Source organism: Hoeflea phototrophica DFL-43, from assembly GCF_000154705.2.
GTDB classification, from domain to species: Bacteria; Pseudomonadota; Alphaproteobacteria; order Rhizobiales; family Rhizobiaceae; genus Hoeflea; species Hoeflea phototrophica.
The window spans coordinates 4,063,353-4,118,887 of the sequence record NZ_CM002917.1 but is presented as its reverse complement, the minus strand read 5'-3'; the positions used below and the strand labels follow the sequence as shown (position 1 = coordinate 4,118,887).

General features: G+C 58.8%; 56 protein-coding genes, 1 tRNA gene and 1 pseudogene (1 of these 58 only partly in view). 28 read left to right on the top strand and 30 right to left on the bottom strand.

Features of this window, described 5'->3' with window-relative positions:
• From HPDFL43_RS19475 to ftsE, 4 genes are all read right to left on the bottom strand, one after another.
• Window positions 1-449, bottom strand: partial view of a lysophospholipid acyltransferase family protein gene (locus tag HPDFL43_RS19475; RefSeq protein ID WP_007199130.1) — the 5' portion only. It extends 355 nt beyond the left edge of the window; only the first 449 of its 804 coding nucleotides appear in the window; it begins with the start codon at window positions 447-449; its stop codon lies beyond the left edge, outside the window.
• 106 nt (window positions 450-555) lie between these two features.
• The gene (locus HPDFL43_RS19470; protein WP_084594727.1) at window positions 556-1,287 is read right to left on the bottom strand and encodes a YdcF family protein; all 732 of its coding nucleotides are present in this window, start codon (window positions 1,285-1,287) and stop codon (window positions 556-558) included.
• A 63-nt stretch (window positions 1,288-1,350) separates the two neighbouring features.
• Complete coding sequence (locus HPDFL43_RS19465) at window positions 1,351-2,343, bottom strand: cell division protein FtsX (RefSeq protein WP_040449372.1); 993 nt, start codon at window positions 2,341-2,343, stop codon at window positions 1,351-1,353.
• Window positions 2,336-2,995 (bottom strand): cell division ATP-binding protein FtsE, encoded by a 660-nt coding sequence (ftsE, locus tag HPDFL43_RS19460; protein ID WP_007199127.1) that lies wholly within the window; start codon window positions 2,993-2,995, stop codon window positions 2,336-2,338. Before ftsE ends, HPDFL43_RS19465 begins: the two co-directional genes overlap by 8 nt.
• Window positions 2,996-3,181: 186 nt before the next feature.
• On the opposite strand from ftsE, the gene HPDFL43_RS19455 reads away from it, so the two are divergent.
• From HPDFL43_RS19455 to HPDFL43_RS19445, 3 genes are all read left to right on the top strand, one after another.
• Complete coding sequence (locus HPDFL43_RS19455) at window positions 3,182-3,835, top strand: hypothetical protein (RefSeq protein ID WP_007199126.1); 654 nt, start codon at window positions 3,182-3,184, stop codon at window positions 3,833-3,835.
• A gap of 91 nt (window positions 3,836-3,926) precedes the next feature.
• Complete coding sequence (gene hpt, locus HPDFL43_RS19450) at window positions 3,927-4,469, top strand: hypoxanthine phosphoribosyltransferase (protein WP_007199125.1); 543 nt, start codon at window positions 3,927-3,929, stop codon at window positions 4,467-4,469.
• 112 nt (window positions 4,470-4,581) lie between these two features.
• Window positions 4,582-4,950, top strand: coding sequence for a response regulator (locus HPDFL43_RS19445; RefSeq protein ID WP_007199124.1), 369 nt, complete (start codon window positions 4,582-4,584; stop codon window positions 4,948-4,950).
• A 7-nt stretch (window positions 4,951-4,957) separates the two neighbouring features.
• Here the strand turns inward: HPDFL43_RS19445 and HPDFL43_RS19440 are convergent, their stop codons facing one another.
• From HPDFL43_RS19440 to argH, 4 genes are all read right to left on the bottom strand, one after another.
• Window positions 4,958-7,531, bottom strand: coding sequence for a TIGR02302 family protein (locus HPDFL43_RS19440; protein ID WP_007199123.1), 2,574 nt, complete (start codon window positions 7,529-7,531; stop codon window positions 4,958-4,960).
• A 126-nt stretch (window positions 7,532-7,657) separates the two neighbouring features.
• Window positions 7,658-8,926 carry a diaminopimelate decarboxylase gene (gene lysA, locus HPDFL43_RS19435; protein ID WP_007199122.1) on the bottom strand — a complete coding sequence of 423 codons (1,269 nt, stop codon included), beginning with the start codon at window positions 8,924-8,926 and terminating at the stop codon, window positions 7,658-7,660.
• 11 nt (window positions 8,927-8,937) lie between these two features.
• On the bottom strand, window positions 8,938-9,126 hold the full coding sequence (lptM, locus tag HPDFL43_RS21795; protein WP_007199121.1) for an LPS translocon maturation chaperone LptM: 189 nt from the start codon (window positions 9,124-9,126) through the stop codon (window positions 8,938-8,940).
• A gap of 93 nt (window positions 9,127-9,219) precedes the next feature.
• Window positions 9,220-10,620: an argininosuccinate lyase gene (argH, locus tag HPDFL43_RS19430; protein WP_007199120.1), complete on the bottom strand. Its 1,401-nt coding sequence runs from the start codon at window positions 10,618-10,620 to the stop codon at window positions 9,220-9,222.
• A gap of 23 nt (window positions 10,621-10,643) precedes the next feature.
• Between argH and tlpA the strand changes: the two genes are divergently transcribed.
• Window positions 10,644-11,318 (top strand): thiol:disulfide interchange protein TlpA, encoded by a 675-nt coding sequence (gene tlpA, locus HPDFL43_RS19425; protein WP_007199119.1) that lies wholly within the window; start codon window positions 10,644-10,646, stop codon window positions 11,316-11,318.
• A 67-nt stretch (window positions 11,319-11,385) separates the two neighbouring features.
• Here the strand turns inward: tlpA and HPDFL43_RS19420 are convergent, their stop codons facing one another.
• The 10 genes from HPDFL43_RS19420 to HPDFL43_RS19380 form a co-directional block, all read right to left on the bottom strand.
• The gene (locus tag HPDFL43_RS19420; RefSeq protein ID WP_007199118.1) at window positions 11,386-11,589 is read right to left on the bottom strand and encodes a YgaP family membrane protein; all 204 of its coding nucleotides are present in this window, start codon (window positions 11,587-11,589) and stop codon (window positions 11,386-11,388) included.
• A gap of 172 nt (window positions 11,590-11,761) precedes the next feature.
• A complete protein-coding gene (locus tag HPDFL43_RS22315; RefSeq protein ID WP_245271074.1) occupies window positions 11,762-12,031 on the bottom strand; it encodes a DUF4442 domain-containing protein in 270 nt (89 codons plus the stop codon).
• An 8-nt stretch (window positions 12,032-12,039) separates the two neighbouring features.
• Entirely contained in the window at window positions 12,040-12,204 is a 165-nt protein-coding gene (locus HPDFL43_RS22310) for a hypothetical protein (RefSeq protein WP_007199116.1), read from the bottom strand.
• A gap of 32 nt (window positions 12,205-12,236) precedes the next feature.
• Window positions 12,237-13,118, bottom strand: a complete 882-nt coding sequence (locus HPDFL43_RS19410; RefSeq protein ID WP_040449370.1) for a 3-hydroxybutyryl-CoA dehydrogenase — start codon at window positions 13,116-13,118, stop codon at window positions 12,237-12,239.
• 133 nt (window positions 13,119-13,251) lie between these two features.
• Window positions 13,252-14,181, bottom strand: coding sequence for an electron transfer flavoprotein subunit alpha/FixB family protein (locus tag HPDFL43_RS19405; RefSeq protein WP_007199114.1), 930 nt, complete (start codon window positions 14,179-14,181; stop codon window positions 13,252-13,254).
• Window positions 14,182-14,203: 22 nt separating this feature from the next.
• Window positions 14,204-14,953 (bottom strand): electron transfer flavoprotein subunit beta/FixA family protein, encoded by a 750-nt coding sequence (locus HPDFL43_RS19400; RefSeq protein WP_007199113.1) that lies wholly within the window; start codon window positions 14,951-14,953, stop codon window positions 14,204-14,206.
• A gap of 244 nt (window positions 14,954-15,197) precedes the next feature.
• Window positions 15,198-15,977 (bottom strand): rhomboid family intramembrane serine protease, encoded by a 780-nt coding sequence (locus HPDFL43_RS19395; RefSeq protein WP_007199112.1) that lies wholly within the window; start codon window positions 15,975-15,977, stop codon window positions 15,198-15,200.
• A 50-nt stretch (window positions 15,978-16,027) separates the two neighbouring features.
• Entirely contained in the window at window positions 16,028-16,606 is a 579-nt protein-coding gene (locus HPDFL43_RS19390; protein ID WP_007199111.1) for a cob(I)yrinic acid a,c-diamide adenosyltransferase, read from the bottom strand.
• 37 nt (window positions 16,607-16,643) lie between these two features.
• Window positions 16,644-16,841 carry a twin transmembrane helix small protein gene (locus tag HPDFL43_RS19385; RefSeq protein ID WP_040449368.1) on the bottom strand — a complete coding sequence of 66 codons (198 nt, stop codon included), beginning with the start codon at window positions 16,839-16,841 and terminating at the stop codon, window positions 16,644-16,646.
• Between the two features lie 84 nt (window positions 16,842-16,925).
• On the bottom strand, window positions 16,926-17,768 hold the full coding sequence (locus tag HPDFL43_RS19380; RefSeq protein WP_007199109.1) for an SDR family oxidoreductase: 843 nt from the start codon (window positions 17,766-17,768) through the stop codon (window positions 16,926-16,928).
• A gap of 59 nt (window positions 17,769-17,827) precedes the next feature.
• Between HPDFL43_RS19380 and HPDFL43_RS19375 the strand changes: the two genes are divergently transcribed.
• Together HPDFL43_RS19375 and HPDFL43_RS19370 are read left to right on the top strand one after the other, a co-directional pair.
• Window positions 17,828-18,721, top strand: coding sequence for a YihY/virulence factor BrkB family protein (locus HPDFL43_RS19375; RefSeq protein WP_052093238.1), 894 nt, complete (start codon window positions 17,828-17,830; stop codon window positions 18,719-18,721).
• Between the two features lie 204 nt (window positions 18,722-18,925).
• Entirely contained in the window at window positions 18,926-19,213 is a 288-nt protein-coding gene (locus HPDFL43_RS19370; protein WP_007199107.1) for a hypothetical protein, read from the top strand.
• A 6-nt stretch (window positions 19,214-19,219) separates the two neighbouring features.
• Here HPDFL43_RS19370 and gluQRS read toward each other — a convergent pair whose 3' ends face one another.
• A complete protein-coding gene (gene gluQRS, locus HPDFL43_RS19365; RefSeq protein WP_007199106.1) occupies window positions 19,220-20,158 on the bottom strand; it encodes a tRNA glutamyl-Q(34) synthetase GluQRS in 939 nt (312 codons plus the stop codon).
• Window positions 20,159-20,210: 52 nt separating this feature from the next.
• Here gluQRS and HPDFL43_RS19360 point away from each other — a divergent pair, with 52 nt between their 5' ends.
• Together HPDFL43_RS19360 and HPDFL43_RS19355 are read left to right on the top strand one after the other, a co-directional pair.
• Window positions 20,211-20,858 (top strand): DNA-3-methyladenine glycosylase family protein, encoded by a 648-nt coding sequence (locus tag HPDFL43_RS19360; protein ID WP_040450563.1) that lies wholly within the window; start codon window positions 20,211-20,213, stop codon window positions 20,856-20,858.
• A gap of 99 nt (window positions 20,859-20,957) precedes the next feature.
• Window positions 20,958-21,515 carry an HNH endonuclease gene (locus tag HPDFL43_RS19355; protein ID WP_007199104.1) on the top strand — a complete coding sequence of 186 codons (558 nt, stop codon included), beginning with the start codon at window positions 20,958-20,960 and terminating at the stop codon, window positions 21,513-21,515.
• 25 nt (window positions 21,516-21,540) lie between these two features.
• On the opposite strand, the gene HPDFL43_RS19350 is transcribed toward HPDFL43_RS19355, so the two are convergent.
• Together HPDFL43_RS19350 and HPDFL43_RS19345 are read right to left on the bottom strand one after the other, a co-directional pair.
• A complete protein-coding gene (locus tag HPDFL43_RS19350; protein WP_007199103.1) occupies window positions 21,541-22,050 on the bottom strand; it encodes a disulfide bond formation protein B in 510 nt (169 codons plus the stop codon).
• A 100-nt stretch (window positions 22,051-22,150) separates the two neighbouring features.
• Window positions 22,151-22,807, bottom strand: a complete 657-nt coding sequence (locus HPDFL43_RS19345; RefSeq protein ID WP_007199102.1) for an exopolysaccharide biosynthesis protein — start codon at window positions 22,805-22,807, stop codon at window positions 22,151-22,153.
• Between the two features lie 197 nt (window positions 22,808-23,004).
• Between HPDFL43_RS19345 and HPDFL43_RS19340 the strand changes: the two genes are divergently transcribed.
• A tRNA-Leu gene (locus HPDFL43_RS19340) sits at window positions 23,005-23,089 on the top strand.
• A 222-nt stretch (window positions 23,090-23,311) separates the two neighbouring features.
• Complete coding sequence (locus HPDFL43_RS19335) at window positions 23,312-23,800, top strand: hypothetical protein (protein WP_156970343.1); 489 nt, start codon at window positions 23,312-23,314, stop codon at window positions 23,798-23,800.
• 348 nt (window positions 23,801-24,148) lie between these two features.
• On the opposite strand, the gene HPDFL43_RS19325 is transcribed toward HPDFL43_RS19335, so the two are convergent.
• From HPDFL43_RS19325 to HPDFL43_RS19320, 3 genes are all read right to left on the bottom strand, one after another.
• Window positions 24,149-24,586 (bottom strand): BRO-N domain-containing protein, encoded by a 438-nt coding sequence (locus HPDFL43_RS19325; protein ID WP_052093237.1) that lies wholly within the window; start codon window positions 24,584-24,586, stop codon window positions 24,149-24,151.
• A 300-nt stretch (window positions 24,587-24,886) separates the two neighbouring features.
• Complete coding sequence (locus tag HPDFL43_RS21790) at window positions 24,887-25,237, bottom strand: hypothetical protein (protein WP_156970342.1); 351 nt, start codon at window positions 25,235-25,237, stop codon at window positions 24,887-24,889.
• Between the two features lie 368 nt (window positions 25,238-25,605).
• The gene (locus HPDFL43_RS19320) at window positions 25,606-26,946 is read right to left on the bottom strand and encodes a site-specific integrase (protein ID WP_007199098.1); all 1,341 of its coding nucleotides are present in this window, start codon (window positions 26,944-26,946) and stop codon (window positions 25,606-25,608) included.
• A 348-nt stretch (window positions 26,947-27,294) separates the two neighbouring features.
• Between HPDFL43_RS19320 and HPDFL43_RS19315 the strand changes: the two genes are divergently transcribed.
• Window positions 27,295-28,953: an AMP-binding protein gene (locus tag HPDFL43_RS19315; RefSeq protein WP_007199097.1), complete on the top strand. Its 1,659-nt coding sequence runs from the start codon at window positions 27,295-27,297 to the stop codon at window positions 28,951-28,953.
• Window positions 28,954-28,960: 7 nt separating this feature from the next.
• Here HPDFL43_RS19315 and HPDFL43_RS19310 read toward each other — a convergent pair whose 3' ends face one another.
• From HPDFL43_RS19310 to secA, 3 genes are all read right to left on the bottom strand, one after another.
• Complete coding sequence (locus HPDFL43_RS19310) at window positions 28,961-30,235, bottom strand: GNAT family N-acetyltransferase (protein WP_007199096.1); 1,275 nt, start codon at window positions 30,233-30,235, stop codon at window positions 28,961-28,963.
• A 3-nt stretch (window positions 30,236-30,238) separates the two neighbouring features.
• Window positions 30,239-31,654, bottom strand: coding sequence for a lipopolysaccharide biosynthesis protein (locus tag HPDFL43_RS19305; RefSeq protein ID WP_007199095.1), 1,416 nt, complete (start codon window positions 31,652-31,654; stop codon window positions 30,239-30,241).
• A 289-nt stretch (window positions 31,655-31,943) separates the two neighbouring features.
• Window positions 31,944-34,661 (bottom strand): preprotein translocase subunit SecA, encoded by a 2,718-nt coding sequence (secA, locus tag HPDFL43_RS19300; RefSeq protein WP_007199094.1) that lies wholly within the window; start codon window positions 34,659-34,661, stop codon window positions 31,944-31,946.
• A gap of 254 nt (window positions 34,662-34,915) precedes the next feature.
• On the opposite strand from secA, the gene HPDFL43_RS19295 reads away from it, so the two are divergent.
• The 5 genes from HPDFL43_RS19295 to HPDFL43_RS21785 all read left to right on the top strand — a co-directional run bounded on the left by HPDFL43_RS19295 (window position 34,916) and on the right by HPDFL43_RS21785 (window position 38,706).
• Entirely contained in the window at window positions 34,916-35,767 is an 852-nt protein-coding gene (locus HPDFL43_RS19295) for a peptidylprolyl isomerase (RefSeq protein WP_007199093.1), read from the top strand.
• 47 nt (window positions 35,768-35,814) lie between these two features.
• Complete coding sequence (gene argJ / locus HPDFL43_RS19290; RefSeq protein ID WP_007199092.1) at window positions 35,815-37,056, top strand: bifunctional glutamate N-acetyltransferase/amino-acid acetyltransferase ArgJ; 1,242 nt, start codon at window positions 35,815-35,817, stop codon at window positions 37,054-37,056.
• Between the two features lie 34 nt (window positions 37,057-37,090).
• Window positions 37,091-37,849 carry a GNAT family N-acetyltransferase gene (locus tag HPDFL43_RS19285; protein ID WP_007199091.1) on the top strand — a complete coding sequence of 253 codons (759 nt, stop codon included), beginning with the start codon at window positions 37,091-37,093 and terminating at the stop codon, window positions 37,847-37,849.
• A gap of 4 nt (window positions 37,850-37,853) precedes the next feature.
• The gene (locus tag HPDFL43_RS19280; protein WP_007199090.1) at window positions 37,854-38,261 is read left to right on the top strand and encodes a (deoxy)nucleoside triphosphate pyrophosphohydrolase; all 408 of its coding nucleotides are present in this window, start codon (window positions 37,854-37,856) and stop codon (window positions 38,259-38,261) included.
• Window positions 38,262-38,382: 121 nt separating this feature from the next.
• Entirely contained in the window at window positions 38,383-38,706 is a 324-nt protein-coding gene (locus HPDFL43_RS21785; RefSeq protein WP_007199089.1) for a hypothetical protein, read from the top strand.
• Window positions 38,707-38,842: 136 nt separating this feature from the next.
• On the opposite strand, the gene HPDFL43_RS19275 is transcribed toward HPDFL43_RS21785, so the two are convergent.
• Window positions 38,843-39,727, bottom strand: a complete 885-nt coding sequence (locus HPDFL43_RS19275; RefSeq protein ID WP_007199088.1) for a methyltransferase domain-containing protein — start codon at window positions 39,725-39,727, stop codon at window positions 38,843-38,845.
• 62 nt (window positions 39,728-39,789) lie between these two features.
• On the opposite strand from HPDFL43_RS19275, the pseudogene HPDFL43_RS22305 reads away from it, so the two are divergent.
• From HPDFL43_RS22305 to HPDFL43_RS19250, 6 genes and pseudogenes are all read left to right on the top strand, one after another.
• Window positions 39,790-39,945, top strand: a pseudogene (locus HPDFL43_RS22305) (double zinc ribbon domain-containing protein); the annotation flags it as partial.
• 72 nt (window positions 39,946-40,017) lie between these two features.
• Entirely contained in the window at window positions 40,018-40,581 is a 564-nt protein-coding gene (locus HPDFL43_RS19270) for a ComF family protein (protein ID WP_007199087.1), read from the top strand.
• Window positions 40,582-40,617: 36 nt separating this feature from the next.
• Window positions 40,618-40,878: a glutaredoxin 3 gene (grxC, locus tag HPDFL43_RS19265; RefSeq protein ID WP_040450559.1), complete on the top strand. Its 261-nt coding sequence runs from the start codon at window positions 40,618-40,620 to the stop codon at window positions 40,876-40,878.
• A gap of 4 nt (window positions 40,879-40,882) precedes the next feature.
• A complete protein-coding gene (locus tag HPDFL43_RS19260; RefSeq protein ID WP_007199085.1) occupies window positions 40,883-41,740 on the top strand; it encodes a carbon-nitrogen hydrolase family protein in 858 nt (285 codons plus the stop codon).
• On the top strand, window positions 41,737-42,165 hold the full coding sequence (locus tag HPDFL43_RS19255) for a DUF1178 family protein (RefSeq protein WP_007199084.1): 429 nt from the start codon (window positions 41,737-41,739) through the stop codon (window positions 42,163-42,165). The genes HPDFL43_RS19260 and HPDFL43_RS19255 overlap by 4 nt, the downstream gene beginning before the upstream one ends.
• A gap of 1 nt (window position 42,166) precedes the next feature.
• Window positions 42,167-42,751, top strand: a complete 585-nt coding sequence (locus HPDFL43_RS19250) for a DUF3291 domain-containing protein (RefSeq protein WP_007199083.1) — start codon at window positions 42,167-42,169, stop codon at window positions 42,749-42,751.
• Window positions 42,752-42,792: 41 nt separating this feature from the next.
• Here the strand turns inward: HPDFL43_RS19250 and ubiG are convergent, their stop codons facing one another.
• On the bottom strand, window positions 42,793-43,545 hold the full coding sequence (gene ubiG, locus HPDFL43_RS19245) for a bifunctional 2-polyprenyl-6-hydroxyphenol methylase/3-demethylubiquinol 3-O-methyltransferase UbiG (RefSeq protein ID WP_007199082.1): 753 nt from the start codon (window positions 43,543-43,545) through the stop codon (window positions 42,793-42,795).
• A gap of 217 nt (window positions 43,546-43,762) precedes the next feature.
• On the opposite strand from ubiG, the gene HPDFL43_RS19240 reads away from it, so the two are divergent.
• The 6 genes from HPDFL43_RS19240 (at window position 43,763) to clpB (ending at window position 53,273) form a co-directional block, all read left to right on the top strand.
• On the top strand, window positions 43,763-45,037 hold the full coding sequence (locus HPDFL43_RS19240) for an aspartate kinase (protein ID WP_007199081.1): 1,275 nt from the start codon (window positions 43,763-43,765) through the stop codon (window positions 45,035-45,037).
• Between the two features lie 117 nt (window positions 45,038-45,154).
• Complete coding sequence (gene ptsP, locus HPDFL43_RS19235; RefSeq protein ID WP_007199080.1) at window positions 45,155-47,416, top strand: phosphoenolpyruvate--protein phosphotransferase; 2,262 nt, start codon at window positions 45,155-45,157, stop codon at window positions 47,414-47,416.
• Between the two features lie 11 nt (window positions 47,417-47,427).
• Window positions 47,428-48,513, top strand: a complete 1,086-nt coding sequence (gene prfA, locus HPDFL43_RS19230; protein WP_007199079.1) for a peptide chain release factor 1 — start codon at window positions 47,428-47,430, stop codon at window positions 48,511-48,513.
• Window positions 48,497-49,381, top strand: coding sequence for a peptide chain release factor N(5)-glutamine methyltransferase (gene prmC, locus HPDFL43_RS19225; protein ID WP_007199078.1), 885 nt, complete (start codon window positions 48,497-48,499; stop codon window positions 49,379-49,381). Before prfA ends, prmC begins: the two co-directional genes overlap by 17 nt.
• 315 nt (window positions 49,382-49,696) lie before the next feature.
• The gene (locus HPDFL43_RS19220) at window positions 49,697-50,395 is read left to right on the top strand and encodes a DUF4167 domain-containing protein (RefSeq protein ID WP_007199077.1); all 699 of its coding nucleotides are present in this window, start codon (window positions 49,697-49,699) and stop codon (window positions 50,393-50,395) included.
• 253 nt (window positions 50,396-50,648) lie between these two features.
• Window positions 50,649-53,273 (top strand): ATP-dependent chaperone ClpB, encoded by a 2,625-nt coding sequence (gene clpB / locus HPDFL43_RS19215; protein WP_040449361.1) that lies wholly within the window; start codon window positions 50,649-50,651, stop codon window positions 53,271-53,273.
• Window positions 53,274-53,357: 84 nt separating this feature from the next.
• Here the strand turns inward: clpB and HPDFL43_RS19210 are convergent, their stop codons facing one another.
• Window positions 53,358-55,307, bottom strand: coding sequence for a M23 family metallopeptidase (locus HPDFL43_RS19210; RefSeq protein WP_007199075.1), 1,950 nt, complete (start codon window positions 55,305-55,307; stop codon window positions 53,358-53,360).
• Window positions 55,308-55,535: the final 228 nt, after the last annotated feature.

The following is a 55,535-nucleotide window of genomic DNA, read 5'->3' as shown; positions in this document are numbered from 1 at the left end:
GGATAGATGATCAACTGCCGGCCACTCTGCATCGCTTGCCTGGTGCGATCGAGCACCTTGGCCATGACCTTGCCCTTTGCGCCCCGGTCCACCGGGATCATCTTCATCTTGAAAATGTACTGGCCGAAAAGCGGGATCCAGCCGAGTTCGCGTTTGAGGATGTAGACCGGATCATCGAGCCACGGCAGAAGCCCGTAGGCATCCCAGAATGACTGGTGCTTGGGCGCGAAGATGTAGCCGCCTTCGGGAATGTTCTCGAGGCCTTCGATCTCGAATGTCGTGCCGACAATGACCTTCTGCAGCCAGTGATTGGACCGCACCCAGTTCTTGGGAATGCTCCAGGCTGCCTTGCGCTCGGCCAGGAAATAATAGGGCGTGAAGATGATCATGCGCCCGATCAGATTGATGTAGAACGCAGCGTTGAACAGGATGGAGCGAAAAGCGATCATGGCGTGGCCCGGTTGGATAAGTGGCCTTGCCGCCGTTAGCGATTAACCACAAGCCTCCGGTTACACCATCACCGGCCGGTCGAAAACCGTAAAAAACGCGGGAGAATCAATTCAGCGTAGCTGCCGTGGGTTGCTTTTCGCCTGCGTCGGCGCGCAGTCCGGTCGCGGTTGTTGCTCCGCTCCAGTTGCGCAGGCGGGCGAGGGAGTATTTGGCGTATTCGGTAAACAAGGTTCGCAGCGCCACAGGATCGGTCAACCAGGCTTCGGTCTTAAGGTCTGCATGGGTCACGGGATAGGCCACAAAACTGACATCGGGGCTCGCCTGAGACAACTCCATCAGACTGCGCGGCATATGGTAATTGTTGGTGACAACGAGAACGCGCACATAGTTGTTCTGACGGATCCAGTCCGCCGTTTCATTGGCGTTTCCGATGGTGTCGAGTGCCTGGTAGCCGATGTCCACACAGCAATCGAATGTCGCCGATTGAGTTCCGGTTGCACGCCGCAGAGCCGCGCTGGAGGTGGACGGGTTGACGCCCGAGATCAGAAGCCGGTCGCCGATGCCGTCCTCGAGCAATGCCAGGGCCTGTTCGATGCGCTGATAGCCACCGGTCAGAACAACGATCGCATCGACATCGACGCTGGTGCCTGGAGCCTTGAGTTCGGCGATCTCATCGGTGAACCGGAAAAAACCGATGACGACGAAGGTCACGCCGAGGATGGCGCCAATTGTAAGAATGCGCAGAGCATGATGTCCCAGCCGCCGCAAACGGTGGAAACCACCCGTTCGTGCGGCCTGTGTTGATCCCGGATCAGACTGGGCGGAGTGTACAGTCATAAATAAGGCATACTCCCAGAATTGGGCAAGGACCAGCCAGATTTGCGGCGGTTTCCAGGCTATTCAGCCTATTTCTGCCAGAGAGGGATCTGCGCGCTGGCGATCGATCTCGCGAATCGTGCGTACCACTGTCAGCCGGGTGGTGAATGCGGTCATGCCGGCTATGAGAACCACGATCCCGATTATGCCGAAATAGCCGGCGCTGCTCAAGGCAAAGCGGCCGAACAATGCGGTGACCTGATCGTTGACAGCGGTGGCAAGGCTGTTGGATTGCCAGGCGCTGAGCAGCAGGAAAGCAAGGGTGGCCACGCCACCACCCACAGCTGCGCCCTTGAGTCCGATCATCAGGAAACGCTTCTGGAATTCGGCGGCAATAAAGCTGGTTTCGGCCCCAACGAAGTGCAACACCTCGACGATATGACGGTTGCCGGCCATGGCGCCCCTTGTGGCAAAGATCACAGTCAGCATGGTGGTGGCGAACATCAGGGCAAGTATACCAACACCGACAAACACAGTGATTCGCGCCATCGAAATCAGTCGGTCGGCCCAGGCGCGGTGGTCATCGAGGCTTGCCTGCGGGACCGATTCAGCCAGTGCCTCGCGCATGCTGGTGAAATCCGGCGGTGCGGTCTCGTCTATGGTCACGATCACCAGCCGTGGGACGGGCAACTCGTCCATGTCGAAGCCCTCGCCGAGCCAGGGTTCGAGGAGCCGGGCCGTTGAGCTGCGGTCAACGATTTGTGCTGTCAGGGTGCCCTGAAAGGACAGGGCGAGATTGCGCACTTCAACCAGCGTTGCCTCGATGTCGATGTTGCCGGTTGGCTTGATCTGGATGGTGATTTCCCGCGAGACGTCGCCCTGCCAGGCTTCGGCCTTCTCCTGCACCATGGTCACCGCGCCAAGGGTGATGGCGCAGAGGAACGACATGATCGCGATTACCACCATCAGCGCGCGACCGGACACGTTGAGTGGCGGCACGATCGGGGTCATCGGGCGGAGCATGTTGGCTCGGGCCCTGGTTTTCTGTGCGGTGTTGCTGGGAGATGACTCAGTCATAGATATCCAGATGCCCCTCGGAAAGGATCATCCGGCGCGCGTCGACCCGGTCCATCAGGCTGAGGTCATGGGTGGCAATTACCACTGCCGTACCAAGCCGGTTCAGCTCGATGAAAAGGTTGAGCAGGCGCTGCGCCATCGGTGGATCGACATTGCCGGTTGGTTCGTCCGCCAGGAGAACCTCAGGCTGGTCGATCAGCGCGCGGGCGATGGCGACACGCTGCTTCTCGCCACCAGAGAGCACCGGCGGCAGCACATTTATGCGCTCGCCGAGGCCGACCCATTTGAGCAGTTCAACGACATCGGAGCGGTAACTTGCCTCTTCCTTGCCGCGCACACGCAGGGGCAGGGCGACATTCTCATAGGTGGTCATGTGATCAAGCAGCCGGAAATCCTGAAACACGATCCCGATCCGGCGCCGCAACAGCGGCAACTCGTCGCCCGGGATAACGGAGATATCCCGGTCGAACATGCGAATCAGCCCGCGTGTGGGTTTGAGTGACATGAACAAAAGGCGCATCAAGGTGGTCTTGCCCGCACCTGACGGCCCGGTCAGGAACTGAAACGACTTCTTCGGGATGTCAAAGCTGAGATCGCGCAGGACCTCGGGTCCCATGCCATAGCGCAACCCGACATTTTCGAAATGGATCAAAGGTTGTTCCCTGTCTTTCAGGCCAATCCGCAAACTCACCCGTCATCGTTAATGCCGGGTTAAATCAGTCGTGAAAACCGCATTTGGAAACGGTCCGTTCGCGAAGCGTTAACCATTTCGGTTTACGCATCGGTAACACATGTTTCAATGCCCTCTGCATGGCAGGGGTGTTAAAAAGGGGCGCAAATGAGCGTTTCAGGCCGCGCAACACACGCGATTGATCCCAAAGGCTCAGATCTTCTGATGCCGGAGCGGCGGTTGCGCCCGCGCAAGCCACGAGCGCGCGACATCGAAGACGCGAGCTTCGAAACAGTTGCTGGCGGACGGAAACCGCATTCAGGCAGCCGAATGGGATCCAAGCCGCGTCCGGTTTTCAAATCCCGGCTGAAGGAGTTTCCCGATGCCGACACATTTGCCGGTCCGTTTCCCCGCGATTTTGCGACGTCCGGGTCTGCGCGTGCTCCGCGGGCGGAGCCTGGTGAACGGCTTGGCGTGTTTGCCGGTGGCAGTCCTGGGGTGTCTGCGGGCCAGCCATCCGCAAGAACGGCTTTTGCCATGATGGTTGGGGCCGTTGCTCTGGCCGTTTTCTGGATGGCCGGTGGTCATGCGCTTGTGTTGGCCCCATCGAAGGATCTGCAAGCATCCAACGTGACGCCACCACCTGCATCCTTTGCGGTTTCCGAGCCAGTTGATTCCATTGTGCCTGACCCGGTGGTGACCTCGTCGGTTCCGGGTGAAGCCGGTGAATCCGATTCGGGTTCGATCATTCATGCAAAACCACGCCCTGCGCGGATCGAACGGGCAGGCTCGATCCTCATGATTCGGCCTGAAGGCGGCTAAGCCGGAGGAATCGGGCCGAAATCAGTTTGCACAGCTAGCCTGATCGGCTAGGAGTGGGCGGCATTTCTGACCGAACCACCAGGAGATCCGGATGCCGGTTGTGCGCGGAAAAATCATTGAGCCCTTGTTCTCTCCGGAGGAGATCGCAGAGCGCAACCAGACCATGGCGGCTCAAATTGCTGCGAGCCCCAAGAAGGACCTTCTGGTGATATCGATCCTGAAGGGGTCGTTCATCTTTGCGGCTGATCTCATTCGTGCGCTCCATGCTGCAGGGCTTGAGCCGGAGGTCGAGTTCATAACGCTTTCGAGCTATGGCAAAGGGACCACGAGCCAGGGCGTCAAGATCATCAAGGATATCGACAGCGATGTGCGCGGCCGTGATGTGCTGCTGATTGATGATATTCTCGAATCAGGCCGTACCCTGCGATTTGCCCGGGATCTGATGTATGAGCGCGGGGCAAGTCATGTCGACATCGCGGTGCTGCTGGACAAGCGCTCCCGCCGTGAAGGCAGCCTTGATGCGGAATATGTCGGTTTCGAATGTCCGGATTACTTCGTGGTTGGCTACGGCATGGATGTGGCTTACGCATTTCGCGAATTGCCATTTGTCGGTGTGGTCAAGGGCGACGCTTGATCCAAGGCGTGCAAATTGTCACCAGGCGATCCCCGAGATGCCGGGGTGAAATGTTCATGTTGCAGCAATCTTTGGGACATAGTTTTCCGTCAAGAGAGAAGGGAAGCTCACAATGGCGAAAATCCTGATTGCGGAAGATGAAGACAGCTTGAGGCGGTTTGTCGCCAGGGCACTCGAGATGGACGGGCATGAAATTGCGCATGCCGGCGACGGTGCCGACGCTCTGGAGCAGCTTCAGTCAAACAGATACGACCTGCTGCTTTCCGATATCAGGATGCCGGTGATGGACGGGATCGAGCTCGCAACGCAATCTGCGAAGCTGGCGCCAGATATGCCGATCCTGCTGATGACGGGTTACGCAGAACAGCGCGAACGGGCGGAGCCGCTGATGCGTATTGTTATCGACGTGGTGGCAAAGCCCTTTTCTCTGCCGCAGATCCGCCAAGCGGTTGCTGAAGCTCTCACGGCTCAAGCGGCCTGACAGTTCCTCACTGCAGATCCAGCAAGCGCTCCAGATAGCGTTTTTCGACTTCAGGTGACAGCTGGTCACCAAGCCGCTTGCGGATGGCGTCGAGGATTTCGCGGGCGCGCTGGATGTCGATTTCATCAGGAACCTGCACCCGGCTGCCAAAATCAGGTCCCGTGGTGGCGCGTGGGCGCCCCAGGGGATCGCGATCATCGGCCGAGCGATTGCCGTTCTGGTCCGGGCCTTCGCCCTCCGCATCGCCCTGTTGATTGCCCATGGCCTGCATCATCTGATTCATCATGTCCTCGGCGCCCTGCCGCAGGGCCTGGAGGGCACGGCCCTGATCACCAAGCGCCTGGCCGGTCTGTCCCTGCTGCAGGTTTCCGGCGGCATCTCCCATCGCTTCACCGGCTTCGCCAAAACCTTCCGACGGATTGATACCCATACCTTCCAGATCACGCTGCAATTGCCCCAATGCGTCCTGGAGCTCCTGCTGACTGCGGCCGAGTGCACCAAGCATTTCCTCAAGTGACTGGCTGCCCTGACCCTGCTGGCCCTGATCCTGTCCCTGGCCGGGCTGATTCTGACCCTGCTCCTGGCGATCACGCCCCTCTCCGGACTGGCTTTGCCGGTCACGATCGGCGCGCATGGTTTCATCCATTAGCTGTTGCTGCTGGCGCATCAACTCACCAAGCTTGTCCATCTGCTGGCGCATCGGACCACCCTGTTGCTGCTGCCGTTGCTGCCGGCCGGCCTGGAGATTGTTCATCATGCGCTGCAATTCCTGCAGCATTTGCTGAGCCTGATCGCGCGCGCCGGAACGTGCCAGATTCTCGATCTGGTCGAGCATGTTGTCGAGGTCGCGCTGGCGCAGCATGTTCTCGGGCATCGCCTGCTGCATCTCACTGGCAGGATTGTTCTGATTCTGCCGTGCCAGTTCCTGGAGGAACTCCTGCATGGCTTCGCGCAACTCATCCATCAACTGGGCGATTTCCTCATCGGTTGCGCCATTCTCCAGCGCTTCGGCAAGCGCATTCTGGGCATCCCGCAGACGCCGTTCGGCAAGTGACAGGTTGCCGTCTTCGAGTTGCAGCGCAACGCCCCACATGTAGTCGATCGCCGCATGCAGATCCTCGTCGGACCGGGCGTTTTCAAGCCGGCCGCGAACCGACTGAAGGAGCAGATAGTGAGACAGGTCGGGGATCGTTTCTTCCGGCGCAATTGTGAGTGCGTCGTGGAGATCGAAGACCCGCGGCAGGTTTTGCGCATCGAGTGCAAGCACACCGCGCTGCTCGACCACTGCCGCAGCCAGCGGATTTGAGAAGCGACGGCCCGGCAAAATGGTCTCAAGGGTTTCGCTGCGGCCTTCCTGCCCAGAGCCATCTGTCGCAATCAGGGTGATCAGCACCTTCTGGCCGGCGAGCGGGTGCTCAGTCAGATCGTGGCTTGATACGGCGCGATTGTCCTCAGCGGACCGGCGCGGCAGGGAAAGCCTGTATTTAGGCGGCTCAAACAGTGGGCGTGCATTTTCCAGTGGTGGTTCGGCAGGAATGATCTCGGCTTGCGCACTGGCGAGCCCGTGATCATCAGACAGTGTGTAGTCGAGTTCAAGCGCACCATTGGCGGCACGACGTGGTGTCTCGACAAAGGCTGCAACCGGGGGCGCGTCGGGAATAATCTGAAGGGCAAAGGCGAGGTCCGAGCGTCCGGCCTGAACGCTCAGCACGCCATCGGTTGCCGGCTTGAAGGTCCACACAGCCGCACCGGTGGGGGTTGCAGGGCCAGCAGTCGGTTCGGAAGGCGTCAGTGGCTCAGGTTCGCCGCCACTTGGGATCCATGACACTGCAGCGCTTTCATCGGCGCCGCCGAGGCGAACAGTCACTTCGCTGCCGATGATGGCTGACACTGCCTCGCCCTCCGCACGGTCGACACCGGTGAGGAAAACGGGTGCCTGGCTGACATAGGCGGGTGGTGTCACCCAGGCATCAATACGGACATCGGGAAGTTCGGTGCGGACATGGCTGACGAAGGCGTCGCCGGGGCGTCCCGCCTGTCCTGAATAGGAGTAGAAGAACGCGACAAAAAGCATCAGGCCGACGGCGACCCGAAGTCCCCACGGGTCTCGTTGCGGCAGGCTTGAGCGGGGGATGCCGGTTTCGAGGGCGCCGATTTTTGCCGCCATGCGGCGGCGGTGTTCGAGCCACAATGCGCGGGCGACAGGGTCCGCGTCCTCGATCTTGTCGTCCTGGCTCGAAATCGCCTGATTGGAAATCCGGTTTTCGGCTTCAAGCCGCGCATCGATTTCTCTGCGGGAGGGTGTACGGAACCGGGCGAGCGGCCAGAGGGAAATCACAAAGCCGACCGCAAACAGCACCAGCAGAGCAAGCCGTGCCCAGTCGGGGACCATGCGAAAAACGCCAAACCAGGACAGGCTCAGAAACAGGGCTGCAACGCCAAGGGCCGGCGCGGCCAGCGTGATGGCGCGTCCGAGGGCGATGTTGAACCGCATGCGCATGCGGCCGAAAGCGACTGATCGCCGGGTTGCGTCACTGGCGGGTTCGTCGCCCCTATGCCTGCTGTCGGGATCGCCTGCCATGGTCACCTTTCCTCAGCTGTCGCAAGAAAGATAACAGTCTTTGCGGCCAAGGCGAGGCCTTTAACAAAAAAGTGAAAGGGGATTGCCGCTCTGAGGGCAACAATCAACAGGATGTCGCCACCTTGCTCAGTCGAGCCAGGCCGGAATGTCGTCCAGAGCGATAAGCTCCTCATAGCTGGGTCGCTTGCGAACCACGTGGAACGCATCGTCCTTGACCAGGACTTCAGGGATCAGCGGACGGGTGTTGTAGGTGCCGGCCTGGACGGCGCCATAAGCACCTGCAGAGCCAACGGCCAGCAGATCGCCGGCCTTGACCGCAGCCATTTCGCGGTCCTTGGCGAGATAATCACCGCTTTCACAGACCGGGCCGACGATATCAGCGCGGATTCTGGGAGCGCTGGCAGCTGACAATCGCACCGCGCGAACCTCATGCCAGGCATCATAAAGTGTGGGCCGAATCAGATCGTTCATCGCTGCATCAACAATGACGAAGGTTTTGTCTCCACCGTCCTTGACGTAAACCACCTCGGTGACCAGCACGCCTGCATTGGCAACAATCAGCCGGCCGGGCTCAAGGATCACCTTGCAACCCAAGTCGCCCAACCGGGCCTTGACCATCTTGCCATACGCATCGGGATCGGGCGGCGGGGTGTTGTCATCGCGGTAAGGCACGCCAAGCCCGCCGCCGATGTCGAAATGATCAATTATGTGACCATCGCTGCGTAGCACGCCAATGAGCTCGATCATCAGCTTGAGCGCGTCATCGAAGGGCTGGAGTTCGGTGATCTGGCTGCCGATATGCATATCGATGCCGGTGACCTTGACGCCTGGCAGGGTTGCCGCATGACGGTAAACGTCGCGGGCACGCTGCCAGGATATGCCGAACTTGTCTTCCTTCTTGCCGGTCGAAATCTTGGCGTGGGTCTTTGCATCGACATCGGGATTGATGCGAAAGGAGATCGGCGCGACCTTGCCGATTGCCAGCGCCCGTGCGTTGAGCACCTCGAGTTCCGGTTCGGATTCGATGTTGAAGCAGTAGATATCGGCGGCCAGTGCTGCGTCCATTTCACGGATGGTCTTGCCGACACCCGAAAACATGATCCTCGACGCAGGGATACCTGCCGCCAGTGCGCGGCGCAGTTCACCCTCGGAAACCACATCGACGCCTGACCCCAATTTGGCGAGCGTCTTGAGCACCGCCTGATTGGAGTTCGCCTTCATGGCATAGCAGACCATCGAATCAATGTCGGAAAATGCCCCGGCGAAGACCTGGTAGTGACGGGTCAGAGTTGCCGTCGAATAGCAGTAAAATGGGGTGCCGACCTCAGCCGCGATATCGGGCACGCTGACGCCTTCGGCGTAAAGAACGCCTTCACGGTACTCAAAATGGTTCACGGCAGGGGATCCTAATCCAGTAGTCCGTCGAGGATGAAGCTGCGCTCCTTGGCCGGAGTAGCCTGGGTCTTGGCGGGATCGGTTACGGGACTGCTTGACACGCCCGGACGCTCAAGATCGCCCTTGCGGCCGCAGCCTGAAAGACCCACGACCAGCGCCGCCGCCACGCAAAATGATTTTATCAGAGCACCGCTCGTCATTGTGTGTTCCTTGCCAGATCCTTGCGGGTGTTCCGCGCGATGGTTTTCTTACCTGTTTTCGGCGGGATATGCACCCCTGCAGTTACCGTGTGGTCAAAGCTTCTGCCGCCAATATGCGATCTGGGTGCGTACACCATCTGGTGCGGTGCCGCCAAAGCTCTTGCGGCTTCGCACCGATGCATCGACGGTCAGCACCGAAAACACCGCGTCTGTGATCGCCGGGTTGATCGCCTGAAGATCCGCAAGTGAAAGGTCCCCCAAGTCGGCGCTGCGGCTTTCGGCCAGCGCCACCGCGCGCCCTGTCACATGGTGGGCTTCGCGGAATGGCAGGCCCACCTCGCGCACCAGCCAATCGGCAAGGTCGGTGGCCGTGGAGTAACCGGCTCCGGCAGCCTTGCGCATGTTGTCTTCGCGGATTTCCATGTCGCGCACCATGCCGGTCATGGCTGCGATCGACAGCTCGAGGCTGGATGCCGCGTCGAAGACTTGCTCCTTGTCTTCCTGCATGTCCTTGGAATAGGCCAGCGGCAGGCCCTTCATGACAGTGAGAAGGCCGATAAGCGAGCCGTTGATGCGGCCCGTCTTGGCGCGCACCAGTTCGGCGGCATCGGGATTCTTCTTCTGCGGCATGATCGATGAGCCGGTGGAAAAGGCGTCGGAAAGCCGCACGAAACCGAATTGCGGTGTCGACCAGATGACGATCTCCTCGGCCAGCCGCGACATGTGGGTGGCGCAGATGGAGGCGAGTGAGAGAAACTCGAGAGCAAAATCGCGGTCCGACACGGTGTCGATGGAATTGCGCGTGGGTTCGCGAAACCCGAGCGCCTTGGCGGTCTGGTCGCGATCGATGGCGTAACCGGTGCCGGCAAGTGCTGCGGCGCCAAGAGGACACTCGTTGAGCCGTTCAATGCAATCGCGAACCCGCGAGCGGTCACGGCCGAACATCTCGACATAGGCCATGCAGTGATGGCCAAAGGTCACCGGCTGAGCGGTCTGCAAATGGGTGAAACCCGGCATTACTGTTTCCGCGTGGATTTCGGCCTTGTCGAGGAATGCGGCAATCAATGCGGTCAGGGCTGCGTCGGTCCGGATGAGCTCCTGCTTGACCCAAAGGCGGAAGTCGAGCGCCACCTGATCGTTGCGCGAGCGGGCGGTGTGCAGCCGGCCTGCCGTTGGGCCGATCAGTTCGGCCAGACGCGATTCGATGTTCATGTGGATGTCTTCAAGCTGACGCGAGAAGGTGAAGCGGCCCTCTTCGATCTCTGACAGGATTGTGTTCAGACCGTGAGTAATCTTGTCGCAATCGTCACTGGAAATTATGCCAGTCTTGGCAAGCATTGCCGCATGTGCCAGAGATCCGGCAATGTCCTGGGCGTAGAGCTTGCGGTCGAAATCGATGCTGGCGTTGATTTCTTCCATGATGGCGTCCGGTCCGGAGGCAAAACGTCCACCCCACATCTGGTTTGACGCCTGTTTGTCCTTATCTGTCGACATGAGAACCTGTCCTGGAGTTTGTCATGAGCCAATCGCGAAACCGTCTGTCCACCGGCACCCTGGTCGCAATCGCCATTGTGATGGGGGCCGCGGTCGGGGCTGTGGGCATATACGGGAAATCATCCTCCTCTGGCAATGCGCCCGCGCGTGAAAGTGTGGCGGCGCTGTCTTCACAGGGGTGTCAGGCCGATGAGGCGGCACTTGCCGCTCTCAAGCCTCTGGCACGGGGTGAGGTTGCAGCCATGGCGGTTCGGCAAACGCCCGCACAGTTGCCGGTGCTTTCGTTCACGGATGCTGGTGGTGCTGAAATCGGATTGAAGGATTTTGACGGCCAGGCGCTGCTGATCAATCTCTGGGCCACCTGGTGTGCGCCCTGCCGTGAGGAGATGCCTGCACTGGCAGAATTGCAAAACGAACTCGGAGATGACGGCTTCAAGGTGCTGGCCATCAACATCGACGCCGGAGATGACACCAAGCCCAAGGCGTTTCTTGACGAGATCGGCGTGTCCAATCTCGGGCTCTACCGGGACGCCACAATTGGTGTTTTCAATACGCTGAAGAAGGAAGGCCTTGCCTTCGGTCTGCCCGTGACGCTGATGGTGGGTCGCGATGGCTGCCTGCTGGGTGCCATGAACGGCCCGGCGGAATGGGCCAGCGATGATGCCAAGGCGCTTGTGAGCGGATTGAAAGCGATCTGAAAGCAGCAAAAAGCGACGCCGCATGTGCTACGGCGCCGCTGTCGTGATGCTGACAGGGTATTGGCGGTCAGTTGAAGGCGTTGCCAGGCTTCACGCCAATTTTCTTGAAGATGATGGCTGCCGGACAAAAGCCGGTGAACGCCGACTGGATCAGGTTCAGGCCGACGAAAACGGTCAGCAAATGCCAGTAAGGCGAAACATAGACACCCAGTGCCACAGAGAGCAGCACCATAAAGCCTGCAAAGGCAAGGATTACACGATCAAGCGCCATTTCGAATTCCTTTTCCGGTTCGACCCCTGATGTTGGGCGTCAGCCTAAGAGGTCACATAGGAACAATATAGGACATCGATATTAAATATTCAATATGTTTTATATAAATGAAGTTTGGCGATTTATGTCAGAGGCGAAACTCCCAGGGAATGTTGTTTCCTGGAGCGCCTCGTCAGCCACCGATCCGGCTTCGGGTGTCTGGTTTGCGGCGAATATGCAGCGTTTTGAACACCCGTGCCACCGTCTGATCCTCAGCATCGGTGATGTCGACATGGTAGCGCGGCAGGTATTTTGATCCATCGGCTGTGGTGTTGGAGCGGATCTCATCGAGCATTTCCCCGGTAAGGCGAAAATGGGCGGACACGGTGCTGCGGCCTGGCTTGAGGAACTCGACTTCGGCTGATTTGTCCCAGACCGTGTAGCTCCGGTCGCGATTACGCATCACCATCATCATCCAGAACGGGCGGTCATGGCAAAGAGCGAACCGCCGAAATGGCAACCGACATAATTTCTGTTGTAAAATCGTTCGCGCAACTCGACATCGATCGCGCGGAAATCATCGCTGATGTGGCCGATCTCGATGCCACTAAACAGGAATGGCGGCCAAAGGTTCATCCCCGGCGTAGTGTCTTGGCCTTCATGCCGCGTCAGCGGGTCGGGACAGGGGTATCGCCGCGATAGTCATAAAAGCCGCGGCCGGACTTGCGTCCAAGCCAACCGGCCTCGACATATTTGACCAGCAGCGGGCAGGGCCGGTACTTCGAATCCGACAGGCCATCATGCAGCACCTGCATGATCGAAAGGCAGGTGTCGAGGCCGATGAAATCGGCCAGTTGCAGCGGCCCCATGGGGTGGTTGGCGCCAAGTTTCATCGCAGTGTCGATTGCCTCGACCGAGCCAACGCCCTCGTAAAGCGTGTAGATTGCCTCGTTGATCATCGGCAACAGGATCCGGTTGACGATGAAGGCGGGAAAATCTTCGGCCACGGTGATGGTCTTGTCGAGCGTCTCGATGAAACTGCGGGCGCTCTGAAAGGTCTGGTCCTCGGTGGCGATTCCGCGCACCAGTTCGACCAGTTTCATAACCGGGACGGGGTTCATGAAATGGATGCCAATGAAACGCTCGGGCCGATCTGTCGTCGAGGCAAGCCGGGTGATCGACAGCGAAGAGGTGTTGGTGGCGAGTATCGCTTCCGGGTTCAGGATCGGGCAGATCTGCTGATAGATCTTGCGCTTGACGGTTTCGTCCTCTGTTGCGGCCTCGATGACCAGATCCATGGCAGCCAGGCCCTCGATCTGGGGTGCGAGCGCTATGCGAGCAAGTGCGGCTTCCCGGTCGGATTCCGTGGTTTTCCCAGAGGCGACCTGACGCGCAAGGTTTCCGCTGATGGTGGCGAGCATGGATTGCAGGCCGTCGGCGGAGACGTCGTGAATGTGAACATCATAGCCCGCCATCGCGCAGACATGCGCGATACCCCCGCCCATCTGGCCCGCGCCAACAATGCCGACACTTTTGATCTGGTTGCCCATGGATTCCGCCTGACTGATTTTCGAGCTGTTAACCGGCGCCTTATGGTTCAAGAACACCCGGTGAGCGGACACTAAATGGCCGGGATGGAGACGTCCAGCCCGGCCATTGATCTCAGCAAAGCATTTTGCCTTGTCACAGCGCCTTTTCAAGCTCGGGGAGAGCTTCGAAAAGGTCGGCAACAAGACCATAGTCGGCGACCTGGAAGATCGGAGCTTCCTCATCCTTGTTGATCGCGACGATGACCTTCGAATCCTTCATACCGGCAAGATGCTGGATCGCACCTGAAATGCCGCAGGCGATGTAGAGATCGGGGGCCACGACCTTGCCGGTCTGTCCGACCTGCCAGTCATTGGGAGCGTAACCCGCATCCACCGCCGCACGGGAAGCGCCAACGGCGGCGCCGAGCTTGTCGGCGACCGGCAGGATGACTTCCTGGAACTTTTCTGACGAACCGAGCGCACGGCCACCTGAAATGATGACCTTTGCCGATGTCAGTTCCGGGCGGTCGCTCTCGGCAATCGCATCCTTGACGAATGATGACAGACCCTTGTCGCCGGCGGAGGCAATCGTTTCGACGCTCGCCGATCCACCTTCGCCAGCGGCGGAGAAGGAAGCTGTGCGCACTGTGATGACGCGCTTGGCGTCGGTCGAGCGCACGGTCTGCAAGGCGTTGCCGGCATAGATCGGCCGCTTGAACGTGTCGGCTGAAATCACCTCGATGATGTCGGAGATCTGCATTACATCAAGCAGCGCAGCGACGCGCGGCATGACGTTCTTGCCTGATGTTGTTGCTGGCGCCATCAGGGTGTCGTAATCGCCGGCAATGGATACGATGAGGTCGGCCAGCGGCTCGGCAAGCCGGTTGGCATATTCGCCGCCTTCGGCATGAAGCACCTTGGCAACACCGTCGAGCTTGGCTGCCGAATCGGCGGCAGCCTTGGCATCCTTGCCGGCAACGAGAATGTGAATGTCGCCGCCGATTTCCTTGGCTGCACTGAGCGCCTTGGCTGTCTGGTCGGACAGCGAAGCGTGGTCGTGTTCTGCTACAATGAGAATGGCCATTCTAAGTTTTCCTTTCCCGCGCTTACAGCACGCCTGCTTCGTTCTTGAGCTTGTCGACGAGTTCACTCACCGAGCCGACCTTGACGCCAGCCTTGCGGCCGCCGGGTTCTTCGGTCTTGATGACTTCGAGGCGGGGTGCGACATCGACGCCGTAATCGCCCGGAGTTTTCTTGTCGAGCGGCTTCTTCTTGGCCTTCATGATGTTGGGCAATGAAGCGTAGCGTGGCTCGTTGAGGCGCAGGTCGGTGGTGACAATTGCCGGCAGCTTCACCGAAATCGTCTGCAGGCCGCCATCGACCTCACGGGTGACGTCAGCCGACCCATCACCGATTTCAACCTTGGAGGCGAAGGTCGCCTGGCTCCAGCCGAGAAGCGCGGAGAGCATCTGGCCGGTCTGGTTGGCATCGTCATCGATCGCCTGCTTGCCAAGGATCATGAGATCAGGATTTTCCTCGCTGGCGATGCCCTTGAGGATCTTGGCCACGGACAGCGGCTCAACAATGCCTTCGACCTCGACCAGGATCGCGCGGTCGGCTCCCATGGCCAGTGCCGTGCGCAGGGTTTCCTCGGATTTGGCAGCGCCGATCGACACCGCCACCACTTCGGTTGCCTTGCCGGCTTCCTTGAGGCGCAGAGCTTCCTCGATCGCGATCTCATCGAACGGGTTCATCGACATCTTAACATTGGCGAGATCGACGCCGCTGCCATCGGGCTTCACGCGGATCTTGACGTTGTAGTCAACAACCCGTTTGACCGGCACGAGAATTTTCATCGGTTTGCCTTCCTCACGTTGTTAGGTCCGCTATCCCGGAACCTTTTTTGTCCGACCTGCCCGGAGCGACCCGGAGGTCTACTGCAAGCCATGGAAACGGATTTTGCCTTTCCATGTGCTGCCCGGTTGGCTGATTGGCGACATGGATACGCGTTTTTTCTCCAATTTCAATTGTCGAAACTGATTGAAATTTCACTTTTCGAAATAACTGACGTTTACGTACGCGTCAATTCATCTACGAGGTTTAGCGGCCCCACTTTTTTGGCGCCGGTGTTGCGACCGGTTTCGGGCGTGATCCGGTGTCGTCCTTGTGGATCACCGCGCGGGGGCTCTCCAGTCTCTTGTCGAACAATGGAACGCCGGAGCGGCGAAACACCAGGACCAGAACCGCACCTGCGACAATGCCACCAACATGGGCGGCCCAGGACACCTCGCCGCCGACATCGGTTACGACCATGAAGAACTGGAACAGCACCCAGAACAGCAGCGGGATGAACGCCGGCAAAGGCAGTGGAATCCGGCCGAGCACCAAAACCCAGACCCGGACCTTGGGATGCAGCATAAGATAGGCGGCCACAACGCCTGCCACGGCACCCGAGGCGCCGATCAGCGGACTCTCAGAGGCGGGCAGCAACAGGGCATGGGCGAAGGCGCCGGCGGCAGCACAGGCAAAATAGAAGACCAGGAAACGTATGTGGCCCATCGCGTCTTCGACATTGTCTCCAAACACCCAGAGGAAAAGCATGTTTGAGCCCAGATGCAGCAGGCCCCCATGCAGGAAACTGTAGGTGATGTAAGTGGCGTTCTCCGGTACCAACACGAGTGAGGGCGGCAGTTCCGCGATATCATTGACAACCGACGGGATGAAACCCAGTCCGAGCACCGCGGCGGTGACGAATTCACTTTGAAGGCCGGCCATTTCGGTGATCAACCAGATCAGCACGTTGAGACCGATCAGTGTGAGCGTGACCCATTGCAGACGGATGTGTTTGAGATTGTTGGTGTCATGAAGTGGTATAAACATCGCCGGGTTCCCGTGTGGCGGTGGTGACCATCAGGCCTTTTGCGCAGAGCTTAGCGGTTTTTGCCGGGAACCCAAAGCACATCCGCATGCCCCTTGTCATTGACCCAGCGGGCCGCGACAAACAGGAAATCAGACAGGCGGTTGACGAAGCGGATCGCTGCTGAATTGACGGTCTCGTTCTCCTGATCCGCCAGTTCCACAATCAATCGTTCAGCGCGCCGCGCCACGGTGCGGGCCAGATGCAGATAAGCGGCAGCCTCGCTGCCGCCGGGCAGAATAAACGAGCGCAGCGGCTCGAGATCTGCATTGAGCTTGTCGATGTCGGCCTCGATTCGGTCTACCTGCGCATCGACGATGCGCAACGGTTCGTATTCGAGCTTCTCGCCGGTGTCCGGGGTGGCTAGGTCAGCGCCGAGGTCGAAACAATCATTCTGAATGCGCATCAGCATGGCATCGAGATCTTTCACGGAGCCCGTGTGCAGCCTCGCCATACCGATAACAGCGTTGGTTTCGTCGATGGTGCCATAGGCTTCGATGCGAAGATCATATTTTGGTCTGCGCTCTCCGGCGACGAGCCCGGTGGTGCCGTCATCTCCGGTTCGGGTGTAGATCTTGTTGAGTTTGACCATCAGAAAAGCCTTGCAGGAAAAGAGAAATGGTTTGGTATCAGCGTCCGCCGCCGGTGAGCCACAGGGTGGCGACGATCAGCACCACCGCGACGAATTGCAGCAGTACACGCGCCTGCATGAGCTTGTTGGAAAGATTGCCGGAACCTCCGCGGGCCATATTGACCAGACCACGAACCAGAACGGCTGCGACGGCCAGCATCGCGATAATGGAAAGTACGTAAGTGACGGACGACATCAGGCAGGGTCCTCGAAACGGAGCATGGGTTCGAACTTAGGGTGGTTTGGCTGCAAGTCCATTGATTGGCGTGATGCGATGATTCTAATCCTGTTTTGCGAGAAAAGGATAGAACCAGCGCGTTGGCAGCAATCTTCGTGCAATGGCTCCGAGCTTTGCTTCGGTTGTGACCAGGTAATGGTAGCGCGGGCGCCTGGCCGTCAAGGCATGGCGCAGCACCTTGTGCACGGCCTCCGGTCCCATCCGGCGCTTTCCCGAGGCGAGAGACTGGTCGAGACGGCGCAATTGCGCTTTGTAATCGTCGCGATGAACCGAGTTTTCGATATCGATGGTCCGGTGAAATTGCGCCAGGGCGTTTGCCCTGAATTGCGTGTCGATCGCGCCGGGCTCGATCAGGCTGACATGGATATCTGAGCCTTCGAGTTCCAGCGCGAGGGTGACCGAGAAGCCCTCAAGTGCGTGTTTGGAGGCATTGTAGGCGCCGCGAAAGCGCATCGGGACAAGACCCAGAATGGAGGAGCATTGCACGATGCGACCGTGACCCTGAGCGCGCATGACGGGAAGGACAAATTGTGTGAGCTGGTGCCAGCCGAAAAAATTGGCTTCGAACTGCGCGCGCAAGGCCTCCACCGGCAGGTCCTCGACTGCGCCGACCTGGCCATAACCGCCATTGTTGAACAATGCGTCGCAGCGCCCGCCGCTGGCGGCCATTGCTTCGTCAAAGAACGTCTTGATGCTGTCATCGTTCGAATAGTCAAGATAGAAAGCTTCAAGCCCGTCGGCGTGCAGTGCTGCGAGATCTTCCTTTTTGCGGGCAGCCGCGATGACTTGCCAGCCTTCGGCATGAAGCGCACGAGCGCAATAGGCACCAATTCCAGTTGAGCAGCCGGTTACGATAATTGTCTTTTTCTTGGGTTGATCTGCCATTGTATGGCTTGCCTCTGTTCCAGCGGCGTTTCAATTCCCACAAACAACACTACCTGACAATGGTGAAGAGGCACGAATATGAGCGAAGCGGGGAGCAGAGAGTGAAGGGCACAAGGTCTGTGATCTGGGATGCGGTGACCCATTTCAACGATGATGATGGCTGGGCCATGGCCAGCCATGTCGCGCTGTCCATCCTGATGGCGCTGTTTCCGTTCATGATCTTCGGCACTGCGCTTGCGAGTTTCCTGGGTGCCAACGCCTATGCCGAAACGGCTTCGCATCTGATTTTCGACACCTGGCCCGAATCAATCGCGGCTCCGATTTCCAATGAGGTCGTGAAAGTGCTGACCGTCGAACGCGGCGGTTTGCTGACGCTCTCCGTGTTGGCTGCGGCCTTCTTCTCGGCCAATGGAGTGGAAGCCCTCCGGGTGTCACTCAACCGTGCTTACCGGGTGACGGAAACGCGGGCCTGGTACGTCACCCGAATCCAGAGCCTGCTTTTCGTAGTTGTTGCGGTGCTGGTGATCATGGCCATCAGTTTTCTGCTGGTTCTGGCCCCGCTGGCTCTCAAGCTCGCTCGCCAGTTCGTTCCCTGGATGGAAACGCTGATCTCCGCGGTGGACAACTGGCGTATCCTGATTGCGGCCGCTGTGCTCGTGATCGGGCTTATTGTGTCGCATCTCTGGTTGCCCGACGGCCGGCGCAAGCTGTTCGACGTCCTTCCAGGAATTGGCGTCACCCTTGTGGCCTGGATGGCCGGTGCCTTGATGTTTGCGAGCTATCTCAAGGAATTTGCGACCTATGTCTCAACCTATGCCGGGCTTGCCTCGATCATGATCGCGCTGGTGTTTCTCTACATCGTCGCTGCCATCTTCATTTTGGGGGCGGAGATCAATGCGGCGCTTCTCAAGGCGGCTGAGCGTGCCAAAACGGATCAGATGCCCGGGAAATGATGGTTAATCCTTAGCCTCGTTCCCAGGCTTTGCGCACGCCGGGAATTTACCATGATATATATTCGTCAGCGCTGAAGTTCGGCATGATGTCGGACAAAGCGCGACCGAACCAGTCTTGATTGCCGATGGGCGTCTCGAACGCGCAGCCGTAAACCGGCCGCTGCGCTGAGTGCCGTGTGTGACCAAAACAAAAGGAGCCTGGCCATGTTTGCCGGTCTTGCCTCTGATGAAATCTGGATCTTCTTTGCGCTGTCGTCCGCGGCCGCATTTTTTGTTGGCAACGCCATGAACACGCTGCTTGGGGAACAGGGCTTCGGTGTCCTGGGCAACATGCTTGTGCTGCTGGCTGGATTTGCCGTCGGGTTGCAGGTGGTTGATTATCTGCCGATCGGGCGGATTCCACAGATTATGGTGATTCCTGCTGCCGCTGCGGGTGCCTTTGCTTTGCTGTTCTGCCTGGCTGTGATCAAGCGTCTGACACGACCGACGTGAGCGGGGTTACTCCAACGCGTCAAGGCCCGCCATGGCGCTCACATCTGCCGGACTCAGGCCTTTTGCCCTGAGTTCCGCCAGGGCAATGTCGCCATGGCTCTTCGACAGCTTGCGTCCGGAGCCGTCACGCACCAGGGAATGATGACGGTAGATGGGCGCAGGCAGGCCCAGCAGGGACTGAAGCAGCCGGTGCACAGATGTCGAGGCAAACAGATCCTGACCGCGGATGACGGTTGTGATTGCCTGCAGCGCATCGTCGACCGTAACAGCCAGATGGTAGCTCGCCGGCACATCGCGTCGGGCCAACACCACATCGCCCCATACGCCCGGATCGGCGACGACTTTTCCGGTCTCGCCATCCGGTCCCTGCCCATCTTCCTGCCAGGTTAAACTCACGGTCTCGCCTTCTTGCGAGGTAAGGCCGTCCAGCGCTGCCTGCATGTCGAGCCGCCAGCTATGCGGGTCTCCGGCGTCAATGCGCCGGTTGCGTTCAGCTTCGGCCAAGCCCTGATCGACAGCGGGGTAGTGCGGTGCGCCATCGGGGTCGCGCGGCCAGACCCGGCCGTTTTGCTCATACACGCGAACATGGCTCGTCACCTCGGCGCGGCTCATGAAGGCAGGGTAGAGGAGGCCAAGCTTGCGCAGTTCCACAAGCGCTGCGCGGTAATCGTCGAAATGATCTGACTGACGCCGTACCGGTTCCGGCCAATCGAGCCCGAGCCAGGAAAGGTCTTCAAAGATTGCCTGCTCGAATTCAGGGCGTGCCCGGGTCGTGTCGATATCTTCTATGCGTAAGAGAAACCGGGCTCCGGACCGCTTGGCGAAGCGCCAGTTCAACAGTGCAGATCTGGCATGGCCAAGATGAAGCAGGCCGTTCGGGCTCGGTGCGAAGCGAACGATGGTGATGTCTGGGTTGGGTTTTGCTGTGGTGTCGGCGACTTGCATGGTGTTTCATGTCATTTTTCGTGTGCCGCGTCACCGCTGGGAAGGACACAGAATGCGCCGGATCGACAGCGCTCTTGATGTTGAGGCAGGTCTTGCGGCGCTGGCTAAAGCTGATTCGCGGCTTGCCAAAGCCATTGACGTTGCCGGTCCGGTGCCGTTGCGGCGAAAACCTCCTGGTTATGCTGCCCTGGCGGAAATCATAATGTCGCAGATGGTCTCCAAGGCAAGCGCCAATGCATTGTGGACGAAGCTCGAAGCCGCAGCAGGGGATATCAATCCTGAAGCCATTTTAAGGCTCAGTCCCGAAGCGCACCGTGCCGCAGGCTTGTCAAAGGCCAAGGCAGAAACGTTGTGCCGTGTCAGCGAGGCGGTCCTCGCCGGGGATCTGGACCTTGAGGAACTCTGTGCGGTTGACGGAGATCAGGCAATTGCAGTGATGACCGCAATCAAGGGGGTCGGACCGTGGACAGCGGAAGTCTATCTGCTGTTTTGCGCTGGCCATCCCGATGTTTTTCCCGCTGGGGACGTAGCGCTGCAAAATGCCGCAGCCGAGATACTGGGTCTTGATGCGCGGCCACAGCCCAAAGCGCTCTACCGCCTGACGGAACAATGGAGCCCCTGGCGGGGCGTGGCGGCGCGGCTTTTATGGGCCTATTACGCATCGGTGATGCGTCGGGACGCAACTCCGCTTGGTGCATAGGGCGCGATGTTGTGCAACCGCTGCACGGGCCGCTTCACAATGCTGTCATGTCCAGCCTAATATAAACCCCGAAGATGCCGAATCGCTCTGGAGAGGCCTTTGACGATTTTTGTATCCCCTCAGTCCTTGCCGGCGCTGGTCCTCAACGCCGACTACCGTCCGTTAAGCTATTACCCGCTGTCGCTTTGGTCATGGCAGGATGCCGTGAAGGCTGTCTTCCTCGACCGGGTTCAGATCGTCGCGGAGTATGATCAGGCCGTTTCATCGCCGAGTTTCTCCATGCGGCTGCCCAGTGTTGTCTGCCTCAAGACCTACATCAAGCCGTCGCGATTTCCCGCATTCACCCGCTTCAACGTGTTCCTGCGCGACCGGTTCGAATGCCAGTATTGCGGTTCGCCAAACGAACTGACGTTTGATCATGTGATCCCGCGTCGTTGTGGAGGCCAAACCACTTGGGAAAACGTTGTTGCGGCCTGCTCGCCCTGCAATCTTAAAAAGGGTGGGGTGATGCCGAAGGAAGCGGGCATGATTCCGCAGCAAAAACCCTACAGGCCGAGTGTGCAGGATCTGCACAACAATGGCCGAATGTTCCCGCCCAACTTCCTGCATGAAAGCTGGATGGATTATCTCTATTGGGATGTTGAGCTGCAGCCCTGAGCTTGCGGGCCTTGCAGCTGGCGATTCAGTTCTTGACCGCTGCGCCACGCAGAGCAATAGCGGCAAGTGCCACGCTGGCGATGACGTTCCATCCGGCAAAGGAAAGACCCAGCACCCGCAAGGCGGCGGCATCGCAGGACGGGGGCTTCTTGCTGCTCAGATCACCGAGAAGAGATCCCGCGTCAGTGGTCACCGCATCGGCGGAGGTGGCACAGCTTGCGGGTCCTTCCCACCAGTGCCATTCGACACCGGAATGATAGATTCCGAGCACCATGCCGTAGAGCATCAGTGCTCCACCAATGGCCAACAGACCACGCACCAGCCAGGCTGGGCCTCCTGCTATCGAGAGAATCGCTGCCACCAGCATCAGTGGGGCTCCAACGTAGTAGGGAATGCGCTGGGTCAGGCAAAGGGCGCATGGAATGTAGCCGCCGATGTGTTCGAAGCCGAGCGCTGAGCCGACAACAAATGCCATGGCGCCAGCCAGGAGGAACGCAGTAAGGGTGCGCTCTTTGCGGGCATTGGCGGTCAGCATGGGCAGGCTCCGGAATGTTTCATGGCTGGTCTGATTTCCGCTTCAATGGTGTCGAAAACATGATGATCTGGCGGATGCGCCAGTTTTGGCTTTTGCGGGGTCAGGCAGCGGCACCCCGATTGAGCACAAGATTGACGAGGAAATAGACCAAGGCCGGCCCGCCGACCACCAGAATGGCGACCCAGATCAATCCGGCCAGAACGCCGAGAACAACAAACAGGGCATCGCGTTCGATCAACCCGACGGCTGCCAGCGCAACGCCGATGCCGGGCACTGTGTTGGTCAGCGGCAAAGGCACCAGGATCGACAGGCAGGGCACAACAAGCAGCGCACCGATGATGCGTGTGGCACGGTCGCCGGTGAGGCTCGCAAACCGCGGATGCGCCAGTTTTTCCAGCCATCCCCCGTAACGTTTGGCGCGGTTGACCACATCGAGCAGGCCCGCGACCGGAAGCTGCCGCTTGCGGATTGTCTCGGGCAGCCAGGGCGCCCGGCGTCCGCTTGCCATCTGAACCGCAAGCACCACCATGGGAAGCGCGACCAGTTGTGGCAGAAGGTAGACGAAGGGCAGACAGCAGGGCAGCGCAAGAACCAGCAGCAAAAGACCAAAAGCACGTTCTTCCATCAGGTCCGACAGAGCGCCAAGGGTGATGGTGGCTTTGCCGCCAGGCTCGGAAGGTTTGAGATGAGGCGTCAGAATGGCTTCGATCTTGGCGAGCGCGCCGCGCGGTGCCTGCGTTGCTTGATGTACGCTCATTGATGGAAAGGTTCCCTGATTTGCCTGCGAATCCCAAACTGGTTCTTAGCAGAGCGAACCGGTGCGATCCATCGCGATAAAGCGCTGCGGTTAACCGGTCGCCAGATTCTGGAAAATCGCACGGCATGGCGCTTTTGCATCCATCAAGTGGGCTTGACCCGCAGGCCGGTGCAGAATATTGGACGGACAGAGTGAAAGCCCCTTTGGCGGAATTGGTAGACGCGCCGCACTCAAAATGCGGTTCCGAAAGGAGTTCCGGTTCGAGTCCGGAAGGGGGCACCATCACCTCTCTGAATGCCCTGCAACGCAAGGGTTTCTGGGTGTCGGGTGTGTACTAGATCGCTGGTCTGTGTACTAGATTGCGTACCCATATTGCAGCGGCCACGGTATAGGATTGACCGTATCCGGCCACCCCGGCGGGGGAACTCAGCTCAAGAATACGTATATGATTGGGCTTTCACGCGCCTCGCAAAAAATGTCGCGGGTTGCTTTTGGCTACCGGCTTTGAGTGTTGAAATTTCAGAATGCTCGCTTAAAGTTCATCCGGGACCGCGCAAAGGGGCAGAGATGAAACACTTCAGTTCAAGTCGGCTAAAGCTTCCATATCACCAGATGCTGGCGCTAAGGGGTCAAGGAAAATTGGAACTTGCGGTGAGCCGTAGCGCGGCGAGCCAAGTCACATTGAACGGTGTTGTTCCAAACAAGAGCGTCTCTGCGGCGTTCCACTTCTACACTATCCTTGGCTATCTCCTGTTGGCGGTCGGGCTGTATTTCGCATTCACCAGGGCTTGGTGGTGGGGGCCGCTCGGTTTCTTTGTGGCGCTCATAGTCTGGCAAGCGAACCGCAAGGGCACCTCAGAGAGCGTCTTGGACACAGCGATAGAAGACGAGGCTTTTTACGACCGACTACGGGACGCCGGGGCCTTGATGTATCAGGTCGATGACGACACAGCGATTTTGCTGGAAACGGCATACGGTATTGAAGGTCATTGATCTCCGATATCGGAGCCTCTCTGGTCGTCGCTGTTTTTTTGTCTTCGGAAGTGTGCTTGATGGGGTGTCTCCCCGGTCCCTCGGGGGTAACCAAAAGGAGACGATACGCATGACCAGCAAGCTGACATTCATCGCCGAGTACCTTGCACCCGATGGGCAACAGGTGTCCCTCCGGGTTCTCCGGGCGTCTGACCACTGGGAAGCCTGTGAGGCCGCTTGGCGGTATATCCCACGCAAGGCCGAGGACTTCCAGATAACTGAGGTGCAATGGTCGCCTTGCCAATGATGGAATGCCCAGGGGTTTTGTTCTGTTTTGGCCCCGTGCTAGGCGGAACGGCGTAAGGCCTCTCAGTGGCCTTCTGTGGCTGTTTTGTTTGGAGCCCATACAGTAACATGCCTCGCGCGGTGGCGGGGCGCTGCCTGTCTGGCGCTGATCTGCAAAAAATGAGGTGAAGGAGGAATAGGGACGTATCCACCGTCCTTGCGGATCGCCGGGAGAACATCGCGTGTCACCCAGTCTTGGAAGGCCTTGGCCTCGGGTTTGTCGGATCGCATGATCAGCTTATAGAGGCCGCTCTCGGAGACCGTGGCGTTCGGCTTCCCACCCTTCGTACTCAGCTGAGCGTTCCCAACCTCATTCTGATTGAGGTTGCGCATGTGTCGGGTTGCTCCTCCATATGTCGTGAGGCCGAGCGCCCGACATACATCAGCCGCCACGAACCACGGGTTACCATCGAGTGTCACCACGCGGATGGCGGTGAAGGTGAGAGGGCAGTGCAAGGCCATTGCACCACCCACACCACCCCATTTCATGTTTCCGTCGATGCGAATTATCGCCGGTGAGCCGTTGGCCGGGGTTATCCCCTCACCGGGGTTTCTGCCCTAGTATTCGGGTGCGACGGAACCAGCAAGCCAAGTCCCGCCAAGGCAAGGCAGCGGCACCCTGTAGGACACCGATGGCCGCAATGATGAATGGGCCGGGATCAATCGACATGAGCAGCCCCCGTCATTGTGTTTCCGTCAACGCGATTTATGGCCGTTCGGCGTTCGCTGGTACGGTTACCGGTCGGGAGTGAAGATCGGCTGTTATTCGCCTCTACGGGGCCGGAGTAGGGGGCGATGCTTGACCCAGTGAGGAGGCCGGGTGTCGCTCTCTACGCAATCGAGGCTGGCCCAGACGCTCAGGGCGCGGTCCCGCTTGAAGACGGGAATATGGCCTTCACGGTCCAGTGCTTTGCGGATGACGTGAACCTTGTCAGCGGGATCTAGACCGCTTTCGATCAACTTGCGGCACAGGGCAGGGATTGCGCTTTTCGTGGACGGACGGTTCTTGCGGCCACTCTGGTCAACCTCAAGGCCTGACTGGAGGTGGCGAGCGGTATAGGAGCCGATCAGTTCGACGGTGTGTGTGGTGGTCGTGGTTTGTGGATTGATCATGCAGGGTACCTTTCCTGTGATCGGTGTCGGGTATGCAGCGCCGGAAGCGCGAGGCTTCGGCGTTGGGTAGTGGTGGTGGTATGTGGAAGCGCGGAATGCGCGGGGGGGGGGCCCTCGGGTAAACCGGGAGACACGCGATGCAGCCGACCGGGACGGGGAGGAGAACGCCGGGATACCCTCGGGATAACCTGCGGTGTTCCCCTAGGGATAACTACTACATGTACATCTTATAGAAGACACTCAAGGGAAGACCTGAGATAACTAGGGTGTAACTGAGAGTTATCTCTCCTGTATGAGTACGGTTTAACCCATGGGATAACTCTGGGGTTAACACTGGATGGGTGTCTTCGCCCCTGTATGGGTCCTTTTTACGGGTCTGGGGCTTGGTCGCTCCAATGCCAAGCCTTCTCAAGGGCGGCTCGCTTCGTCCGGAGTGATGAACCGCGTCCGTAGTTGGCGGCGCTGGACTGGTCTGAGTGGCCCATGATTTCCCGGGCGAGGCTCTCCGGGCAATCAGTATCCCGGAGGAGGTCCTTCATACGGTGGCGGAGGCTGTAGACCACCTTAAGTTCGTCGGTCACCACCTTGCGTAGGCGCTTCATAAGCGTCTGTGAGCAGGTGTCGTTACCACGCTCGCGGACGTACTGCGGGAACAGGGGGGCGGCGGGTTCGCCGTTGGCCTTGGCGAGCAGCTTTTTCAGAAGAGCGTCCGGTATAGGTATCTCCCGTCTGCTATGGCTGGTCTTGAGGTCTCGACCAGCGTGAGGCCGTATTAGGATGGTCTTGAAACTAGCGTCTACGTCCATGCCCCGTAGGCCTACGACCTCGCCGATCCGCGCCCCGGTGTCCCTGAGGGCTTCCCAGATCAGCCCTAGGTCATCATCGGTTTCCATGATCGGAGCGAGCTTCTGCATGTCGGCGTCATCAAACGGAAGGCGGCTTTCGCGTGTGTGCTTCCCGCCCTCGATGTCAAGTTGAGCGAAGGGATTTCGGCAATTCAGGTCGTTCTCCAAGATGGCGCGGGTGACTGCTGCATTGATGTCGTTCATGTAGCGCCTTGCGGTGGCGGCGCTGGTCTCGTCTGTCAGGCTCTCCGCGACGCGCCGCGCATCATTGCGCCTCAGGTTGCCTAGGGGTCGCCTGTAGACTGCATCCTTACCAAGATACCGAGCAAGCCGTTCCTTGTGCCGTTCGATGCGGCGTTCAATCCCGGCGTCACTGATTGGGCGTCCGGTCTGCTTGTGCTTGCAGTAGGCGTCCAGCGCACCGGCCAGCGTGACCGTAAGGACCCCCTTTGCGGCATTCCGTATAAAGTCGTCCGGTATCTCAGGGTCTCGCTCCATTTCCTCAAGGGCCACGTCAAGGGCATACAGAAGGTCATTGGGCTGATCCGGGTCTACACCCTCCTGCGTGAGGGCAGCCACGGCCTGAAGGTCAAGGCTGTACTCCCGGAGCTTTGACAGCACCTTGGTCTCAATGTTCGATCCTCGGCGCGGCTTCTGAGCGAAAAGCTTCTCCACACTGGCATGTAATTGGGCGTGACGCCTGAGGGCCGCGCCGTAATCCTTGCCAAGGCTTTCCTTGATCTCGCGTTTCCCGATGGTTTTCCTCAGGGTATCCGGAACCCGTCTACGGTACTGGAAAACTCCAGTCTTTGACATGCTTGTGTGGGCTGGCAGGTTCTTGGGTTTGGGTGTCGGTTTGGGCATCGAACTGGTCCGGTGTGTACTGAGTTATGTACCACATATGCCAAAGACGGTAGGGAAAGCAAGGCTTTTCAAGGGCTAAAGGGAAATATATGGTTCCGGAAGGGGGCACCATCGCTCGGTTGTTCTGAGCAAATGGCCAAGCTCTCGCAGAGCATAGAGTTTCCCCCACGTTGCGACGTTTTCAAAGTGCGTGCCGATCCACCAGTTTTCGTGTGGGCCCCGCGTCATGGAGCGGCCTCAGTCCTCTTCAATCCGGTGGCTTCGCCTGATATCACTTTCCACCCCGCGACTCACCGTTACAGCTGCTGTTCTGAAGACGTTTGCGGGTTGATTTGAGGACGACCGCCGATGTTTTTGCCTGATGGACAGAATTTTGATGATATCGCGTCGAATTTTGCGTGGGATGTTCCTGAGTTTTTTAACATGGGTTTTGCCGTGGCAGATGCCTGGGCGGCGCGGGAGCCGGAACGGATCTGTCTCGAGCATTTCAATCCCGATGGCCCGCCAGCCCGGCTGAGCTATGGTGAGCTGACGCGACGGTCAAATGCCTTTGCAAACGCGTTAAGGTCACTCGGGGTAGGTCGTGGCGACCGAGTGGCGCTGATGCTGCCGCAGGGGTTCCACACGGCCATCGCGCATGTTGCCATCTACAAGCTGGGCGCCATTGCCGTGCCGCTTGCGTTGTTGTTCGGGATCGAGGCCATTGAGCACCGGCTGTCCGCATCGGGTGCGACGGTGCTGGTTACCACTGGCAATGGTTTTGACAAGGTGTCGTCGATAAGGGAACGCCTGAATTCTCTTGAGACCGTCATTGTTGCGGGTCCCCCGATGGCCGGCGCTGAAGCCTTTGAACAGCTTGAGGCGGCACATCCGGACGCTTTGGAAACCGAGAAGACCTGCGCGGATGATCCTGCATTGATGATCTTCACGTCGGGCACAACAGGTGCACCCAAAGGTGCGTTGCATGGCCACCGGGTGTTGATCGGGCATATCCCCGGGGTGCAGATTCATCATGAGTTCATGCCGCAACCGGGGGACAAATTGTGGACGCCGGCTGACTGGGCCTGGGCTGGTGGCCTGCTGAATGTGTTGCTGCCGGGTCTTTTGCTCGGTGTTCCCGTGGTCTCTTCGCCAGCACAGAAATTCGATCCGGAACTCGCTTACCGGACAATGGCTGAGATGAAAGTCCGCAACGCCTTCATTCCGCCAACGGCGCTGAGGATCATGCGCACGGTGTCTGATCCGCTGGCGCGCCACAAGCTCGATCTGCGGAGCGTCGGATCGGGCGGCGAGGCCCTGGGGCGTGAGACCTATGAATGGGCGCAAAGGGTGCTGGGGCTGACGATCAATGAATTCTATGGCCAGACCGAATGCAATTTGGTTCTGGCCTCCATTGCGAAGCTGGGGGTGAGCCGTGGCGGTGCGATCGGCAAACCGGTTCCCGGTCATGAGGTTGCTGTCATCGATGACGAGGGCGCGGTGGTGGCGAATGGCGTTTCCGGCCAGATCGCAATAAAGCGCCCGGATCCAGTGATGTTTCTGGGCTACTGGGGGAACGAGGAAGCGACTGCTGCAAAGTTTGTTGGTGACTGGATGCTGACCGGTGATCAGGGCGTTTGCGATGAGGATGGCTACTTCTCGTTCTTCGGTCGCGACGATGATGTGATCACGTCTTCGGGATACCGCATCGGCCCCGGCGAAATCGAGAATTGCCTGACCGGGCATCCATCGGTCGCGCTCGCTGCGGCGGTGGGCAAACCGGACCCTGTTCGCACCGAAATCGTCAAGGCCTATATTGTGGCGATCCCGGGCACCGAGATTAACGACGGGTTGTCGGTTTCAATCCGCGACTGGGTGAAGACCAGGCTGTCGGCGCATGAGTATCCGCGCGAGATCGAATTTGTTGATGAACTCCCGCTGACCACTACCGGCAAGGTGGTGCGGCGATTGCTGAGAGACAAGGCAGTCGAAGAAGCGCGGCTCAAAGCCGCTGATACCACCCAGTAATCAGAGATCAGCGCTTTGCCATGCCGCGGATTTTTTCGCGCAGGAGCCGGGCGACGTTGCGGGTGTTGCGATAGATATGAAGCTGGGTCGCGACCTGGCGGACATCGCGGTCATTGTTGGGATGCAGGCCGATGACCATTGTTCCCATTGACACGCGCTCGCTCCAGAAACGGCTCATGATGGCATGATCGGGCACAGCGCAGGAATCTGTGCGGCGGATGTTGAGATCATCGAGATGCCATTCCGTCAGCCGGTCGACAAGCAGCTTGCCGGGTGAATAACGTGCCCATTTTTCATCATAAGCGGTCTTCCAGGTCCACGCTTCACCGGAGGATACGAACACGATCATTGAGGCGATTGCCTCGCCATCAAGCGCAAGGGTGTGAATGCGCACGCTGTCGGTTTCAGCCAGGCCGTTGATGGCTTCACGGGCGAAGGCTGCACGATAGCGGTCGGCAACCATCGCGCTCCTGCGCCGGCCCTTCCAGCCAGAATCCTCAAGTGTGAGAAACTCCTCAAGATGATGGCGGATCTCGTCGGGCTGGCGGGCGACGGTGTAGGTCAGTTCGCCATGCTCTGACAAACGCCGCCATTGCCGGCGCATCTCATGACGATGATGACGCGATAGGGACTTGGCCAGATAGGCATCGCCATCCAGATCGCTTTCAAGAAAGGGCCGTTCCAGACGATCGGTTTCGGTCACGGCAAGGTTGCGCCCGACTGCAACAGCGCGGAGCAATCTTGCGACAGGTCCGTCCAGCTGAAGGTCTGGGAGAACCAGAACGCCCGGGAGACCCGCTTCCGGCTTGCTCAAAGCCTCGAGCATGTTGTCGAGCGTTTCGGCGGCTTCCTCTCGGTCGAGCAGCGGTGTGCCGAGCGGCCCAAAGGGGTTTGACCAGCAGCGGATGATCGACGCGCCGACAGAGAAGCCGGGTTTTTCAATCGAAAACGGCAACAAAAGCCGCATGCGGGAGCGGGTTTCGTCCTCGTCGCGCATGACCATGAGGCGAATGATCCGGTCCTCAAGCCGTGGCATGGCAGGAGCCAGAAAACGGCCGGAGAAGAAGACGTTGGGCTCAAGCGCTCGGTTGGTCAGGAAGTCGAGCTCTTCCTGGAGTTCGTATCCGGCGCGCGCGTGATAGATCGCCAGGTGACGGCCGGGACGGCCAACCGCGATTTCGGTGTCTGGCGTTGGGCGCGCTGATTCCACGTCCGCAAATTCACCGATCAGCGTGTTTGCCTGGCTTGCGACGTCGTCCTGTGTGATCGGGCTGGAGGCCATGGTTCAACGTGCCCCGTGTGTGTTTGACGCGTCCGATCGCCCGACGCCTGCCGCGATGAACATGGCAATTCCAAGTTTGCGGCGAATGATCACATGAAGCAGGATAGCCTCGATAGCCATGGCTCCAGCGGTGGCGGTCGCCGCCCCGAGCAACCCCCAGGCCGGGATCAGCATGATGTTGAGGCCGAGGTTTGCGGCCAGTGCGAGACCGTAGATGGCGGCGCAGATTTTCTGCTCGCCGGCCATTGTCAGCAACACCTCGCCCGGTCCGACCATGGCCTTGGCGATGATGCCGCAAAACAGGACGACCATGATCATATGGCCGTCGATAAAGCTTGGGCCGAACAGGGAGAGAAGGAAAGGGCCTGCTGCGATCACCAGGCCGCCGACGACCAAGGAAGGCCAAAAGGTCCACTGGATTGTTTGTCGGGCGAAATCCGCAAGCGCGGCTGTGTCGCCGCTCGAAACCAGACCCGAGAATCGTTGTGCTGCGGCTGCCTTGACCGCGAAATAGACAAAATGGACAAGCGCCATGGTCTTGGCGGCTGCGAAATAGACAGCGACCTTTTCGGGTGGCAGGTAAAGGCCGACGATGATCACGTCGGCATTGGTGAGCATGAAGTAAAAGCCCTCGATCAGGAAGATCGGGAAAGCCACAAGCAGCCATGTGCGGAAGCGGATTTCGAGCCTTTGAGCCGGGAACCGGTGGCGAAGCTTTCTGGTGATGACAAGGAACTGGGTCAGGGTTGCGGTATAGGCCGCCACAAGTGTTGCCAGGATCGCGGTGTTGGCATCAGCAACCCAGCCCAGACCAACAGATAACACCATGAAACCGAGGATGAGCAATGGCCGGGCAATGTAGGTTGGGCTGAGCGCGTGCACCGGCCACCCGTTGGCCCGTGCGGTGCCGTCGAGAACGTCACCAAGCGCGATCATGGGCAAGGCGAACGCAGCGACGAAAAGCGGCTGTACATAGTGCTCTTCGATGCGGTCTCCGAGCAGGTGAATGGTTGCGATACCCGTGACCGCAATCAGCGTCGCCGAGATCATTGCAAAGATCCGCGCGGTTGTGGCGAGACCCAGAATGGCTTCCTCGGAACCCTCTGTACGGTACTGTGGCAGAAACCGAATGACCGCAGTGTGAAAGCCAAGGCATGAGAGATTGCCGAGAATCACGGCGATGACCCAGACAAAAACAAATATGCCGTACTCGTAGTCTCCCATCATTCGCGCAAGAATTATCTGCGAAATGAAGGCGATTGCTGCACTCACAATGCGGATCGCAAAGGCGATCATTGCCATGCGCTGGGCCTGGCTGGTCTCATCGGTGGCTGTGAGGATATTGGAGAAACGCTCGAACACCGGCGTCAGCCGTGCAGCCATGCGCGGCGACAAAAATTTGCCAGCGGTGTCGATCAACGTCGAGTTCACGTTTCAAATCCGTTGTTTCGGCAGCAACTTGGCATGACGACGTTAAGAAACGGTTTGAGACAAGGTGGGCAAAGGCCTCTTGGATGATGTTTGGCTTTGCTTCTTGGTACGCTTTTGGTCGAGGTTCGTGCCTGATCATGCCCGGACGAGTTCACATGGGTCAAAATGGAGCGATTTAGACGGAAGCTTGATCGAAAAAAGGGGTCGAAAGACGACCCCTTGTAAGATGTTGCAGGATTGGCGCTCTAGACGCTTCCTGGCGCGGTGAGAACCGTGCTCAAAACGCGCCGTGACAGTGTTTGAACTTCTTGCCTGAACCGCAAGGGCAAGGTTCATTGCGGCCAACCTTTCCCCAGGTGTCAGGATCCTCGGGATTTCGCGCTTCTGGCGCAACAATTCCGGTGGTCTCCTGCTCTGTTGCGGTTTCGAACTCATCTCTGCCGGTATCCGGATCGATGTGGTGACCTTCCATGCCCTCCGGCAAGGTTGGTTCCGGCGCCGCGGCTGCTTCACGCACAATCTCGACGCGCATCAATTGCGCCATCACTGCCTGGCGGAGATTGGCGAGCAATGCCTGGAACAGTTCGAATGCCTCGGACTTGTACTCCTGCAGTGGATCACGCTGTGCGTAGCCCCGGAAACCAACGACGGAACGCAGGTGATCAAGGTTGACCAGATGCTCGCGCCAGAGATGGTCAAGTGTCTGAAGGACAACGGATTTTTCAACATAGGTCATGACTTCCGGACCGAAACGCTCGGCGCGCTCGGCGGCAAGCTTCTCGACGGCTTCTGTGATCCGTGCCCGGATGTCGTCTTCGGCGATGCCCTCTTCCGCAGCCCATTCCTCGATCGGGAGGCTCAGATTGAGGTAGGCCTCGACGCCTTTCTTGAGCTCTGTCACATTCCACTGTTCGGCATAGGCCTTTTCCGGGATGTGCAGATTGACAAGATTGTCGATCACTTCCTGACGCATATCGGCGATGGTTTCGGAAATCGATTCCGCATCCATGAGCTCCTTGCGCTGCTCGAAGACGACCTTGCGCTGGTCGTTCATGACATCATCGAACTTGAGCAGGTTCTTGCGGATGTCGAAGTTCCGCGCCTCAACCTTTTTCTGGGCCCGTTCGAGCGCCTTGTTGATCCACGGGTGAACGATGGCCTCGCCTTCCTTGAGGCCAAGGGACTTGAGCATCCCGTCCATGCGATCCGAACCGAAGATGCGCATCAGATCGTCTTGCAGCGAGAGAAAGAACTTGGACCGCCCCGGATCGCCCTGACGTCCGGATCGACCACGCAGCTGGTTGTCGATGCGGCGGCTCTCGTGGCGTTCGGTGGCAAGAACATAAAGCCCGCCGGCTGCCAGTGCTTCGTCCTTGAGCGCCTGGATCTGAGCCCTGATTTCGGCTTCCTTCGCGTCGCGCTCGGGCCCTTCCGGCATATCGCCGAGTTCCTGGGCGACGCGCATGTCGGCATTGCCGCCGAGCTGGATATCGGTACCACGGCCTGCCATGTTGGTGGCGATTGTGATCGCTCCGGGCACGCCCGCCTGCGAGACGATATAGGCTTCCTGCTCATGATAGCGCGCGTTCAGAACGTTGAAATCAGTAAGCCCTTGCTTACGTAACATGTCTGCGAGAAGTTCGGATTTCTCGATCGAGGTGGTGCCGACCAGCACTGGCTGCTTGCGGGCCCGTGCCTCCTTGATGTCGACGCTGATCGCCTCGTATTTCTCCTCGACGGTGCGGTAGACCTCGTCATCCTCATCGATACGCGCGATGGGGACATTGGTGGGAACTTCAGCGACATCAAGGCCGTAGATATTGCCGAATTCTTCGGCTTCGGTTGCGGCAGTGCCGGTCATGCCGGCAAGCTTCGAATACATCCGGAAGTAATTCTGGAACGTGATCGAGGCCAGAGTCTGGTTCTCGGGCTGGATGCGCACGCCTTCCTTGGCTTCCAACGCCTGGTGCTGGCCTTCCGAGAAGCGGCGTCCCGGCATCATGCGACCGGTAAACTCATCGATAATGACGATCTCGTCATTGCGGACAATGTAATCCTTGTCCTTGGTGAAGAGGCGATGCGCCTTGAGTGCGTTGTTGATGTGGTGGACCACTGCGACATTTTCGACGTCGTAAAGCGATTCGCCCTTGAGCATGTCCGCTTCGGCGAGCATGGCTTCAAGCTTCTCGGTGCCGACTTCGGTAAAGGTTGCCGAACGCTGCTTCTCGTCGATCTCGTAATCGTCGGGCTCAAGCTTCTGAATCAGCGTGTCAATGCTGTTGTAAAGATCCGAGCGGTCATCAAGCGGGCCGGAAATGATGAGCGGCGTGCGTGCCTCATCCACCAGGATCGAATCGACTTCGTCGACGATGGCGTAATTGTGCCCACGCTGAACCATCTGGGCGCGATCATACTTCATGTTGTCGCGCAAATAATCGAAGCCGAGCTCGTTGTTGGTGGCGTAGGTGATGTCGCAGGCATAGGCCTCGCGCCGCTCATCGTCATTCATCCCATGTGTGATGATGCCGGTTGTCATTCCAAGGAAGCCATAGATCTGGCTCATCCATTCCGCATCGCGCCGGGCCAGGTAATCGTTGACGGTGACCACATGCACGCCATCGCCGGACAGGGCATTGAGGTAGACCGGCAGCGTGGCAACCAGCGTCTTGCCTTCGCCGGTCTTCATTTCGGCAATTGAATTTTCGTTCAGGATCATTCCGCCGATCAGCTGAACGTCGAATGGTCTGAGGCCGATGGCACGCTTGGCGGCTTCGCGCACAGTTGCGAAAGCGGGAACCAGGAGATCTTCAAGCTTCGTTCCATTGGCGATCTGCTCTCTGAACTGGACAGTCCGCGCCGCGACCTCGGCATCGCTCAAGGCGCCAAGTTCCGCTTCAAGAGCATTGATGGCCGCAACTTTCGGATTGTAGGCCCGTATTCTCCGGTCGTTGGAGGAGCCGAACAGTTTTCGAGCGATAGCGCCGATCTTGACCATTTCTATGGTCCTTTCTTCTGACTGCACTGGCGGCAGGGCGGGCAACCGGCGCTGGCGTGCTGCCGGTGGAACAGTTGGAAAACGCCGCCTGAACGGGCTTCACCAGGTGAAAGCCGTCTGGACGGACAGATGGCTGACAGATAAGAGGGGGGTTGAACGATGTCAACGGCGGCCAGGAGCCGTCTTAAGGTGGCCAATATTGCCCCGCATGGGGGCAACCACTCACAGAAAGCTTCCCTAAGAAAGGTAACTTCATGCGCCTATCGCAGCTTGCAGCCACACTCCTTTTCACAAGCATCGCCTTCCTGCCGGCTAAGGGCTTCGCGCAAGAGGCAGATGATCCTGTTGTCGCAATGGTTGGTGGCGTTGAAATCCGCACCTCGGAGCTTCAGATGGCTGAAGCCGATCTTGATCCGCAGTTCGAAAGGCTTCCGGCCGAGCAGCGCCGTGTGGCCGCGTTGGCGGCTGTGATCGATATCAAGGCACTGGCGCGAAAGGCTGAAGCCGAGGAGCTGGACCAGACCGAAGAGTTCAAGCGGCTGATGGCATTCCAGCGTGATCGCGCTCTGCACAATGTGTTGTTCAGGTCGGGAGTCGTTGAGTCCATCTCGGATGCCGATGTGAAGGCACGCTACGATCAGGAAGTTGCGGCCACGCAGGCAGAAGAGGAAATCAGTGCCCGCCATATCCTCGTTGAGACGGAAGATGAAGCCAAAGCGCTGATCACCGAGCTTGATGCCGGCAAGGATTTCGCCGAGCTGGCTAAGGAAAAGTCGACCGGTCCGAGCGCGGGCAATGGTGGGGATCTTGGCTATTTCACCAAGGGCCGCATGGTTCCAGAGTTCGAGGCCGCGGCTTTCGCGCTTGAGAAAGGTCAGTATGGCAAGGAGCCGGTCAAGACACAGTTCGGCTGGCATGTGATCAAGGTCGAGGATCGCCGGGACGCAGCGCCCCCGCCATTCGAACAGGTCGCAGACCAGATTCGTCAGGTTCTCCTTCGTGAGCGCTATGGCGAGCTCATTCGCGAGGCCCGCGACAACGTCGATATCGAGGTCCTTGATGAGGGTCTGAAGACCGCATACGAGGCAATCAGCGCGCAGCAGTAAACGCCGGCACGCAATGGAACCGTTCTGTTCATTCTAAGGATCCACCGATGTCTGGCGATATCTCTCCACTTGCGCCAAAACGCTATCCCGAGCTTCCGGCGATTGACGGCGTGCGCATCGAAACTGCTGCGGCCGGGATCAAGTACAAGGGCCGCACGGACCTGATGCTGATGGTTTTTGATCAACCGGCTGCGGTGGCTGGAGTGTTTACGACGTCCAAATGCCCTTCTGCGCCGGTGGATTTCTGCCGGGGCAATCTCGGTGGTGGACGTGCCAGGGCGCTGGTGGTCAATTCGGGTAATGCCAATGCATTTACCGGTCAGAAGGGCCGGGTGGCCACGACCATGACCGCGGAGGCTGCGGCAAAGGCGGTCGGGTGCACCGAAGCCGAGGTGTTCCTTGCTTCAACGGGGGTGATCGGCGAACCGCTTGACGCGACCAAGTTTGCAGGGGTTCTGGACGGGATGGCTCAATCGGCGAGCGGCGCTCGCTGGCTGGATGCAGCTCGCGCCATCATGACCACGGACACCTATCCAAAGGTCGCTACACGCACTGCCAAGATCGATGGCGTAACGGTTACGCTCAACGGTATTGCCAAAGGTGCAGGTATGATCGCGCCGGATATGGCGACAATGCTCTCATTTATCGTCACGGATGCTGATATTGAGCCCGAGGCACTGCAGACGATGCTTGGCCATTATGTCGGTTCAACTTTCAATGCAGTGACAGTGGACAGCGATACATCGACCTCAGATACCTTGCTGGTGTTTGCCACAGGGGCGGCTTCCGGCTCGGGTGCGGGACGAATTGCGGGTGCGGATGATCCGCGGGCCGAAGGTTTTGCGAAGGCACTGTCGGATATGATGGAGGACCTGGCGGTCCAGATTGTGCGGGACGGTGAAGGTGCGCGCAAGCAGGTCGAAATCATCGTCGAGAGTGCCGTGTCGGATGGTTCCGCGGGCCGAATTGCTCGCTCTATTGCCAACTCGCCGCTGGTCAAGACCGCGATTGCAGGTGAAGATGCGAATTGGGGCCGGGTTGTGATGGCCGTCGGCAAGGCGGGAGAGCCCGCGGATCGTGACCGGCTTGCAATCTGGTTTGGCGATGTGCGGGTTGCTGTGGATGGCGAACGGGATCCTGGTTACAGTGAGGCTTCGGCTTCTGAGGTCATGAAGCGCGATGAGATCCTGATCCGGGTGGAGCTGGGTATTGGATCTGGTTCGGCACGGGTTTTTACCTGCGATCTGACCAAAGCCTATGTCGAGATCAATGGTGATTACCGGAGCTGACGGCAGCACGGACACCTTTTAGGCGGAGCATGAAGTGCCCAATCTTGCGATTGTCAGACGGCTTGAAGCTGTTGGTTTCCGGGCGTGGCCGGCGGCCTCGATCCAGTATGATGGCAGCTGGCAGCTGAGGCTTACGGCGGGGCATCCGTCCAAGAGGCTGAATTCGGTCAATCCGCTGGACCCTTCAGACCATGGCGATATCGAAGCCCGTGTCGAGCGGGCTGCAAGACGGTTTGATGCCTATGACCGGCCATTGGTGTTTCGCCAGTCACCCTTGGCGCCAGCGCCACTGGAATCCTATCTCGATGCACATGGCTGGCACAGGTTTGATGAAACGATCGTGATGATCGGGATCATTGATCAACTGGATATAGATGGCGGTATGGATCATCTGCCAGTGCGCGATATCGGCCGCTATGTTGATGCATCGATCACGGTTCATGGCCGCGATCAGTCGCTTAAGGCTGGATTGACTGAGGTTTTGAGTTCGATACGTCCGCCAAATGGGCTGTTCGTCATCGAGGACGAGGCCAACGGGCCGCTTGCAACGGCGCTGTGTGTCCATGACAACGACCTGGCGGGTTTGTTTGAGCTCGCTACCCGGATGGATTCACGCCGCAGCGGCCATGGCAATGAAGTCGTGCGGGCGGCCTTGCGATGGGCCCGGCATAGAGGGGCTGATACCGCCTGGCTTCAGGTGGAGAGCGTCAATGAGGCCGCTGTTTCCCTCTACAGGGGGCTCGGTTTTGGCGAAGTCTACCGTTACGCCTATAGGCAGAAACCAGGATCCTGACTCAATGACAGAAAAACAAATTGTTCTGGTGACAGCCTGTGCGCTGGTTGATGCCGATGGGCGGGTGCTTTTGTCGCAACGCCCCGAGGGCAAGAAACTTGCTGGCCTGTGGGAGTTCCCCGGAGGCAAGGTCGAGGATGGTGAAACACCAGAGTCAGCGCTTATTCGTGAGCTTGCCGAAGAACTTGGGGTCGTCACCAAAGAAGATTGCCTGGCGCCGCTGACCTTCGCAAGTTACGGCTATGACGATTTTCATCTTCTGATGCCATTGTTCATCTGCCGCAGGTTCGAAGGGCCTGCACGTGGTCTTGAAGGCCAGGCTATCAAATGGGTTCGCCCGCGCGATATGCGGCAGTATCCGATGCCCCCTGCCGATGAACCGCTTATACCCCATCTCATTGATCTTATTTGAATTTTCGGACGCATATGGAACCGGAACCGGCAATCGGCAACAGCGTTAATCAATCCTCAATCCACGTGCGTCAAAATCATGTTCGGTTAGGGGTTTCGTTGCGTTCCCCAATGGAGACGTTATGGCCAGTGGTGATTTTTGGGTGACTGTAATGGATAGATCCGGTGCTGAGAATCAGCCCAAACGCATAGGGGCCGTTCGTGTGGCTTTGCTGTTTGGAACAGCAGCGATCGCATTGGCGGCGATTCTTACCCCACTCGCTGCGGAGCGGACTTCCAGCGCTAGGATTGCCTGGTCTCCAAAACAGTTTGACAACATTACCACCGGTTCGATCCCGACCGGTTCAAACAGCCGGGTTTACACCGTGCGAAAGTCCATTTTGCAGGATGCGCCGGGAGCCCTTTGCATCATACTTTCCGATGGCAGTACGTCGGGAGACTGCTGAGCAATGCCCACGAGCAATTGGCTTGCCGCAACTTGCGATTTGGCCGACGGTGGGCTTTGGGGCGTGCAATCTGTACTGCGGCTGGTGCCCGCACCGAAAAATTCAGAGACCATCCGGTAACGCCGGGTCCAATCCTTTATCTGGGAAGCTTTTGTTCCGGTGTCTTCAGGACGTCGGAAAGGCGCTGCTTTGCGGATCCGGGTTTGAGCGGCTTCTGCTGGCTCTCGTGCGGTGCCCAGCCTGACAGGTGAACAATCGGGAAGCTGGCCCGAATGCGGCCATCGGGATCGGAAAACCGCTCGGCGTAAATCTCGGCGGCGCGAAGAAAGACCGATTTGGTCAGCGGCGTCCGGCTTCTTTCGGTGAGCAATGATGTCATCCCCATGGCACGCAGATCGCGTAGCAGCGCGAACATGTCGCTGTAACGGACAACAACCTCCTCAATGTCGGTAACAGGAAGGGCGAAGCCCGCGCGCTGAAGCAGTGCGCCGTAATCGCGGACATCGCCGAAGGGGTGGATCCTGGCGTTGGCACCGCCGGTCAGCTCGCTTTCCGCGGCAAGCAGTGCTTCGCGCAGTTCACCCAGAGTTCCCGCACCCGGTGTTGCAGCCAGCAGCAGACCGTCGGGCTTGAGTGACCGGCGCAACTGCACCAGGACGCCAGGCGTGTCGTTGGTCAGGTGCAGTGCGAGCGGTGAGACCACCAGATCCGCGCTTTGCGGCTCAAGCGGCACCAGATCCGGCGAGGCAAGCCTGGTGGCTTTGGTGTTCTTGCCCGGGACCGGGCAGGTGTCGACGAATCTGAACTCTGCTGTCTTGCCGCTGGCCTGCATCAGATCTGCTGCAAGCGGCAAGCCGCCATGCACCTGTACTGGTGCTTCAAAAAGCCGTTCGACCACCATCAACCTTTCTGCCATGTCTTCGGCGACCCGGCGAATCAGGAAATCAGCGTCCGGTTCAAGCCGCGCCAATGCGCGTTCGCGCCTCTGGCGCAGCAGACTATGGTCGAACAGCTGTTCCATGCTTGGTCCTGGCAGTTTGTCTTTGGCTCGCTTGTTGGCTGGAACAGCGCTAAAGTCAACCGATGGGACTTCGTGCCAAGCTGCATTTAGGGCATATGACCAAGTTGCTGTTCTGCAGCAGCGCTGGACACTTGTTGCAGCTGGTTTATCCGCCGGTCTGTGCTGGCTGTGGCAGAATTGCGGCGGCATCTGCGGCCTTATGTGCCGAATGCTGGGGTACTGTGCGTTTTGTCGAGCGCCCCTTTTGCGACATATCCGGTGCTCCGTTTGACCACGACCGCGGTGAAGGCATGCTTTCACCGGAGGCAATTGCCAATCCGCCACCCTATGCCAAGGCCCGGGCCGCTGTTTTGTATGACGGGGTTGCACGCAAATTGGCTCAGGGCCTCAAATATTCGGACCGTGCGGATCTGGCAAAGATGATGGCGAAGTGGATGGTGCGGGCCGGGCGTGAGATTGTCGATGACAGTGATGTGATCGTAAGTGTTCCGCTGCACCGGCATCGGTTGCTTTCGCGTCGCTACAATCAGTCGGCCGAGCTGGCGCGGGCAATCTCGAAACTGACAGGCAAGCCGTTTGAAGCTGGAGGGCTGCGCCGGATCCGGGCAACCCGCCAGCAGGTCGGGCTGGGTTTGAGGGCACGGCAGGACAATGTGCGGGGCGCATTTGCAGTGCCGCCTTCTCAAATGCCACGGATTTCCGGTTACAAGGTGTTGTTGGTCGATGACGTCCTGACCACCGGCTCCACCGTTGCGGCGGCGACCCGAGCTCTCAATCGCGCGGGTGCAGAGCAGGTCTGTATTCTGACTTTTGCCAGGGTTGCAAGCCCGGGCGCGGAGACCCTATATGCCTGAGAGGGTGCCGATCGCCCGGAACCAATGGAGATCATGATGGCCGACGTGACGCTTTACACCCGACAGTTCTGCGGATTCTGCACCGCTGCCAAACGCCTGTTGGACAGCAAGAACGTGGCTTACACCGAGCATGACGCGACGTTTTCACCCGAGCTGAAGCAGGAAATGATCGGCAAGGCCAATGGCCGAGCGACGTTTCCGCAGATCTTCATAGATGGTCTTCATGTCGGTGGCTGCGACGAGTTGCACGCGCTTGAACATGCGGGCAAGCTTGATCCATTGCTGGAAGGAGCATGATCCGATGAGCGAACTTGTTGTTGCTGCCATTCAGATGCGTTCTGGTGTCCAGCCCGCAGCCAATATAGCGGTGATGGAAGCGCTGGTTCGCAAGGCTGCCGCGCGTGGCGCGCTCTATGTCCAGACACCTGAAATGACCGGTGCGGTTCAGCGCGACAGAAAGGCTCTGCAGCAGATTCTCAAGACGGAGGCTGAGGATGAGGTGCTTGCTGCCGCCTCGTCTATGGCGCGTGAGCTGAAGATTTATCTGCATATCGGTTCGACCGCAGTGGAGGCAGGTGACGGCATGGCCGCAAATCGAGGCGTCGTCTTCGACCCCAATGGTGAAAAGCTGGCTCATTACGACAAGATCCACATGTTCGATGTGGATCTGGACAGCGGTGAAAGCTGGCGCGAAAGTGCTGTCTATCAACCCGGTGAATTTGCCCGGACGGTCGATATTGATGGCGCGCGGCTGGGTATGGGCATTTGCTATGATATCCGGTTTCCGCGCCTGTTTCGGGATCTGGCGCTCGCTGGCGCCGACATCTTGACCGCACCTGCAGCCTTCACCCGGCAAACCGGCGAAGCGCATTGGCATGTGCTGCAGCGTGCCCGCGCAATCGAGAACGGCGCCTTTGTTGTTTCTGCTGCGCAAGGCGGCGTTCATGAGGATGGACGCGAGACCTATGGCCATTCAATTATCGTCGACCCTTGGGGGCGAGTGATCGCGGAAGCCGAAGGTGACGAGCCGGGCTTTATCGCTGCTTCATTGGAGATCGATGAAGTGAAGGCAGCGCGGGGCAAGATCCCCAATCTCAAAAATGCGCGCAGTTATCAGGTTGCCGCCCAGGGAGTGGAGAAGGTGGAACGAGTGGCATGATCAGGTTCAATCTGCATTGCGAGAAGGAACACGAATTCGAGGGATGGTTTTCCTCGAGCGCGGACTACGACCGGCAAAGCGAGAATGGACTGGTTGAGTGCCCGATGTGTGGTTCTCATAAAATCGGCAAGTCTCTGATGGCGCCTGCAGTGGCAGTGTCGCGCGAGGCTGCTGCGTCGCGACCGCTGGCGATGGACCCTGAAAAACGTGAAATGATGCGCAAGCTCAAGGAAATGGTTCAGGCGGTTCGCGCCAACGCCGAAGATGTCGGCGAGCGCTTTCCTGAAGAAGCGCGAAAGATCCACCATGGCGAAACCGAGGCGAGGGGTATTGTCGGCAAGGCCTCGAGCGAAGACGCCAAGGCTCTGATTGATGAAGGCATCGAGATTGCTCCGCTGCCTGAGCTGCCTGAGGATCTGAGCTGAGATGCCAACCTCCGGCCATCGCCTCGCGATGTATAATTTTGGCCTGCATGTGGCGGTCGATACTGCCCCGGAGGTGCAGGGCTTCATGCGGCGTGAGCCGCTGAATTTTGCGGCTGCTGAAAGAGCCGAAGGCTTTGCCGGACGATCCGGATACCGGGGGGTGCCCGGTCCGCGCAGTTGGGGGCCACAGATATTCCCGCGTTTCATCAAGGGCAGCGGCTTTGACAGCGCGCCTTCCTCTCTTTCCATGTGGCATGATATCGAAAGCCTGATGGCCTTCGCCTATGCAGGCGTTCACGCCGAAGCATTGAAGAATGCGCGCAACTGGAACCAGAAGGGTGATTGGCCGCCGCTGGTTCTCTGGTGGCTCGACGCTGGCCAGCGTGCCGATTGGCAACAGGGCGCTGACAAGCTCGAATGGCTGCATGATCATGGCCCAGGTCCCGAGGCCTTCACCTTCAAGCAAGCCTACGATCCGGATGGCGAGCCCTATTCAATTGATCGCCAGCGGGTGAAAGCCCTGGTTGCGGCAAATGCGCCCGGGCAGGCGGATTTGCTGGTGCAGGTCAACGCGATGCCTGTTTGAGGGGTCAACTGCCAGGTTTCACATTCAGGGCAGAAATGCAGTTACGCTGACTTCGGGCGCTCTGCGAGCATCATGTAATTGACGTCCATATCGCGCGACAGGTTCCACTTGTCCTGCAGCGGATTGTAGAAAACTCCGGTGCGGTCGATGATCGTCATGCCCGAGGCGGAAAGAGGGCCCTCGATTTCCTCTGGCCGGACCAGTTTTTCATACTGGTGAGTGCCGCGCGGCAGCCAGCGAAGGACATATTCCGCCCCGACGATTGCCAATGCCATGGCCTTCATGGTCCGGTTTATGGTTGCGACAAACATCAGACCACCGGGCTTGACCATCTCGGCACAGGAATCAAGGAAAAGACCGACATCTGCGACATGTTCCACCACTTCCATGTTGAGGACCACGTCAAACCGTTCGCCACGGGCAGCAAGCTCTTCGGATGTTACGGCTTCGTAGGTAACCGGGAGCCCTGATTGCCTCGCATGGATCGAGGCGACTTCGACATTTGTCTCTGAGGCGTCCGCACCGAGAACTTGCGCGCCCATCCGCGCCATGGGTTCGCAAAGCAATCCTCCGCCACATCCAATGTCGAGCAAGCGCAGCCCTTCAAGTGGCTTGTCGCTCTTCGGGTCGCGGCCGAAGTGACTGGCCACATGATCGCGGATATAGCTCAAGCGAACCGGATTGAACTTGTGCAGCGGGCGGAATTTGCCGTTCGGGTTCCACCATTCCGCGGCAAGCGCCGAAAAACGATCCACCTCGCCTTGATCAATGGTTGTTCGCGCAGCGTCGCTCATAGGAGTCTCCCGAGGTTCAAGCTTGTGAGTTCAACTCGGGCGTCAACGCTCTGTTGTCAAGGGGAGCCGATGCCGCACCGCACATGATGGGGAAGGGACGGATCGTTGATTCGGTTGCAGGCGGGCGGATTATTGGCTAAGAGACCGCCACCTTCCGCTCCGGTGTCCGGGGCGTTTTTCTTGCCCGGGGGACGGGCTTGGCAGCGGATAGTAGATCATGGCCCGCATAGTAATGAAGTTTGGCGGCACCTCGGTTGCCGATCTTGACCGGATCCACAATGTTGCCCGGCATGTCAAACGAGAGGTCGATGCGGGGCACCAGGTGGCCGTGGTGGTCTCGGCGATGGCCGGCAAGACCAACGAGCTGGTGGGTTGGGTGCAATCCATGCCCAAGGTCGCCGGCGCAAATGCTTCATTCTTCGATGCCCGCGAATACGACGCAATTGTCGCCTCGGGTGAGCAAGTAACCAGCGGATTGCTGGCTATTGCGCTGCAGTCGATGGGTGTGGATGCCCGGTCATGGCAGGGCTGGCAGATTCCGGTAAAGACCGATAACGCGCATGGCGCTGCCCGGATTGTCGATATCGACGGCACCGAACTGATCAAGCGTTTTGAGATTGGACAGGTTGCGGTGGTTGCAGGTTTTCAGGGCATTGGGCCGGACAACCGGCTTGCGACCCTGGGGCGCGGTGGATCAGACACAAGTGCGGTGGCGATTGCCGCCGCCGTTAAAGCCGATCGCTGCGACATCTACACCGATGTGGATGGCGTTTACACAACCGATCCGCGGGTTGAGCCAAAGGCGCGGCGGATGAAGAAGATCGCCTTTGAAGAAATGCTCGAGATGGCGTCGCTTGGGGCAAAGGTGCTCCAGGTGCGCTCGGTGGAGCTTGCCATGGTGCACAAGGTTCGTACCTTCGTGCGCTCCAGCTTTGATGATCCGGATGGTCCGGAGATGAGCAATATCGAAAACCCGCCTGGAACTCTCATTTGCGACGAGGAAGAAATTTTGGAACAGGAAGTCGTTACCGGCATTGCCTTTGCCAAGGACGAGGCGCAGATTTCTCTCAGACGGCTTTCGGACCGGCCAGGCGTTTCAGCCGCAATTTTCGGACCGTTGGCTGATGCGCATATCAATGTCGACATGATCGTTCAGAATATCTCCGAGGACGGTTCGCGTACGGACATGACCTTTACCGTACCTTCGGGCGACGCGACGAAAGCGCTCACCGTGCTTGAAGGTCAAAAGGATGTGATCGGCTATGACGCGGTGCAGAGCGAATCAGGTCTGGCCAAGGTCTCCGTTATCGGTATCGGTATGCGCAGCCATGCCGGTGTGGCGGCAACCGCGTTCAAGGCTCTTGCGGAAAAATCTATTAATATCAAGGCTATAACCACGTCCGAGATCAAGATTTCGATTTTGATCGATGGTGCGTACGCCGAACTTGCGGTCAGGACTTTGCATTCCGTCTACGGTCTCGATAAGACTTAGGACAACGGGATCAAGACAAACCGGCAAAGCCGCTCATCAGACCTGCCGGGAGTGTTCCCGGGAAACCGGACGGGAGGCATCCTGCGCCGGGAATGTTAATTGGGAGTATGAAACGCGATGAGAGACCTTTCAGCAGGTCCCCGCGTGCTTCTCAAGCGGCTGCGCGAATTGATGGCGGAGCCGCTCGAGCCGCAAGAACGCCTTGACCAGATTGTCCGCCAGATCGCGGCCAACATGGTTGCAGAGGTGTGCTCTTTTTATGTTCTCCGCGCTGACGGCGCGCTGGAATTGTTCGCCACCGAAGGGCTCAACAAGGACGCGGTTCACCTGGCGCAGCTGAAGATGGGGCAGGGCCTGGTTGGAACGATTGCTGCGAGCGCCCGTTCTCTCAATCTTTCCGACGCACAATCGCATCCGGCTTTTACCTATCTGCCTGAGACGGGCGAAGAGGTTTACAATTCTTTTCTCGGCGTACCGATCCTGAGAGCAGGCCGTTCGCTTGGTGTTCTGGTCGTGCAGAACAAGGCGCAGCGGAAGTACCGGGAGGATGAGGTCGAGGCGCTCGAGACAACCTCGATGGTCCTCGCCGAGATGATCGCCACAGGCGATCTCAAGCAGATCACCCGGCCAGGCATGGAACTGGACCTGACACGGCCTGTGTCGTTTGAAGGGGAAGCCTACAGCGATGGAATCGGGCTGGGCCATGTGGTTCTGCATGAACCGCGGATTGTGGTCACCGAACTTCTCAATGATGATATAGATTCTGAACTCAAACGGCTTGATGACGCTCTGGGTTCCTTGCGGATTTCGATTGATGACATGCTTTCGCGGCGTGACGTGTCTATGGAGGGCGAACACCGCGCGGTGCTTGAAGCCTACAGGATGTTTGCCCACGATCGCGGCTGGGTGCGCAAGCTCGAAGAAGCCATCCGCAACGGCCTGACCTGCGAAGCGGCGGTGGAGAAGGTGCAGAGCGACACGCGGGCCCGCATGATCCACATGACGGACCCGTATCTGCGCGAACGGCTGCACGATTTCGACGATCTGGCCAACCGGTTGCTCAGGCAATTGACCGGTTTTGTGCCTGGCGGTTCCGGCCTGCCTCAGGACGCGATCATCGTTGCCCGAGCCATGGGTGCGGCCGAGCTCCTGGATTATCCGCGCGAGGCGGTTCGCGGGCTGGTGCTCGAAGATGGTGCGGTCACCAGCCATGTGGTGATCGTGGCCCGCGCCATGGGCATTCCTGTGGTGGGGCAGGTGGTCGGGGCACCCTCGCTGGCAGAAAACAGGGACTCAATCATTGTCGATGGCGAGGACGGGACCGTTCATTTGCGGCCGATGGCCGATTTGCAAAGTGCCTATGCTGACAAGGTCCGGTTCCGCGCCAAGCGTCAGGAGCAGTTCCGGGCGCTGCGCACCGTCGAACCGCGCACCCGAGATGGCCAGGATGTGAACCTGCAGATGAATGCGGGGCTGTTGGTGGACCTGCCGCAGCTGGTTGAATCCGGCGCCAGCGGGATCGGGCTTTTCCGAACGGAACTGCAGTTCATGATTGCTTCGACCATGCCCAAGGTGGACGAGCAGGAAAAGCTGTACCGCAATGTTTTGCGTCAGGCGGGGGATCGGCCGGTGACCTTCCGGACGCTTGATATCGGTGGCGACAAGGTGGTGCCCTATTTTCGCTCGGCGGAAGAGGAGAACCCTGCGCTGGGATGGCGTGCGATCCGTCTTTCGCTTGACCGGCCCGGGTTGCTCAGGACCCAGCTGCGCGCGCTGTTGAAAGCTGCCGCCGGTGTCGAGCTCAAGCTGATGCTGCCGATGGTGACTGAAATCAATGAATTGCGTCTGGCCCGTGAGCTGCTGAACAAGGAAGTCCGGCATTTGTCGCGCTTTGGCCACCAGTTGCCCCGCAAGATGCAATTCGGGGCAATGCTGGAAGTGCCCAATCTGTTGTGGCAGCTCGACGAATTGATGGAAGCGGTCGACTTCGTTTCCGTCGGTTCCAACGATCTGTTTCAGTTCATGATGGCGGTGGATCGTGGAAATTCGCGTGTTGCCGACCGCTTCGATCCATTGAGCAGGCCTTTTCTCAGAGCCTTGCGCCAGATTGTCGAGGCTGCAGAACGTGCCGGCACGCCGTTGACACTTTGTGGGGAAATCGCCGGCAAACCGCTCTCCGCCATGGCGCTTCTGGGGATTGGCTTCCGTTCCATCTCGATGGCACCCGCCGCAATCGGTCCAGTGAAATCGATGCTTTTGTCGCTGGATCTTGGTAAGCTCGAAGAAAGTTTGCTGGCAGCGATTTCCGACACGGAAAGCGGCAAGACGGTGCGTGAATTCCTTACCGATTTTGCAGATACCAATGGCGTCAGCCTCTAGGAACAACTGAGATGGCACGACTGCCAACCGAGAAGATCCGCGAACTGGAACGCCGTTTCGGCGAAGTCGAGGCCCGCATGGCTGCAGGCCCGGATCCGGAAGCCTATGTGAAGCTCGCGTCCGAATATTCAGATCTGCAGCCCTTGGTGGACCAGATCCGTGCGCTTGATGCGGCTCTTGCCGAAAGGTCCGATCTTGAGGCGATGTTGCAGGATACCGCCAATGACAAGGAAATGCGTGACCTTGCCGAGAGCGAGCTGCGTTCGACCAAGGTTCGGATCGGTGAACTTGAGGAGCAGATCGAAATCATGCTGCTTCCCAAGGATGCAGCCGATGAGCGCAGTGCAATCCTGGAAATACGTGCCGGCACCGGCGGATCTGAAGCGGCCCTCTTCGCAGGTGATCTGTTCCGCATGTATGAGCGGTATGCATCCTCGCGCAAATGGAAAGTGGAAGTGCTTTCGGCCAGCGAAGGCGAGGCAGGCGGCTACAAGGAGATTATCGCCACGATTTCCGGCAAGGGCGTGTTTGCGCGGCTGAAGTTCGAATCGGGCGTGCACCGGGTGCAAAGGGTTCCTGAGACGGAATCCGGCGGTCGCATTCATACCTCGGCGGCGACGGTTGCGGTTCTGCCCGAGGCCGAGGATATCGATATCGAAGTTCGTAGCGAAGATATCCGGATTGACACGATGCGCGCCTCGGGTGCTGGCGGCCAGCACGTCAATACCACCGACTCGGCGGTTCGCATCACGCATCTTCCCACCGGACTTGTGGTGACCTCCTCAGAAAAATCACAGCACCAGAACCGTGCAAGGGCGATGCAGGTGCTTCGTGCACGGCTCTACGACATGGAACGTCAGCGCGCTGATGATGAGCGGTCGCAATCGCGCCGCAGCCAGGTTGGCTCCGGCGATCGTTCCGAGCGAATCAGAACCTACAACTTCCCTCAGGGCCGGGTGACCGACCATCGGATAAACCTGACTCTGTACAAGCTCGACCGGATGATGATGGGCGAGATCGATGAGGTGGTTGATGCATTGATCTCCGACCATCAGGCCGGACAATTGGCGACACTTGGTGATGATGGCCAGTTTTGATCTTTCCTCCGCGTCAACGGTCAGAGAGGCTCTGATCCTGACGCGGACGGCGTTTCGCGAATCGGAGCTCGAAACAGCGGATCTTGACGCCCGATTGCTGATTTCACGGCTTGCGGATCTTGCCTCACACCAGCTTGCGACAAATGGTGATTTGCCGCTTACCGATGCGGTGAGGGGTAAAATAGAGCGGGCGGCCGGTGAACGGCTTGCTGGCAAACCTGTGCACCGCATTCTCGGGACGCGTGATTTCTATGGTCTTTCACTGAAGCTGTCAGGGGCCACGCTCGAGCCGCGTCCGGACACCGAAACGCTGATCGATGCTGTTTTGCCTTTTGTCCATGACCGTGTGGTGCAGACCGGCTGTTGCGAGATTGTTGATCTGGGAATTGGCGCCGGTGGGATCGGTCTGGCGCTGGTGGCTGAATGCACACAGGCGCGATGCCTGGGCATCGATGTTTCTCTCGAGGCGGTGACAACAGCGCTCACAAATGCTCGGGAGTTGGGGTTGTCCGCGCGATACAGTGCGGTCACTGGTGATTGGTTTCGTGGGGTTGAGCAGCATTTCGACCTTATTGTGTCCAACCCGCCTTACATTCCGACTGCGGATATCGCCTCGCTGTCACGTGAGGTTGTTGCACATGATCCTCTCTTGGCGCTTGATGGCGGCAAGGACGGGCTTGATGCCTACCGGCAGATTGCAGCTCAGTGCAGGACAAGGCTCAAGTCTGGTGGCCAGGTGGCCCTAGAAATTGGTGTTGGGCAGCGCAAATCGGTGACTGAATTGTTTGTCGCCCAAAGGTTCGAGCTGTCGCAGGTGGTGGCTGATCTCGGTGGCGTGGACCGGGTTCTGGTCTTTGCCGGAGGTTAGTCAGATTGCTGTGCTGACAGGTCTTTTAACGGTTTGGGCAAGAAAGGGCTTGGAATTGCACACAAACATGTCTAGTTTCCGGATCAGCGCCGGATAGCAGGTCTTGAAACAGATTCGATCCGACGTGGCTCGGTTCCGGGGACGCAGCGAATTGGTTGCGGTTTCACAGAACAGCCTCTGGCGCGGGTATCTGAATTTGAACCCATAATCGTGACGGGATCGGTTAACGATCCTCTGTCGCGGCGCAACTTGCGAGCCGGATGCCGGACAAACGCGCCAACCAAGTTTTCAGGAACACAACCAGGTGACTATCGAATGAGGCCAGGACAGCAAAACAAGCGCGGTCGCGGACGCAGTGGAAACAACAACAATGGCAACCGCAAAGGCCAAAACCCGCTTTCGCGCACTTATGACAGCTCCGGTCCCGATGTTAAGGTTCGTGGCACAGCACAGCATGTTGCGGAAAAGTACATGAATCTTGCGCGTGACGCGCAGAGTTCCGGTGACCGCGTTATGGCCGAGAATTATCTTCAGCATGCTGAGCATTACAATCGCATCATCATGACTGCCCAGGCGCAGTTGCAAGAGCGTATGCAGCGTGATGACAACCAACCGCAGTCGCGTGATTCGCAAGATCAGGATCAGGACGATGATGACCGCGATTCGTCGGACGACCGCGGCAATGGTGGCCAGGAGCAACGTGCGGAACGTCAGCCGCGGCAGGAACGCGGGAACCGGCGTGATCGCGGCGACCGGCCAGAACGGCAGTCGCGTAAGCCCGATCAGGAAGCGCAGGATCAGCCGACGGCTTATGATCCCGATGCGCCCCAGCCCATAATCGAAGGGGTTCCGGCCGAAGTAGCCATTGGACAGGACGAGCAGAGCGCGCAGGCAGAGACGCCCGCGCCGCGTCGCCGCGGCCGGCCGCGGCGGGTGCGCACTGACGAAGGTGGAGAAGCAACTGCAGCCGACAAGGAAAAGGCTGCCGCCATCGAGGCGGCTGCCGCAGACTGAAAGCGGCGCGCCAGCTTGCCGCCTTGAGACCTTGCCTGTATCGAGGTGGCGGCATCAAATTCAGTCGGAAGAATCAATGACACCCATCAAGAACCGGCCCTGCGTGGCCGGTTTTTTTGTGGTCCCCAAGGCCTTTTTCTAAGCAGAAACAATCCCCATATCTCTTCTATCAGTAGGGCTTGCCGCAATCGGGAGCCTTTCCGGATCCACTGTCGCGCGCCTTGAAAGGGCGGGACAAGTAAAGGAGCAGATCATGAATATTGAGAAATACTCGGAACGAGTTCGCGGGTTTATTCAATCCGCGCAATCCCATGCCTTGGCCGAAGGGCATCAGCAGTTTGTGCCCGAGCACCTGCTTAAGGTGCTCATGGATGATGACCAGGGAATGGCATCCTCGCTGATCGAACGTGCCGGCGGTCGCCCGGCCGATGTCCGCCTGGCCAATGATGCTGCGCTTGCCAAGCTGCCGAAAGTGAGCGGTGGAAACGGCCAGCTCTATCTGTCGCAGCCGATGGCGAAAGTCTTCCAAACGGCGGAGGATGCCGCCAAGAAGGCAGGCGACAGCTTTGTCACGGTAGAGCGGTTGCTGCTGGCCCTGGCGATTGAGTCCTCAGCTGCGACCTCGAAGACCCTGTCCAAGGCCGGTCTGACCGCGCAGGCGCTCAACCAGACGATCAATGAAATTCGCAAGGGCCGGACCGCGGACAGCGCCGGCGCCGAACAGGGTTTTGATGCGCTTAAGAAATACGCCCGCGATCTGACGCAGGCTGCCCGGGACGGCAAGCTCGACCCCGTGATTGGCCGTGATGATGAGATTCGCCGCACGATCCAGGTGCTGTCGCGCCGGACCAAGAACAATCCGGTCCTGATCGGCGAACCCGGAGTTGGCAAGACAGCAATTGCGGAGGGCCTCGCGCTTCGTATCGTCAATGGCGACGTGCCGGAATCGCTCAAGGACAAGGAACTGATGGCGCTCGATATGGGCGCGCTGATTGCCGGCGCAAAGTATCGAGGTGAGTTCGAAGAACGACTCAAGGCCGTGCTGTCGGAAATCCAGGCCAATAATGGCGAGATCATCCTGTTCATCGACGAGATGCACACGTTGGTTGGTGCAGGCAAGGCGGATGGCGCGATGGATGCTTCCAATCTGCTCAAGCCAGCCCTGGCGCGCGGCGAATTGCACTGCGTTGGCGCCACCACGCTTGACGAATACCGAAAGCATGTGGAGCAGGACGCGGCCCTGGCCCGGAGGTTCCAGCCGGTGATGGTGGAAGAGCCTTCGGTCGAGGATACCGTGTCGATCCTTCGTGGACTCAAGGAGAAGTATGAGCAACATCACAAGGTGCGTGTCAGCGACTCGGCCCTCGTCTCCGCGGCAGTGCTGTCCAACCGCTACATCACGGACCGGTTCCTGCCTGACAAGGCGATCGATCTGGTGGATGAATCGGCTGCGCGGCTGAGGATGCAGGTCGATTCCAAGCCGGAAGAACTTGATGAACTCGACCGTCGAATCATGCAGCTCAAGATCGAGCGTGAGGCGCTGAAGAAGGAAGCGGATCAAGCCTCGAAGGACAGGCTTGAACGGCTTGAGCGCGAGCTTTCAGATATTGAGGAGAAATCCGATGCTCTGACGGCGCGCTGGCAGTCTGAGAAGCAGAAGCTAGGGCTTGCCGCCGATATCAAGCTTCAACTGGAAGAGGCGCGCAATGAACTGGCAATTGCCCAGCGCAAGGGTGAATTTCAGCGAGCCGGTGAGCTTGCCTATGGCGAAATCCCCGCCCTTGAACAGCAGCTGGTTGAGGCCGAAGCGCATGGCGAAGCCGATACCGGCATGGTTGAGGAAACCGTCACGCCGGATCACATTGCCCATATTGTCTCGCGTTGGACCGGAATTCCGGTCGACCGGATGCTTGAAGGTGAGCGCGACAAGTTGCTTAGAATGGAAGATGAAATCGGAAAGCGGGTGATTGGCCAGGGTGAGGCGGTTCAGGCTGTCTCCAAGGCGGTCCGCCGCGCGCGCGCAGGTTTGCAGGATCCGAACCGGCCCATGGGCTCATTCATTTTTCTGGGCCCCACCGGCGTCGGCAAGACCGAGCTGACCAAGGCGCTGGCCGAATTTCTCTTCGATGACGAGACGGCACTCATCCGCATGGACATGTCGGAGTATATGGAGAAGCATTCGGTCGCCCGTCTGATCGGCGCGCCTCCGGGCTATGTCGGATATGATGAGGGTGGCGCGCTTACCGAAGCCGTGCGGCGCAGGCCCTATCAGGTGATCCTTTTCGACGAGATCGAAAAGGCGCACCCCGACGTGTTCAACGTCCTGTTGCAGGTTCTCGATGATGGCCGGTTGACAGATGGTCAGGGCCGTACGGTCGATTTCCGCAACACGCTGATCGTGATGACGTCGAACCTTGGGGCCGAATATCTCGTGGCGCTGGGCGAGGACCAGGATGCGGATGCGGCGCGCGATGACGTGATGAATGTTGTGCGCTCCGCCTTCAGACCCGAGTTCTTGAACCGGGTTGACGAGATCATCCTGTTTCACCGGCTGCGCCGGTCTGAAATGGGCGCGATCGTCGATATCCAGCTTGGCCGCCTGGGCAAGTTGCTGGCGGATCGCAAGATCGAAGTGGCGCTTGATGATCCGGCACGCGACTGGTTGGCCGAAAAGGGCTACGATCCCGCCTATGGTGCGCGTCCGCTCAAGCGGGTGGTGCAGAAATATGTGCAGGATCCGCTGGCCGAAAAGCTCTTGATGGGCGAGGTTGGTGACGGCGCAAAGGTCAGCGTGAGCGCCGGGTCGGATCGCTTGCTGTTCTCGGTGACGGACCAGAAAGTTGCGGACGCTGATGGACCGGAGGTTGAGGCTGCCTGAGCTTCAGCGCCTGCTTCCAGGTAAACACAAAAGCAAAGGCGGCTCCCACGGGGCCGCCTTAATGTTCTCCCCAGAAGCTTGGAATCAGCGGCTTGCCACCTCGGTGTCGGTCATATCAACGTCGAGCAGAGCGTTGATCCGGTCGCGTTCCCGGACAAACATTGCAAGGGCATCACCCTCGAGCGATTTGCCGTCCGGAAGCCGGATGCGCAACGGATCGACCTTGGTTCCGTTGACGATCAGCTCGTAATGCAGGTGCGGGCCGGTCGACAGCCCGGTGGACCCGACGGTTCCGATCACCTGGCCCTGGCGAACCCGGGCACCAGGCTTGACGCCCTTGGCAATGCTGTTCTGATGCGAATAGCTCGACACATAGCCGTTGGCGTGTCGGATGATGGTTTGCCGCCCGTAGCCACCCTTGTCCCAGCCGGCCTCCTCCACCACACCATTGCCCGAAGCGATAATCGGCGTGCCGCGCGGCGCCGACCAGTCAACGCCGGTGTGCATGCGGGAGTATTTCAGGATGGGATGCCTGCGCATGCCGAAGCCCGAGCGGAACTTGCCGTTGGGCACCGGATTGCGCAACAGGAACTGGCGCGCACTGCGTCCGTCCTGGTCGTAATAGTCGATGGAATTGTCTTCGGGGTGCTGAAACCGGTAGAGCCGGATCTGGTTGCCGCCGAATTTGGCGTTGACGAACAGCAGCTCCGATTCGTCCGAGGCGGTGCCGGTTTCGTCGGTGACGGAAAAGAAGGCCTCGAGACTGTCTGCCGGCTTCAGCTTGGTCTGGAAATCAACATTGCTGGCCAGCATTCTGATGATCTGAGCCACCATGTCAGCCGACATGCCATAGGCCAGACCGGCGCGATAGATCCCGTCATATATGTTGGGCAGATCCCGGTTGGTTGCGACAGGCGGCGCCGATTCATCAAATGCAGAGCGGATCGCGGGCGTCTCAGGCGGCTCGTTGCCGATGACGAAGCCGCTACGGTCGGAGAGGGCTACAGTGATCTGGTGGCTGGCGTTGCGGTAGAGGCTGATGCGGACCACCCGCGCCCGCTCGCCGGTCTGTTCAACACCCATGCGAACCACGGACATATCGCGAATTTCATCGATCTTGATCTGTTTGCCCAAAGCGGCGATGGCTTCGCCGTAATGGTTCTCTGTGTAGCCCGCGTCCGTGAGGATATCCTCTAAAGATGCCGCTTCTCTCACTGGAATGATGTCGTCGATGTATTCGGTGCGTTGCCCCGGCAGCGCCGAATAGGCCGCAACAGAGACATTTTCCGTGATGACACGTGCATTCAGGCTTGCGCTCAGATCGACATCGAGCGGGTTGGAGCCAAAGCGCCGCGGATCGACATAATTAAGTGATGCCAATTGAACCGATCCGTCAGTAAGGACCGAGCCGTTGGTCCGCACGGTTTCCTCAGCCTCATCGATGCTCATCGAGGCGGCATAGGGCCGTCCAGGGGTTTCGAGCGGGAAATCGAAGGTGCGCAAGCTGATTTCCGAATCGACCTCCGCACCATAAATCACCCCGGTCCTCACGCTGGTGGCAACTTCGGCTTCTCCGGCCGAGAAAATCTTCAGAGGATCAAATCGGGGATAGGATTTGTTGGCTGCTGCGGGATGGTTTGCCGCAAGCGCAATCTTGACGTGGGCGAAAGGGCGGCGCCGGACAACGTCGCGGTCACCATCGCGAACCATTGTAGAAACTTCCATGATTTCCCGGTCGGCGGGTTTTGCGGTGACAACCGACTGGATCAGCCGGGAACCCTTCTCGACCGCGGCGGTGCCTGGGGATTCGAAATCTGTGGAAGCCAGCGCCTCGGCGGGTATTGCCAACTGCTCGCGCCCCTCGAGCGCTCCAAAAAGCGCAACCCCCATGAGAAGGCTTGAGGTGATGCCGGTCATGAAGGTGCCCGAAAGCCACCGCAACGAAATCTCGCGCTTGTCCGGCGGCTTGCGCCCGGCAGCCAGCAGTGGCGGTTGATCGCCCATCTGCCTTGCAAGAAACTCGTCGTTTGGCATTTTTATCCTTACAAATGCGCGTTGCCACGCAGGCCCTGTTGTCTTTTCACAGCAAGGAATTGCCTTGCCGCGCTGTTCAAGTCAAATCGCCATGTTCCCGGAGACCAACCGGCACCCGATTGCAGGCCAAAAACACCGGCTTGCACAACACCAAACTGTCTAGCGCGAAATCAGGCGTTGGTAAGGCAAAATCATGCTATAATCTACCATGCAACCTCGATTGGTCTC

Coding starts and splice junctions, on each gene's coding strand:
- HPDFL43_RS19315 (WP_007199097.1), top strand. CDS start 27,295: ATGTTTTTGCCTGATGGACAGAATTTTGATGATATCGCGTCGAATTTT.
- HPDFL43_RS19360 (WP_040450563.1), top strand. CDS start 20,211: ATGCGCCGGATCGACAGCGCTCTTGATGTTGAGGCAGGTCTTGCGGCG.
- HPDFL43_RS19240 (WP_007199081.1), top strand. CDS start 43,763: ATGGCCCGCATAGTAATGAAGTTTGGCGGCACCTCGGTTGCCGATCTT.
- ubiG (WP_007199082.1), bottom strand. CDS start 43,545: ATGAGCGACGCTGCGCGAACAACCATTGATCAAGGCGAGGTGGATCGT.
- HPDFL43_RS19410 (WP_040449370.1), bottom strand. CDS start 13,118: ATGGGCAACCAGATCAAAAGTGTCGGCATTGTTGGCGCGGGCCAGATG.
- lptM (WP_007199121.1), bottom strand. CDS start 9,126: ATGACGAGCGGTGCTCTGATAAAATCATTTTGCGTGGCGGCGGCGCTG.
- grxC (WP_040450559.1), top strand. CDS start 40,618: ATGGCCGACGTGACGCTTTACACCCGACAGTTCTGCGGATTCTGCACC.
- HPDFL43_RS19295 (WP_007199093.1), top strand. CDS start 34,916: ATGCGCCTATCGCAGCTTGCAGCCACACTCCTTTTCACAAGCATCGCC.
- HPDFL43_RS19325 (WP_052093237.1), bottom strand. CDS start 24,586: ATGGCCTTGCACTGCCCTCTCACCTTCACCGCCATCCGCGTGGTGACA.
- HPDFL43_RS19400 (WP_007199113.1), bottom strand. CDS start 14,953: ATGAAAATTCTCGTGCCGGTCAAACGGGTTGTTGACTACAACGTCAAG.
- HPDFL43_RS19395 (WP_007199112.1), bottom strand. CDS start 15,977: ATGTTTATACCACTTCATGACACCAACAATCTCAAACACATCCGTCTG.
- clpB (WP_040449361.1), top strand. CDS start 50,649: ATGAATATTGAGAAATACTCGGAACGAGTTCGCGGGTTTATTCAATCC.
- secA (WP_007199094.1), bottom strand. CDS start 34,661: ATGGTCAAGATCGGCGCTATCGCTCGAAAACTGTTCGGCTCCTCCAAC.
- HPDFL43_RS19385 (WP_040449368.1), bottom strand. CDS start 16,841: ATGTCGTCCGTCACTTACGTACTTTCCATTATCGCGATGCTGGCCGTC.
- ptsP (WP_007199080.1), top strand. CDS start 45,155: ATGAGAGACCTTTCAGCAGGTCCCCGCGTGCTTCTCAAGCGGCTGCGC.
- HPDFL43_RS22315 (WP_245271074.1), bottom strand. CDS start 12,031: ATGCGTAATCGCGACCGGAGCTACACGGTCTGGGACAAATCAGCCGAA.
- tlpA (WP_007199119.1), top strand. CDS start 10,644: ATGAGCCAATCGCGAAACCGTCTGTCCACCGGCACCCTGGTCGCAATC.
- HPDFL43_RS19455 (WP_007199126.1), top strand. CDS start 3,182: ATGAGCGTTTCAGGCCGCGCAACACACGCGATTGATCCCAAAGGCTCA.
- HPDFL43_RS19275 (WP_007199088.1), bottom strand. CDS start 39,727: ATGGAACAGCTGTTCGACCATAGTCTGCTGCGCCAGAGGCGCGAACGC.
- HPDFL43_RS19470 (WP_084594727.1), bottom strand. CDS start 1,287: ATGACTGTACACTCCGCCCAGTCTGATCCGGGATCAACACAGGCCGCA.
- HPDFL43_RS19420 (WP_007199118.1), bottom strand. CDS start 11,589: ATGGCGCTTGATCGTGTAATCCTTGCCTTTGCAGGCTTTATGGTGCTG.
- HPDFL43_RS19370 (WP_007199107.1), top strand. CDS start 18,926: ATGTTTGCCGGTCTTGCCTCTGATGAAATCTGGATCTTCTTTGCGCTG.
- HPDFL43_RS21785 (WP_007199089.1), top strand. CDS start 38,383: ATGGCCAGTGGTGATTTTTGGGTGACTGTAATGGATAGATCCGGTGCT.
- HPDFL43_RS19260 (WP_007199085.1), top strand. CDS start 40,883: ATGAGCGAACTTGTTGTTGCTGCCATTCAGATGCGTTCTGGTGTCCAG.
- HPDFL43_RS19440 (WP_007199123.1), bottom strand. CDS start 7,531: ATGGCAGGCGATCCCGACAGCAGGCATAGGGGCGACGAACCCGCCAGT.
- HPDFL43_RS19270 (WP_007199087.1), top strand. CDS start 40,018: ATGCTTTCACCGGAGGCAATTGCCAATCCGCCACCCTATGCCAAGGCC.
- gluQRS (WP_007199106.1), bottom strand. CDS start 20,158: ATGCAAGTCGCCGACACCACAGCAAAACCCAACCCAGACATCACCATC.
- HPDFL43_RS19255 (WP_007199084.1), top strand. CDS start 41,737: ATGATCAGGTTCAATCTGCATTGCGAGAAGGAACACGAATTCGAGGGA.
- hpt (WP_007199125.1), top strand. CDS start 3,927: ATGCCGGTTGTGCGCGGAAAAATCATTGAGCCCTTGTTCTCTCCGGAG.
- HPDFL43_RS19405 (WP_007199114.1), bottom strand. CDS start 14,181: ATGGCCATTCTCATTGTAGCAGAACACGACCACGCTTCGCTGTCCGAC.
- HPDFL43_RS19220 (WP_007199077.1), top strand. CDS start 49,697: ATGAGGCCAGGACAGCAAAACAAGCGCGGTCGCGGACGCAGTGGAAAC.
- HPDFL43_RS19320 (WP_007199098.1), bottom strand. CDS start 26,946: ATGCCCAAACCGACACCCAAACCCAAGAACCTGCCAGCCCACACAAGC.
- HPDFL43_RS19210 (WP_007199075.1), bottom strand. CDS start 55,307: ATGCCAAACGACGAGTTTCTTGCAAGGCAGATGGGCGATCAACCGCCA.
- HPDFL43_RS19375 (WP_052093238.1), top strand. CDS start 17,828: ATGGTGAAGAGGCACGAATATGAGCGAAGCGGGGAGCAGAGAGTGAAG.
- argJ (WP_007199092.1), top strand. CDS start 35,815: ATGTCTGGCGATATCTCTCCACTTGCGCCAAAACGCTATCCCGAGCTT.
- HPDFL43_RS19310 (WP_007199096.1), bottom strand. CDS start 30,235: ATGGCCTCCAGCCCGATCACACAGGACGACGTCGCAAGCCAGGCAAAC.
- HPDFL43_RS22310 (WP_007199116.1), bottom strand. CDS start 12,204: ATGAACCTTTGGCCGCCATTCCTGTTTAGTGGCATCGAGATCGGCCAC.
- prmC (WP_007199078.1), top strand. CDS start 48,497: ATGATGGCCAGTTTTGATCTTTCCTCCGCGTCAACGGTCAGAGAGGCT.
- HPDFL43_RS19250 (WP_007199083.1), top strand. CDS start 42,167: ATGCCAACCTCCGGCCATCGCCTCGCGATGTATAATTTTGGCCTGCAT.
- HPDFL43_RS19345 (WP_007199102.1), bottom strand. CDS start 22,807: ATGAGCGTACATCAAGCAACGCAGGCACCGCGCGGCGCGCTCGCCAAG.
- prfA (WP_007199079.1), top strand. CDS start 47,428: ATGGCACGACTGCCAACCGAGAAGATCCGCGAACTGGAACGCCGTTTC.
- HPDFL43_RS19390 (WP_007199111.1), bottom strand. CDS start 16,606: ATGGTCAAACTCAACAAGATCTACACCCGAACCGGAGATGACGGCACC.
- HPDFL43_RS21790 (WP_156970342.1), bottom strand. CDS start 25,237: ATGATCAATCCACAAACCACGACCACCACACACACCGTCGAACTGATC.
- argH (WP_007199120.1), bottom strand. CDS start 10,620: ATGTCGACAGATAAGGACAAACAGGCGTCAAACCAGATGTGGGGTGGA.
- HPDFL43_RS19380 (WP_007199109.1), bottom strand. CDS start 17,768: ATGGCAGATCAACCCAAGAAAAAGACAATTATCGTAACCGGCTGCTCA.
- HPDFL43_RS19280 (WP_007199090.1), top strand. CDS start 37,854: ATGACAGAAAAACAAATTGTTCTGGTGACAGCCTGTGCGCTGGTTGAT.
- HPDFL43_RS19445 (WP_007199124.1), top strand. CDS start 4,582: ATGGCGAAAATCCTGATTGCGGAAGATGAAGACAGCTTGAGGCGGTTT.
- HPDFL43_RS19465 (WP_040449372.1), bottom strand. CDS start 2,343: ATGACTGAGTCATCTCCCAGCAACACCGCACAGAAAACCAGGGCCCGA.
- HPDFL43_RS19350 (WP_007199103.1), bottom strand. CDS start 22,050: ATGCTGACCGCCAATGCCCGCAAAGAGCGCACCCTTACTGCGTTCCTC.